53 protein-coding genes and 4 pseudogenes (2 of these 57 only partly in view) are annotated in these 57,447 nt (G+C 71.1%); 43 read left to right on the top strand and 14 right to left on the bottom strand.

What is annotated here, in order from left to right:
* Together GEV07_01165 and aspS are read left to right on the top strand one after the other, a co-directional pair.
* Positions 1–573, top strand: the final stretch of a protein-coding gene (locus GEV07_01165; GenBank protein MQA01375.1) for a histidine--tRNA ligase. It extends 750 nt beyond the left edge of the window; only the last 573 of its 1,323 coding nucleotides appear in the window; the start codon falls outside the window, past its left edge; its stop codon occupies positions 571–573.
* A 37-nt stretch (positions 574–610) separates the two neighbouring features.
* Positions 611–2,386 carry an aspartate--tRNA ligase gene (gene aspS, locus GEV07_01160; GenBank protein ID MQA01374.1) on the top strand — a complete coding sequence of 592 codons (1,776 nt, stop codon included), beginning with the start codon at positions 611–613 and terminating at the stop codon, positions 2,384–2,386.
* 17 nt (positions 2,387–2,403) lie between these two features.
* Here aspS and GEV07_01155 read toward each other — a convergent pair whose 3' ends face one another.
* A complete protein-coding gene (locus GEV07_01155) occupies positions 2,404–3,096 on the bottom strand; it encodes an FCD domain-containing protein (GenBank protein MQA01373.1) in 693 nt (230 codons plus the stop codon).
* Positions 3,097–3,241: 145 nt separating this feature from the next.
* Between GEV07_01155 and GEV07_01150 the strand changes: the two genes are divergently transcribed.
* The 3 genes from GEV07_01150 to GEV07_01140 are packed head-to-tail and all read left to right on the top strand — an operon-like array spanning position 3,242 to position 6,039.
* Complete coding sequence (locus GEV07_01150; protein MQA01372.1) at positions 3,242–4,114, top strand: hydrolase; 873 nt, start codon at positions 3,242–3,244, stop codon at positions 4,112–4,114.
* 26 nt (positions 4,115–4,140) lie between these two features.
* Positions 4,141–5,397: a divalent metal cation transporter gene (locus GEV07_01145; GenBank protein MQA01371.1), complete on the top strand. Its 1,257-nt coding sequence runs from the start codon at positions 4,141–4,143 to the stop codon at positions 5,395–5,397.
* Between the two features lie 36 nt (positions 5,398–5,433).
* Positions 5,434–6,039: a DUF1707 domain-containing protein gene (locus tag GEV07_01140; protein MQA01370.1), complete on the top strand. Its 606-nt coding sequence runs from the start codon at positions 5,434–5,436 to the stop codon at positions 6,037–6,039.
* Here the strand turns inward: GEV07_01140 and GEV07_01135 are convergent.
* From GEV07_01135 to GEV07_01125, 3 genes are all read right to left on the bottom strand, one after another.
* Positions 6,008–6,787: a GNAT family N-acetyltransferase gene (locus GEV07_01135; GenBank protein MQA01369.1), complete on the bottom strand. Its 780-nt coding sequence runs from the start codon at positions 6,785–6,787 to the stop codon at positions 6,008–6,010. The genes GEV07_01140 and GEV07_01135 overlap by 32 nt on opposite strands.
* Positions 6,788–6,918: 131 nt before the next feature.
* Positions 6,919–9,240: an alpha/beta fold hydrolase gene (locus GEV07_01130; GenBank protein ID MQA01368.1), complete on the bottom strand. Its 2,322-nt coding sequence runs from the start codon at positions 9,238–9,240 to the stop codon at positions 6,919–6,921.
* On the bottom strand, positions 8,612–10,039 hold the full coding sequence (locus GEV07_01125) for an MMPL family transporter (protein MQA01367.1): 1,428 nt from the start codon (positions 10,037–10,039) through the stop codon (positions 8,612–8,614). Before GEV07_01125 ends, GEV07_01130 begins: the two co-directional genes overlap by 629 nt.
* Between GEV07_01125 and GEV07_01120 the strand changes: the two genes are divergently transcribed.
* The 8 genes from GEV07_01120 to GEV07_01085 all read left to right on the top strand — a co-directional run bounded on the left by GEV07_01120 (position 9,993) and on the right by GEV07_01085 (position 18,075).
* Entirely contained in the window at positions 9,993–10,388 is a 396-nt protein-coding gene (locus GEV07_01120; protein MQA01366.1) for a hypothetical protein, read from the top strand. The two genes, GEV07_01125 and GEV07_01120, sit on opposite strands and share 47 nt — an antisense overlap.
* Before the next feature lie 97 nt (positions 10,389–10,485).
* A complete protein-coding gene (locus GEV07_01115; protein MQA01365.1) occupies positions 10,486–11,145 on the top strand; it encodes a hypothetical protein in 660 nt (219 codons plus the stop codon).
* A 127-nt stretch (positions 11,146–11,272) separates the two neighbouring features.
* Entirely contained in the window at positions 11,273–12,571 is a 1,299-nt protein-coding gene (locus tag GEV07_01110; GenBank protein MQA01364.1) for an AAA family ATPase, read from the top strand.
* A gap of 102 nt (positions 12,572–12,673) precedes the next feature.
* The gene (locus tag GEV07_01105; protein MQA01363.1) at positions 12,674–12,964 is read left to right on the top strand and encodes a hypothetical protein; all 291 of its coding nucleotides are present in this window, start codon (positions 12,674–12,676) and stop codon (positions 12,962–12,964) included.
* A gap of 6 nt (positions 12,965–12,970) precedes the next feature.
* The gene (gene alaS, locus GEV07_01100; protein ID MQA01362.1) at positions 12,971–15,646 is read left to right on the top strand and encodes an alanine--tRNA ligase; all 2,676 of its coding nucleotides are present in this window, start codon (positions 12,971–12,973) and stop codon (positions 15,644–15,646) included.
* Between the two features lie 14 nt (positions 15,647–15,660).
* Positions 15,661–16,119 (top strand): Holliday junction resolvase RuvX, encoded by a 459-nt coding sequence (gene ruvX, locus GEV07_01095; protein MQA01361.1) that lies wholly within the window; start codon positions 15,661–15,663, stop codon positions 16,117–16,119.
* Positions 16,116–17,240 (top strand): endolytic transglycosylase MltG, encoded by a 1,125-nt coding sequence (gene mltG / locus GEV07_01090; GenBank protein ID MQA01360.1) that lies wholly within the window; start codon positions 16,116–16,118, stop codon positions 17,238–17,240. Before ruvX ends, mltG begins: the two co-directional genes overlap by 4 nt.
* A gap of 13 nt (positions 17,241–17,253) precedes the next feature.
* Positions 17,254–18,075, top strand: a complete 822-nt coding sequence (locus tag GEV07_01085; GenBank protein ID MQA01359.1) for a shikimate dehydrogenase — start codon at positions 17,254–17,256, stop codon at positions 18,073–18,075.
* A gap of 6 nt (positions 18,076–18,081) precedes the next feature.
* Here GEV07_01085 and GEV07_01080 read toward each other — a convergent pair whose 3' ends face one another.
* Positions 18,082–19,035: an aldo/keto reductase gene (locus GEV07_01080; GenBank protein ID MQA01358.1), complete on the bottom strand. Its 954-nt coding sequence runs from the start codon at positions 19,033–19,035 to the stop codon at positions 18,082–18,084.
* A 133-nt stretch (positions 19,036–19,168) separates the two neighbouring features.
* Here GEV07_01080 and GEV07_01075 point away from each other — a divergent pair, with 133 nt between their 5' ends.
* From GEV07_01075 to GEV07_01065, 3 genes and pseudogenes are all read left to right on the top strand, one after another.
* On the top strand, positions 19,169–19,990 hold the full coding sequence (locus tag GEV07_01075; protein ID MQA01357.1) for an undecaprenyl-diphosphate phosphatase: 822 nt from the start codon (positions 19,169–19,171) through the stop codon (positions 19,988–19,990).
* A gap of 33 nt (positions 19,991–20,023) precedes the next feature.
* Positions 20,024–20,851: a helix-turn-helix domain-containing protein gene (locus GEV07_01070; protein ID MQA01356.1), complete on the top strand. Its 828-nt coding sequence runs from the start codon at positions 20,024–20,026 to the stop codon at positions 20,849–20,851.
* A 1-nt stretch (position 20,852) separates the two neighbouring features.
* Positions 20,853–21,135: pseudogene (locus GEV07_01065) on the top strand (glycosyltransferase).
* A gap of 81 nt (positions 21,136–21,216) precedes the next feature.
* Here the strand turns inward: GEV07_01065 and GEV07_01060 are convergent.
* Both GEV07_01060 and corA read right to left on the bottom strand, forming a co-directional pair.
* A complete protein-coding gene (locus GEV07_01060; protein ID MQA01355.1) occupies positions 21,217–21,681 on the bottom strand; it encodes a TIGR03618 family F420-dependent PPOX class oxidoreductase in 465 nt (154 codons plus the stop codon).
* A gap of 20 nt (positions 21,682–21,701) precedes the next feature.
* On the bottom strand, positions 21,702–22,673 hold the full coding sequence (corA, locus tag GEV07_01055; GenBank protein ID MQA01354.1) for a magnesium/cobalt transporter CorA: 972 nt from the start codon (positions 22,671–22,673) through the stop codon (positions 21,702–21,704).
* An 83-nt stretch (positions 22,674–22,756) separates the two neighbouring features.
* Here corA and GEV07_01050 point away from each other — a divergent pair, with 83 nt between their 5' ends.
* The 4 genes from GEV07_01050 to GEV07_01035 all read left to right on the top strand — a co-directional run bounded on the left by GEV07_01050 (position 22,757) and on the right by GEV07_01035 (position 26,224).
* On the top strand, positions 22,757–23,446 hold the full coding sequence (locus GEV07_01050) for an MSMEG_4193 family putative phosphomutase (protein MQA01353.1): 690 nt from the start codon (positions 22,757–22,759) through the stop codon (positions 23,444–23,446).
* 130 nt (positions 23,447–23,576) lie between these two features.
* Positions 23,577–24,170, top strand: coding sequence for a DUF3090 family protein (locus tag GEV07_01045; GenBank protein MQA01352.1), 594 nt, complete (start codon positions 23,577–23,579; stop codon positions 24,168–24,170).
* Positions 24,171–24,217: 47 nt separating this feature from the next.
* A complete protein-coding gene (locus tag GEV07_01040) occupies positions 24,218–24,919 on the top strand; it encodes an SCO1664 family protein (GenBank protein MQA01351.1) in 702 nt (233 codons plus the stop codon).
* Positions 24,920–25,000: 81 nt separating this feature from the next.
* On the top strand, positions 25,001–26,224 hold the full coding sequence (locus GEV07_01035) for a cysteine--1-D-myo-inosityl 2-amino-2-deoxy-alpha-D-glucopyranoside ligase (GenBank protein ID MQA01350.1): 1,224 nt from the start codon (positions 25,001–25,003) through the stop codon (positions 26,222–26,224).
* Between the two features lie 18 nt (positions 26,225–26,242).
* Here the strand turns inward: GEV07_01035 and GEV07_01030 are convergent, their stop codons facing one another.
* The 3 genes from GEV07_01030 to GEV07_01020 form a co-directional block, all read right to left on the bottom strand.
* Positions 26,243–26,758 (bottom strand): DUF664 domain-containing protein, encoded by a 516-nt coding sequence (locus tag GEV07_01030; protein MQA01349.1) that lies wholly within the window; start codon positions 26,756–26,758, stop codon positions 26,243–26,245.
* 58 nt (positions 26,759–26,816) lie between these two features.
* Complete coding sequence (locus GEV07_01025; GenBank protein MQA01348.1) at positions 26,817–27,722, bottom strand: PAC2 family protein; 906 nt, start codon at positions 27,720–27,722, stop codon at positions 26,817–26,819.
* Positions 27,723–27,789: 67 nt separating this feature from the next.
* Positions 27,790–29,058, bottom strand: coding sequence for an amino acid permease (locus GEV07_01020; GenBank protein MQA01347.1), 1,269 nt, complete (start codon positions 29,056–29,058; stop codon positions 27,790–27,792).
* 119 nt (positions 29,059–29,177) lie between these two features.
* Between GEV07_01020 and GEV07_01015 the strand changes: the two genes are divergently transcribed.
* The 7 genes and pseudogenes from GEV07_01015 to GEV07_00985 all read left to right on the top strand — a co-directional run bounded on the left by GEV07_01015 (position 29,178) and on the right by GEV07_00985 (position 37,106).
* Positions 29,178–29,879 (top strand): hypothetical protein, encoded by a 702-nt coding sequence (locus GEV07_01015; GenBank protein MQA01346.1) that lies wholly within the window; start codon positions 29,178–29,180, stop codon positions 29,877–29,879.
* Positions 29,720–31,006: an ABC transporter substrate-binding protein gene (locus GEV07_01010; protein MQA01345.1), complete on the top strand. Its 1,287-nt coding sequence runs from the start codon at positions 29,720–29,722 to the stop codon at positions 31,004–31,006. Before GEV07_01015 ends, GEV07_01010 begins: the two co-directional genes overlap by 160 nt.
* Before the next feature lie 47 nt (positions 31,007–31,053).
* Entirely contained in the window at positions 31,054–32,061 is a 1,008-nt protein-coding gene (locus GEV07_01005) for an ABC transporter permease subunit (protein MQA01344.1), read from the top strand.
* A gap of 106 nt (positions 32,062–32,167) precedes the next feature.
* A pseudogene (locus GEV07_01000) lies at positions 32,168–33,079 on the top strand (ABC transporter permease subunit).
* Between the two features lie 17 nt (positions 33,080–33,096).
* A complete protein-coding gene (locus GEV07_00995; protein ID MQA01343.1) occupies positions 33,097–34,089 on the top strand; it encodes an ATP-binding cassette domain-containing protein in 993 nt (330 codons plus the stop codon).
* On the top strand, positions 34,086–35,135 hold the full coding sequence (locus tag GEV07_00990; GenBank protein ID MQA01342.1) for an ATP-binding cassette domain-containing protein: 1,050 nt from the start codon (positions 34,086–34,088) through the stop codon (positions 35,133–35,135). Before GEV07_00995 ends, GEV07_00990 begins: the two co-directional genes overlap by 4 nt.
* 125 nt (positions 35,136–35,260) lie before the next feature.
* Positions 35,261–37,106, top strand: a pseudogene (locus GEV07_00985) (bifunctional metallophosphatase/5'-nucleotidase).
* Positions 37,107–37,899: 793 nt separating this feature from the next.
* Here the strand turns inward: GEV07_00985 and GEV07_00980 are convergent.
* Together GEV07_00980 and GEV07_00975 are read right to left on the bottom strand one after the other, a co-directional pair.
* Positions 37,900–38,154: a hypothetical protein gene (locus GEV07_00980; protein ID MQA01341.1), complete on the bottom strand. Its 255-nt coding sequence runs from the start codon at positions 38,152–38,154 to the stop codon at positions 37,900–37,902.
* A gap of 140 nt (positions 38,155–38,294) precedes the next feature.
* Positions 38,295–39,116 carry a DUF2800 domain-containing protein gene (locus GEV07_00975; GenBank protein ID MQA01340.1) on the bottom strand — a complete coding sequence of 274 codons (822 nt, stop codon included), beginning with the start codon at positions 39,114–39,116 and terminating at the stop codon, positions 38,295–38,297.
* A gap of 209 nt (positions 39,117–39,325) precedes the next feature.
* Here GEV07_00975 and GEV07_00970 point away from each other — a divergent pair, with 209 nt between their 5' ends.
* Positions 39,326–40,489 (top strand): CBS domain-containing protein, encoded by a 1,164-nt coding sequence (locus GEV07_00970; GenBank protein MQA01339.1) that lies wholly within the window; start codon positions 39,326–39,328, stop codon positions 40,487–40,489.
* Between the two features lie 208 nt (positions 40,490–40,697).
* Here the strand turns inward: GEV07_00970 and GEV07_00965 are convergent, their stop codons facing one another.
* Complete coding sequence (locus GEV07_00965; GenBank protein ID MQA01338.1) at positions 40,698–41,189, bottom strand: phosphotransferase; 492 nt, start codon at positions 41,187–41,189, stop codon at positions 40,698–40,700.
* Positions 41,190–41,241: 52 nt separating this feature from the next.
* Between GEV07_00965 and GEV07_00960 the strand changes: the two are divergent.
* The 15 genes and pseudogenes from GEV07_00960 to GEV07_00890 all read left to right on the top strand — a co-directional run bounded on the left by GEV07_00960 (position 41,242) and on the right by GEV07_00890 (position 57,158).
* Positions 41,242–42,138, top strand: a pseudogene (locus GEV07_00960) (tRNA (adenine-N1)-methyltransferase).
* A gap of 132 nt (positions 42,139–42,270) precedes the next feature.
* The gene (arc, locus tag GEV07_00955) at positions 42,271–44,034 is read left to right on the top strand and encodes a proteasome ATPase (protein ID MQA01337.1); all 1,764 of its coding nucleotides are present in this window, start codon (positions 42,271–42,273) and stop codon (positions 44,032–44,034) included.
* 121 nt (positions 44,035–44,155) lie between these two features.
* Entirely contained in the window at positions 44,156–45,673 is a 1,518-nt protein-coding gene (locus tag GEV07_00950) for a proteasome accessory factor PafA2 (GenBank protein MQA01336.1), read from the top strand.
* Positions 45,674–45,783: 110 nt separating this feature from the next.
* A complete protein-coding gene (locus GEV07_00945; protein MQA01335.1) occupies positions 45,784–45,996 on the top strand; it encodes a ubiquitin-like protein Pup in 213 nt (70 codons plus the stop codon).
* A 27-nt stretch (positions 45,997–46,023) separates the two neighbouring features.
* Positions 46,024–46,923, top strand: a complete 900-nt coding sequence (gene prcB / locus GEV07_00940) for a proteasome subunit beta (protein ID MQA01334.1) — start codon at positions 46,024–46,026, stop codon at positions 46,921–46,923.
* Between the two features lie 36 nt (positions 46,924–46,959).
* A complete protein-coding gene (gene prcA, locus GEV07_00935; protein ID MQA01333.1) occupies positions 46,960–47,748 on the top strand; it encodes a proteasome subunit alpha in 789 nt (262 codons plus the stop codon).
* 71 nt (positions 47,749–47,819) lie between these two features.
* On the top strand, positions 47,820–49,178 hold the full coding sequence (pafA, locus tag GEV07_00930; GenBank protein MQA01332.1) for a Pup--protein ligase: 1,359 nt from the start codon (positions 47,820–47,822) through the stop codon (positions 49,176–49,178).
* Positions 49,179–49,212: 34 nt separating this feature from the next.
* Positions 49,213–49,632, top strand: a complete 420-nt coding sequence (locus GEV07_00925) for a hypothetical protein (protein ID MQA01331.1) — start codon at positions 49,213–49,215, stop codon at positions 49,630–49,632.
* A 69-nt stretch (positions 49,633–49,701) separates the two neighbouring features.
* Entirely contained in the window at positions 49,702–50,655 is a 954-nt protein-coding gene (locus GEV07_00920; GenBank protein ID MQA01330.1) for a WYL domain-containing protein, read from the top strand.
* A 106-nt stretch (positions 50,656–50,761) separates the two neighbouring features.
* A complete protein-coding gene (locus GEV07_00915; protein MQA01329.1) occupies positions 50,762–51,724 on the top strand; it encodes a WYL domain-containing protein in 963 nt (320 codons plus the stop codon).
* Between the two features lie 80 nt (positions 51,725–51,804).
* A complete protein-coding gene (gene tatA, locus GEV07_00910; protein ID MQA01328.1) occupies positions 51,805–52,077 on the top strand; it encodes a twin-arginine translocase TatA/TatE family subunit in 273 nt (90 codons plus the stop codon).
* 116 nt (positions 52,078–52,193) lie between these two features.
* Positions 52,194–52,466, top strand: coding sequence for a twin-arginine translocase TatA/TatE family subunit (gene tatA / locus GEV07_00905; GenBank protein MQA01327.1), 273 nt, complete (start codon positions 52,194–52,196; stop codon positions 52,464–52,466).
* 86 nt (positions 52,467–52,552) lie between these two features.
* Complete coding sequence (gene tatC, locus GEV07_00900; protein MQA01326.1) at positions 52,553–53,386, top strand: twin-arginine translocase subunit TatC; 834 nt, start codon at positions 52,553–52,555, stop codon at positions 53,384–53,386.
* A gap of 23 nt (positions 53,387–53,409) precedes the next feature.
* A complete protein-coding gene (locus tag GEV07_00895; protein ID MQA01325.1) occupies positions 53,410–54,300 on the top strand; it encodes a YegS/Rv2252/BmrU family lipid kinase in 891 nt (296 codons plus the stop codon).
* Between the two features lie 98 nt (positions 54,301–54,398).
* Entirely contained in the window at positions 54,399–57,158 is a 2,760-nt protein-coding gene (locus GEV07_00890; GenBank protein ID MQA01324.1) for a DEAD/DEAH box helicase, read from the top strand.
* Here GEV07_00890 and GEV07_00885 read toward each other — a convergent pair.
* Positions 57,155–57,447, bottom strand: partial view of a hypothetical protein gene (locus GEV07_00885; GenBank protein ID MQA01323.1) — the 3' end only. The gene runs 439 nt beyond the window's last position; the window shows 293 of its 732 coding nt (coding positions 440–732); the start codon falls outside the window, past its right edge; the stop codon is at positions 57,155–57,157. The genes GEV07_00890 and GEV07_00885 overlap by 4 nt on opposite strands.

Here is a 57,447-nt window from a genome sequence, read left to right as displayed (position 1 = left end):
GGGCTGGACGAGCTGGTGCGGGTCGTCGAGGGCGTGCGGGAGCACGCGCCCGGTGCCGTCGTCGCCGACCTGAAGATCGCGCGCGGCCTGGACTACTACACCGGCACCGTCTACGAGAGCACGCTGGTCGGGCACGAGGACCTCGGCTCGGTGTGCTCAGGCGGCCGCTACGACAACCTGGCGAGCACCGAAGGCGCCAGCTACCCCGGCATCGGCCTGTCCATCGGGGTGAGCCGGCTGCTCGGCCGGCTGGTGGGCAAGGAGGTCGTGCGTGCCTCCAGGCAGGTGCCCACCTGCGTGCTCGTCGCCCTACCGGACGAGGACGCTCGCGCCGCCTGCATGCGCACGGCGATGACCCTGCGCCGCCGGGGCATCGCGACGGAGGTCGCGCCGAACGCGGCGAAGTACGGCAAGCAGATCAGGTACGCGGACCGGCGCGGCATCCCGTACGTTTGGTTCCCCGGCGCCGACGGCGACGAGGTGAAGGACATCAGGAGCGGTGACCAGATGCCGGCCGACCCGGCCAGCTGGAGCCCGCCGGACGACGACCTGTGGCCGACCATCACGAGCTAGCGGTGCCGCCGCTTCCGACCGACCCGAGGAGAGAACCGTGATCCGCACCCACGACGCCGGATCGCTGCGTGTGCAGCACGTGGGCGACACCGTCACCCTGGCCGGGTGGGTAGCGCACCGCCGCGACCACGGTGGCGTCATCTTCGTCGACCTCAGGGACGCCAGCGGTGTCGCGCAGGTGGTGTTCCGCGCCGCGGACGTCGCCGCGACCGCAGGCGAGCTGCGCAACGAGTACTGCATCGCGGTGACCGGCACGGTCGCGCGCCGGCCGGAGGGCAACGAGAACCCGGCGCTGCCGACGGGCGCGGTCGAGGTGGAGGCCGGTTCGCTGGACGTGCTGAGCGCGGCCGCCCCATTGCCGTTCCAGGTGGACGAGCACGTCGACGTCGGCGAGGAAGCCCGGCTGAAGTGGCGCTACCTGGACCTGCGGCGACCCGGACCCGCCGCCGCGTTGCGGCTGCGTTCCGAGGCGAACCGGATCGCCAGGGAGGTGCTGCACGGCAGGGACTTCGTGGAGATCGAGACGCCGACCATGACCAGGTCGACGCCTGAGGGCGCACGCGACTTCGTGGTGCCCGCCCGGCTGCGACCAGGCTCCTGGTACGCGCTGCCGCAGTCGCCGCAGCTGTTCAAGCAGCTGCTGATGGTGGCCGGCATGGAGCGCTACTACCAGATCGCCCGCTGCTACCGGGACGAGGACTTCCGCGCCGACCGGCAGCCGGAGTTCACCCAGCTCGACATCGAGATGTCGTTCGTCGAGGAGGACGACGTGCTCGAGCTCGGCGAGGCGGTCATCGGCGCGCTGTGGCAGGAGCTGGCCGGACACGAGATCCCGCGGCCGATCCCGCGGATGACGTACGCGGACGCCATGGCGCGCTACGGCACCGACAAGCCGGACGTGCGCTTCGGTCTCGAGCTGGTGGAGCTGACCGAGTTCTTCGCCGAGACGCCGTTCCGGGTGTTCCGCGCGCCGTACGTCGGCGCCGTGGTGATGCCGGGCGGCGCGGACCAGACCCGCAAGCAGTTCGACGGCTGGCAGGAGTGGGCACGGGCGCGCGGCGCGAAGGGGCTCGCGTACGTCGTGGTGAACGACGACGGCACCCTCGGCGGTCCGGTGGCGAAGAACCTCGCCGAGGACGAGCGCACCGGGCTGGCGAAGGCCGTCGGCGCCTCGCCGGGCGACGCGGTGTTCTTCGCCGCGGACGAGCCGCGCAAGGCGCGTGCGCTGCTCGGCGCGGCGCGGCTGGAGATCGGGCGCACCCGCGGCCTTGCCGACGAGAGCGCGTGGGCGTTCCTCTGGGTGGTGGACGCGCCGCTGCTCGAGCTCGCCGGCGAGACCGACGACGTCGCCGTCGGCGGCGGCACCTGGACGGCGGTGCACCACGCGTTCACCGCGCCGAAGCCGGAGTGGCTGGACCGGCTGGAGGAGTCGCCGGGCGAGGCACTGGCGAACGCGTACGACCTGGTCTGCAACGGCCACGAGATCGGTGGCGGCTCGATCCGTATCCACCGGGCGGACGTACAGCAGCGGGTGTTCGACCTGATGGGCCTGGACGCGGAGCAGGCGAACGAGAAGTTCGGCTTCCTGCTCGAGGCGTTCAAGTACGGCCCACCACCACACGGCGGCATCGCGTTCGGCTGGGACCGCATCTGCATGCTGCTGGCCGGCGCACCTTCGCTGCGCGAGATCATCGCGTTCCCGAAGTCCGGCGGCGGCTACGACCCGCTGACCAGCGCACCGGCGCCGATCACCGCCCAGCAACGCAAGGAAGCCGGCGTCGACGCACCGGCGAAGCCCACCCAGCCCGGCTGACCGCGCCGCCCGGCGGGTCAGGGCTCGAGCAGGTACCCGCGGACGCGGCGGAGGTGGGCGCGCATGGCGTCCGCGGCGGCGGGGGCGTCGCGCTCGGCGAGGGCGGTGGCTATCTGCCGGTGGTCGCGGCGGTACTCGTCGCGGCGGGTCACGGAGAAGCTGCGGCGCTTCAGGCTGCCCCACAGCGGCTGCTCCTGGCGCGCCTCGTTGATCATGTCGTAGATCCGCACCAGCAGCGCGTTGTGCGTCGCGGCGGCGATGGCGCGGTGGAACGCGGCGTCCCACACCTCGAACTCGTCGTGGCCCTCGGCGGTCTCGCAGCCGGTGGCGCACCGCTCCACCTCCGCGACGTCTGGCGGGGTGGCGGCGGTCGCGGCGAGCGAGACGAGCAGTGGCTCCAGGGTGACCCTGGCCTCCATGATCTCCGCCGGGCTGGTGGCCTCGACCGGGGCGGCCCGGGTGCCGTGGCAGTCCGGCGTGACGAACGTGCCGCGGCCCACGTGCCTGGTGATCTCGCCGCGCGCCTCCAGGATCTGCAGCGCGCGCCGCACGGTGGTACGGCTCTGTCCCGAGCGCTCGGCGAGCTCCCGCTCGGTCGGCAGCCGACTGCCGGGCGCGAGCTCTGCCATCGCCTGCTCGACCAGGTCGACGACGGACTTCTCACCGCCGAGCGCGCTGTCGTGTCGCTGCATGGGCACCCCTTGGACCATTGCAACCAATCCTACCGGCCGTCCGCCGTGGCGCTGCGTGACCTCGCCGCGTTGACCTAAGATCCCGGTAAAGCTAAGGTCAACCAATCAGATCGATCGAGACCATTAGTGGCCGACGGTGGGGGAGTCGCGTGAAGGGCCGGCGATGAAGCTCGTCACGTACCGCACCTCGGACAGCGACCGGGTGGGCGCCGTCGACGTCGAGCGGCAGGTGGTGCGGCCGCTGCTCGAACCGGCAGGCGACCTGCTGAGCCTGATCCAGGACTGGCCGGCCGTCGCGCCCGCGCTTGTCTTCGCCGCCGACCCGGTGCCGCTGGACGGCATCGAGCTGAGAGCGCCGCTGCAGCCGCGCAGGGACGTGTTCTGCGTCGGCAAGAACTACCAGGACCACTCCGGCGAGTTCGCCCGTAGCGGCTTCGACGCCACCGGCAAGGGCGCGACCGACGAGATCCCCGAGCACCCGATCGTGTTCACCAAGTCGACCGGCAGCGTCGTCGGGCCCGGCGCACCGATCGACCCGCACCTCGACCTGACCGAGTCACTGGACTACGAGATCGAGCTCGGCGTCATCATCGGCAGGACCGGCCGCGGCATCGCCGCGGCGGACGTGCCCGCGCACGTCTGGGGCTACACGATCGTCAACGACGTCACGGCCAGGGACCTGCAGCGGGCGCACCGGCAGTGGTACATCGGGAAGTCGCTGGACACGTTCTGCCCGATGGGGCCGTGGGCGGTCACCGCGGACGAGGTGGACCTGGCCGACCTCACGATCAGGTGCTGGGTGAATGACGAGCTGCGCCAGGACGGGCACACCCGCGACCTGATCTTCGACGTGCCGACGCTGGTCTCGACGATCTCGGCCGGCATCACCCTCCACCCGGGCGACGTGCTCGCGACCGGCACACCGGCAGGCGTCGGCATCGGGTTCGACCCGCCGCGGTTCCTGCGGCCGGGCGACGTCGTGGCGGGGGAGATCACCGAACTGGGGCGACTGGTCAACCGGGTGGCCGACGCCTGACCCCTCCGCAATGAAGCGAGGAACCCATGTCCGAGCCCACGGAGAAGACATCGCAGGACGTCGCGCCGCCGCCCAGGAGCCGCTGGAAGACGCTCGGCCCAGGCCTGATCGTGATGGCGGCGTTCATGGGGCCGGGGTCGGTGACCACGGCGAGCGTCGCCGGCGCGAACTTCGGTTTCGTCGTGCTGTGGTCGGTGGTGTTCGCCACCGTCGCCACGATCATCCTGCAGGAGATGACCGCGCGGCTGGGCATCGTCAGCCGCCTCGGGCTCGGTGACGCGCTGCGCCAGGCGTTCGCCAACCCGGTCTGGAAGGCGATCGCCGCGGTCCTCGTGCTGCTGGCCATCGCCGTCGGCGGGTTCTCCTTCGAGACCGGCAACGTCACCGGCGCCTCGCAGGGGCTGACCATCCTCACCGGTATCCCGTCGCAGGTGACGGCCGTGGTCGCCGGCATCATCGTGTTTGCGCTGCTGTTCATCGGCCGCTACAAGATCGTGGAGCGCACACTCGTGGTGCTTGTGGCGTTGATGAGCGTGGTGTTCCTGCTCACCGCCGTACTCGTCCGGCCGGACGTGGGGGAGATGCTGCGCGGTCTGGTCGTGCCTTCGGTTCCCGCCGGCTCGCTGATCACGCTGGTCGGGCTGATCGGCAGCACCGTCGTGCCGTACAACCTGTTCCTGCACTCCGCCTCGGTGCAGGAGAAGTGGCCGACGACGGTGCCGACGAAGCAGGCGCTGTCGGAGTCGCGGGTGGACACGTCGGTGTCGATCACACTGGGCGGGCTCATCACCGCGGCGATCCTCGCCACCGGCGCGGCCGCGTTCTTCCAGCACGGTGACACGGTGGAGGACGCCGTCGACATGGCCCGTCAGCTGGAGCCGACCCTCGGCACGGCCGCGGAGTTCCTGTTCGGCCTCGGGTTCATGGCCGCCGGGCTGACCAGCGCCATCACGGCGCCCCTCGGTGCCGCGTACGCGCTGACCGGCGTGCTCGGCTGGGGCCGCGACATGCGCAGCTGGCGGTTCCGTGCGGTCTGGATGACGGTGGTGGCCGTCGGCACGCTGTTCGCCGTGCTCGGGACGGCACCGATCGCCGTCATCCTGATCACCCAGTACGCCGCGGGCCTCACGCTCCCGGTGCTCGCGATCTTCCTGATCATCGTGATGAACCGACGTGCCATGCTGCGCGAGCACACCAACGGCGTGCTCGCGAACGTCCTCGGCGTGATCGTTGTGGCCGGTGTGGTGACGCTGGGCATCCTGCAACTGTTCGGCATCGGCTGACCCGCGGCCCCCTGACGGTGGACGTATGCTCTTTTCGTGCACACCGAGAAAGCCACGGGGGAGCAGTCGATGTCCACGCCTGAGGGGTTGCCCGCCGAGTCGCTCCGGGCGTCCGACGCCGACCGGCATGCGGCGGCGGAGACGCTCCGCGACGCCGCCGGCGACGGCCGGCTCGACCTCGCCGAGCTGGACGAGCGGCTCGACCTGGTCTACGCCGCAAGGACGCGGGCCGAGCTGACGCCGCTGGTGGCCGACCTGGTACCGGCCGCGCCGGCGGTGTCCAGCACCGAACCGCTGGTGCTGGAGACCCGCAGCGGCACCGTAAAGCGAACCGGTCGCTGGGTCGCGCCAGGGCGCATCATGGCGAGGTCGACGAGCGGGACGGTGAAGCTGGACTTCACCGAGGCCGCCCGCCCGGCCGGTGACGTCACCGTCGAGGCCGAGACGAAGTCGGGCGCGATCGTGCTGATCGTGCCGCGTGGCTGGCAGGTGCGGATCGAGTCGGCGGCGACGCACAGTGGCTCGGTGGCGAACAAGGCGATCGACCCGCCGCAGCCGGGCGCGCCGACGCTGTACGTGCACGGCGCCGTGCGCAGCGGCACGGTGAAGGTCAGGTACCCGTACCGCAGCCGGAAGCGCTGACCGCCGGCGCACGGTCGCCGGTCAGCTCGGCCGCGGTGAACGCGTGGTCGCACGCGAAGCCGAGCCGCAGGTAGAGCGCGCGTGCGGCGTCGTTGTCGGCGTACATGCCGAGGGTCACAGCGGACTTGCCCTCGGCGAGCAAGCCCCGGGTGGTCCAGGCGGTGAGCGCCGCGCCGTACCCGTTCCTGCGGTGTGCGTGCGCGGTGGCGACCGACGAGATGTGCCCGACGGCGGCGCTGCGGCTGGTGTCGGCGAGGCAGGCGGCGAGGCTGCCGTCGGCGGCCACCAGGCCGGCCCAGCGCACGGCGGCGTCGTCACCCGGCCAGGTGGACGTGCCCGGACTGCTCTCCTCGAGCAACGTACGGACGGCCGGCAGGTCGGCGACGGTGAGCCGGCGGGCGCGGTCCTCGGCCGCCAGCTGCGGCGGCGGCGTCGTGGTCCACAGCCAGTCCCAGTCGGCCAGCGGTGTCGCGGTGACCGTGGTGGGCAGGTGCGCCAGCCAGCCCCGCGGCAGCGAGGCGCGGGTGGCCGCGGGCACCTGGTCACGCACCTGGGCGAGCAGCCGCGCGGCGGCCGCCGGCGGGCCGACCCCGCTGAACCGGGTGCGGCCGTGCGAGGCGTTCACCCAGACGAGCGCGCCGTCCGCGGCCCAGGCGTCGCCGACGGTCCCGTTGCCGACGGCTGCCTGGACGTACCTGTCGCCGCCGCTGGCAGCGAGGATCTCGGTGGGAGACAGGGGATGGGGCACGGCTCCAGGTTAGCTCGCCGGGTAAGGAGCGGCAGTGCTGGCACCGGTTACCGCGACCGGCTCGTGCAGTCCGACGCCGGCGATCCAGTCGGCGACGTGCGCGGCGACCGCGTCCGGGTTACGGGCCCATTTCAGGTGGCCGGGTGCGACGCCGTCCGGCGCGTAGTGCCAGCGGTCGACCCTGGCGCTGCGCAGCTTGCCGCAGAGGTGGTCCATCGACGCCGCGGGAGCCAGGTGGTCACCGGCGACGGAGACGGCCAGCGCAGGCACCCGGACCCTGGCGATGAGAGCTGGTCGTAGTCGACGCCGCCGAGCCGGTACTGCCCGCTGCGCGCGTTACGTGCCCAGTCGCGCATCAGCCGCGCCGGCTGCCGGCCGCCGAAGTCGAACCGGTCGCCAGGCCAGTGCCCGGCGACCGCGCTGACCGCCGCGACGAACTGCGAGTAGCCGAGCACCGCGAGCCGGCGTTGCACCGCGGTGAAGCCGGCGAAGTACACGGTGCCGGCCGCCACCAGCACCACGCCGTCCACCTCGCCCGGGTGCTTCGCGGCGTAGAGCACGGCGAGCTGGCCGCCGATGCTGTTCCCACCGACCAGGAGCCTGCGGCCGCGGAACCGTTCCCGTAGCGCGGCGACGGCCGCGGCCAGGTCGGTGTCGACGAGCTCGGCGTAACCGTAGTCGGCGTAACGCGCGTCGACGGTGGAGTCGCCCTGGCCGGGCAGGTCGGCGAGCGCGACGGTGACGCCGTGCCTGGCGAGCGCCTCGCCGAAGCGCGCGTAGTAGCCGGCGGGCACGCCGAGCGCCGGCCAGAACAGCAGCACCGGCCCTTCGCCGTTGCCTGTGATGACCTGCGGCGGCACGTCGTGCCCCGCGGCCGTCGGCACCAGCTGCCTGCTCGCGCCGACGGCGACCGGCTCACCATCGCGGGCCGGCGGCCCGGCCACGGTGGGCGTCGCGGGATGCTCGTGCAGGCCGAGCCGCTGGTGCACCCGGAACAGCCAGCGCGGCGCCCACCAGTTGGCCTGGCCGAGCAGCGACATGGTCGCCGGCACCAGCAGGCACCGCACGAAGGTGGCGTCCACGGCCACCGCGACGCACATCGCCAGGCCCATCTGCTTGATCATCACCAGGTCGGCACTGACGAAGCCGGCACAGACCACGATGATCAGCAGCGCCGCCGACGTGATGATCCGGCCGCTGCGCTGCAGCCCGAGCTGCACCGCACGCCGGTTGTCGCCGGTCGCGTCGTACGCCTCCTTGATCCGGGAGAGCAGGAAGACCTCGTAGTCCATGGACAGCCCGAACGCGAACGCGAACACGAGGATCGGCACGAACAGGTCGAGCGAGCCCGGTGGGTCGAAGTTCAGCAGACCGGACAGGTGACCCTCCTGGAACACCAGCACGAGCATGCCGAAGGTGGCGCCGAGCGAGAGCACGTCCATGACGATCGCCTTCAGCGGGATGAACAGCGAACCGGTCATCAGGAACAACAGCACGAACGTGGTCAGCGCGATGATCCCCAGCCCGATGGGCAGCCGGTCGCCGATCTCCTTCTTCATGTCCACCAACAACGCGGCCGAGCCGGTGACGTGGCTGGTGAAGTCCGCCGGGTGGTCGCGGATGTCGCGTACCACCCGCTCGCCGACCTCCTCGTCCGTCTCGTCCCCGGTGGCCGCCTCGGTGTGCACGTCGAGCACCGCGACGCCGTTGCCGACCGCGCGCGCCTCGACCCGGTCGACGCCTGGCAGGTCGGCCACCACGTCGTCGCCGTAGTCGGCCATCGTCGCCCGGGAGACCTCGGCGACGACCTGCACGGGGTCGGCGTCACCGCCGGGGAAGCGGTCCTCCTGCACCTCCACCACCTGCCGGCTCTCCGCGCTCTTCGGCAGCGTGGACGCGTCCACGCCACCGAACTTGACGCCGAGGAACGGCGTGCCCGCGAGCAGCAGCAGCGCGGCCACGCCGACGGCCACGAGCGGCGCGACCCGCTGCGTGCCACGCGCGACCCGGGAGAAGAAGCCGTCGTCTGGCAGCGGCTTGGTGGGGACCCGCACCCAGCGGCCGGCCAGGCCGAGCAGGGCGGGGACGAGGGTGAGCGCCGCGGCGCCGGCGACCACGATCACGCTGATGCCCGCGATGGCGAAGGCGTGGAACATCTCCGTCTTGAACGCCAGCAGGCCGCTCAGCGCGGCCGCGACGGTGAGCGCGGAGAAGCACACGGTGCGGCCCGCGGCGGCGACCGTGCGGCTGGCCGCGTTCTCGCCGGGCAACCCGTTGCCGCGTTCCTCGCGATACCGGCTGACCACGAGCAACGCGTAGTCGATGGACAGGCCGAGGCCCATGATCGTGGTGATGGAGATGGCGTTGGAGTCGATGCCGACGACGTAGCTGAAACCGAGCAGCGCCAGCAGCGATCGCCGCGATCGCGCCGGCCAGCGGCATGAACGCGGCAACCAGACCGGTGAAGATCACGACGAGCAGCACGAAGGTGGCCGGGAACGCGATCAGCTCGCCGCGCCTGATGTCGTGCTCGACCTGCGCGGAGACGTCGTCGAAGACCGCGTTCTGCCCGCCGATCCGGACCTCGGCGCCCGGCACGTCGTCGTGGATCGCCCGCATCCGCCGGTCGAGCTCGTGGTGCGCGGCGTCCTCCTCGTCGGCGGTGAGGTCGTCGTCGATCTCCACCAGGACAAGCGACGCCCGCCCGTCCTCGGCGCGCATGGTCGGGTTCGGGGCGTCGTACCAGCTGACGGCGGACAGCACGTGCCGCTGGTCGCGGACTTCGGCCGCCGCGTCCTGCACGGCCGCACGCAGCTGCGGGTCGTCCACCTCGTGGTCGTCGACGAGCACCACCACCTGCTCGCCGACGTCGGCGACGTCCGCAAGCAGGTCGCTGCCCCTTACCGAGTCGCTGCCAGGCGCGGCGTACTCGGTGTCCGTCAGCCGGTCGAAGACCTGGGAACCCAGCCCGAAGCCGACGACGACGAGTGCCAGCCAAGCGGCGGCGATCCAACGGTGGTGTCGGTAACAGAACCGACCGAGCGCGGCGAGCACCCTCGTACGGTATCCAGCGGCACCGGCGCGAAGGGGGCCGTGGCGGTCCGTAGTGACCCGGTCATCGACGGCAGCAAGGCGCACGTACCCCGTTTGGCAATGCGGCAGCCGCTCCCTAGAGTCCGTCACTTCCGATGAGCGAAGGCACGTGATGCGACCAGCCAGATCGACCCGCGGCGTCGTAGCGGTCGCGAGCATCGCGGTGCTCAGCGTGCTGGCGACGGCGATGCTGATGCTCGGTCACGGCGCCAGCCACCTGCACACCGCTGATGCCGCCGGTCCGGCCACGACGGACCGTTCGCACACCGCCGCGCCAGGCGGCGGCCCGCAGCTGCACCACAGTGATCACCCGTCCCCTGAGCGGTCGGACTGCGGTCACCCGGCGCCGTACCGGTTGGACTGCCCGCAGGTGGCCGCGGTGGTGTCGGCGGCCGGGCCGTGGTGGTGTGGCGGGCCCGCCGCCGGAGACGTCGTGAGCGTGCCGGCGACGGCCGGAGAACCCAGACCGCCCGACGGCGTCCGTGCACTGCAGGTAATCCAGGTCTGATCCGCTCGACTCGCCCCGGGCGAGTGCTGTCACGGATGTCCGAGGACAACTCGCCTTTCGCCGATCGCGGAGGCGACGAGCGTTTAGAGGTTCTGCGATGCGAGGGACCGATACCGGACTGACCGCGTCCGTCGTGGCCTATGCCTCCGCGGGCGCCGACTTGGTGCATGCCGCGGTTGCCCCGGTGCACTGGGCCGAGTGGCCGCTGTCCGGGGTGTTCTTCCTGGCGAGTGCCACACTCCAGATGCTGTGGGCAGTGGCCGTGGTGTTCTTCCCGCGGTCACCTGTGCTCACCGTCGGCTTGCTGCTCAACACGGCGCTCATGGCGCTTTGGGCGGTCAGCCGGGTGTGGGGGATACCGGCCGGGCCGCACGCCGGTGTGCCGGAGGCGGTAGACGTGCCGGGCGTCATGACGATGGCGCTCGAGGCGGTCGCGGTGGTCGCCGCCGCCTGGTTCCTGCTCCCGCGCAAGCAGCTGGCCATCCTGTCGACCGGTGGCTACCGGGTCGCGCTGGCAGGCACGGCCACGGTCGTGTTGGCGTTCGCGGTGCCCGGGGCGGCGGCTGCCCTCACCCACGGGCACGGCCACGAGGACGGCGGGGGCAGCGGCGGCGGGCACGCCCGCCAGGGCGAGCCGCGGTCGACGCCGAGCGGCAACCGACCGACCTGCCACGACGGACACACGGCGTCGCCGTCGTCCACCCGGCCGAGGCCCAGCCAGCACGACGACGGCCACGACCACGAGCACGGCGACTGACGCGGGTGGCGCGGGCGGTGTCCGCGCACCGCGTTACGGTGAGCGCGTGACGGAGTCCGGGCAAGACAGCCTGTTCGAGGAGGCGCGGGAGCAGGCCGAGGGGTCGAACGCGCCGCTCGCGGTGCGGATGCGGCCGCGGTCGCTGGAGGACGTGGTCGGCCAGCAGCACCTGCTCGGTCCCGGCACGCCGCTGCGCCGGCTTGTCGAGGGCGACCAGCCGATGTCGCTGCTGCTGTGGGGGCCGCCGGGCACCGGCAAGACGACGCTGGCGTACGTGGTCTCGCTGGCGACGAAGCGGAAGTTCGTCGAGCTGTCCGCGGTGACGGCCGGGGTGAAGGACGTCCGTGCCGTGGTCGAGGAGGCCAGGCGCGAGATGGGCCTCACCGGCCGCCAGACGGTGCTGTTCGTCGACGAGGTGCACAGGTTCAACAAGACGCAGCAGGATGCCCTCCTGCCGTCGGTGGAGAACCGCTGGGTGACCTTCATCGGCGCGACCACGGAGAACCCGTTCTTCTCCGTGGTCAGCCCGTTGCTGTCCCGGTCGCTGCTGCTGTCGCTCGAGCCGCTCAGCGGCGACGATGTCCGCACTGTCGTCCACCGGGCGCTCACCGAGCCGCGGGGCCTCGGCGGCGACGTCACCCTGCCGCCGGAGACCGAGGACCAGCTGGTGCGGCTGGCCGGCGGCGACGCGCGCCGGGTGCTGACCTACCTGGAGGCGGCGGCCGGAGCGGCGACCAGCCGCGGCATGACGGAGGTGCCGCTCGACGTGCTCGCCCAGGCGGTCGACCGGGCGGCCGTGCGGTACGACCGCGACGGCGACCAGCACTACGACGTCGCGAGCGCGCTGATCAAGAGCCTGCGGGGCAGCGACGTGGACGCCGCGCTGCACTACCTGGCCAGGATGATCGAGGCGGGGGAGGACCCGCGGTTCATCGCCAGGCGGCTGGTGATCCTGGCCAGCGAGGACGTCGGGATGGCCGACCCGACGGCGCTGCCGACGGCGGTCGCGGCGGCGGACGCGGTGGCCATGATCGGCTTCCCCGAGGCGTCGCTGACGCTTGCGCACGCCGTCGTACACCTGGCGCTCGCGCCCAAGTCCAACGCGGTCACCAAGGCGATCGGCGAGGCGATGGCGGACGTCCGGCAGGGCAAGGCCGGCCTCGTACCCACGCACCTGCGCGACGCGCACTACCAGGGCGCGAAGAAGCTCGGGCACGGCACCGGCTACCGCTATCCGCACGACCACCCGGGTGGCGTCGTCGAGCAGCAGTACGCGCCGGATACGGTAGTGGACAGGCAGTACTACCAGCCGACCACGCATGGTGCGGAGCGCCATTACGGGGACGTGCTCGACCGCATCCGCGGCATCCTCCGCGGGCAGCCGGCGTCCCGGGAACCCGCGGCCGACGATGCGGGGGACCGGTAGCACCCGACGCACCGTTCCGTACGGCGTCCCGGCCGGCGGCCGTGACCCGCACCGGCGGCGGTAGGGTCGGGAGCTTCCTGGGCACTCATCACGGAGGGACCGATGAACCGGCCGAGCAGGTATGTCGCCGTCGGTTTCGTGCTCGGCGTCGTCGCCACGCGGCGACTCGGCCGCCGGCGGCGGCGCAGACAGCGCCGCGCGACCTGGCAGCGCGCCGCGTTCGAGGCGGTGACCCTTGCCTTCGCGGTGCGGGAGATCGCGGCCGAGCTGGAGGCGTACGAGGGCCGCAGGGAAATCGGTTCGTCGCAGGCCGGCGCGGTCGTCGATGCTGGTAGGGAACGACGGGCGTTGACCGCGGCGGGAGCGGTCACCGACAACGACAGCGAGAGGTAGACAGCGATGCGGACGGCAGAGATCGCACGAAGGTTCGTGCGCTTCTTCGAGGAGCGCGGTCATACGGTCGTGCCCTCGGCCGCTCTCCCGTTCGACGATCCGACGCTGCTGTTCGTGAACGCCGGCATGGTGCCGTTCAAGCCCTACTTCCTCGGCGACGAGCAACCTCCGTACGCGCGCGCGGTGTCGGTGCAGAAGTGCGTGCGCACGCTGGACATCGACGAGGTCGGCAAGACCACGCGGCACGCGTCGTTCTTCCAGATGAACGGCAACTTCTCGTTCGGCGACTACTTCAAGGAAGAGGCGATCCAGTTCGCCTGGGAGCTGGTCACGAAGCCGCAGTCCGAGGGTGGGTACGGCTTCGAGGAGAGCCGGCTGTGGCCGACCGTCTACCACGACGACGACCAGGCGGCCGAGATCTGGCGGCGGGTCACCGGCCTGCCCGAGGAGCGGATCCAGCGCCGCGGCATGGCGGACAACTACTGGTCGATGGGCGTGCCCGGCCCCTGTGGCCCGTGCAGCGAGATCTTCTACGACCGCGGCCCCGAGTACGGCCCCGACGGCGGCCCCGAGGTCGACGAGGACCGCTACATGGAGCTGTGGAACCTCGTCTTCATGCAGAACATCCGCGGCGAGGGCACCGGCAAGGAGGACTACCCGATCCTCGGCGAGCTGCCGGCGAAGAACATCGACACCGGGATGGGTCTGGAGCGGGTCGCGTACATCCTGCAGGGCGTCGAGAACCTGTACGAGACTGACCAGGTGCGGCCGGTGCTCGACCGGGCGGCGGACCTGGCGAGCAGGCGCTACGGCGCGGACCACGAGGACGACGTGCGGCTGCGGGTGGTCGCCGACCACGTCCGCACCGCGTTGATGATCGTCGGTGACGGCGTGGTGCCGGGCAACGAGGGCCGCGGGTACGTGCTGCGGCGCATCCTGCGCCGCGCCGTACGAGCGATGCGGCTGCTCGGTGTGGACGAGCCGACCATGCCGGAGCTGCTGCCGCTGTCCAAGGCGCAGATGCAGGAGACGTACCCGGAGCTCGACCGCGACTGGCAGCGGGTGTCGCAGGTCGTCTACAACGAGGAAGAGGCGTTCCGCGAGACGCTGCGCACCGGGACCCAGATCTTCGAGCAAGCGGTCGGCCAGACCAAGCGCGCCGGGCGTACCCAGCTGGCCGGTGCGGAGGCGTTCCAGCTGCACGACACCTACGGCTTCCCCATCGACCTCACCCTGGAGATGGCGGCCGAGCAGGGCCTGAGCGTCGACGAGGCGGGCTTCGCGACGCTGATGGACGAGCAGCGGCAGCGGGCGAAGGCGGACTCGCAGGCGAAGAAGACCGGCCACGTCGACATGTCCGTGTACTCGCGGCTGCTCGGCACGGCGGGCAGGAGCGAGTTCCTCGGCTACACCGACTGGTCGGCCGAGGCGAAGGTGCTCGGCCTGCTCGTCGACGGCGAGTCGGTGTACGTCGCCGGCCCCGGCAGCCAGGTCGAGGTGGTGCTCGACCGCACCCCGTTCTACGCGGAGAGCGGCGGTCAGCTCGCCGACCACGGCCGGGTGCGCACGGACACCGCCACGGTGGACGTGGCGGACGTCCAGTCCCCGGTCGCGGGGCTGATCGTGCACCGCGGCAAGGTCCTCGAGGGTGAGCTGCGTGTCGGCGACACCGCGCTCGGCGAGATCGACCTGACCAGGCGGCGGTCGATCGCCCGGTCACACACGGCGACGCACATGGTGCACAAGGCGGTACGCGAGATCCTCGGCGAGACAGCGACCCAGGCCGGCTCGGAGAACGCGCCCGGCCGGCTGCGCTTCGACTTCACGTCGCAGACGTCGCTCGCGGCGAACGCCGTGCAGGACGCCGAGGACAGGATCAACAACCTGGTCGTGGAGAACCTCGAGGTCCAGGCGGCGGTGATGCCGAAGGACGAGGCGCTCGGGATGGGCGCGATGGCGCTGTTCGGGCAGAAGTACAGCGACGAGGTGCGCGTCGTCTCCGTCGGCGGTGACTGGTCGCTCGAGCTCTGCGGCGGCACGCACACCGAGCACACCTCGCTGCTCGGCGTGGTGAAGCTGCTGGGGGAGTCGTCCATCGGGTCCGGGGTGCGCCGCGTCGAGGCGCTCGTCGGCACCGACGCGATGAACTACCTCAGCAGGGAGAGCCTGCTGGTCTCGCAGCTGGCGGACCTGCTGAAGGCGCCGCGCGCGGACCTGCCGGACCGGGTCGCGCAGACCATGACCCGGCTGCGTGACGCGGAGAAGGAGATCGCCCGGCTGCGTGCGGCGCAGCTGCTCGACCAGGCCGGCGAGCTGGCGGACTCCGCGGCGGACGTGGCGGGCGTGGCACTCGTGACGCATCGTGCGCCCGACGGCACCACCGGTGACGACCTGCGCAAGTTGGTGACGGACCTGCGCCGGCGGTTCGGCAGTCGTCCGGCGGTCGCCGCGGTGGCGGCGGTCAACGAGGAACGCCCGGTGCTGGTCGTCGCGGTCACCGATGCCGGCCGGGAGCGTGGGCTGCGCGCCGGCGAGCTGGTCGGTGTCGGCGCGAACGCGCTCGGCGGCGGCGGTGGCGGCAAGGACGACATCGCGCAGGGCGGCGGCAGCCGGCCGGAGGCCGTGACCGACGCGCTGCAGGCAGTGGCAGCGCTGGTGCGAGAGCGAGCCGGCGGCCAGTGAGCGGCGCGACGACGTTGCGGCGCGGCGCCCGGCTCGGCGTCGACGTCGGCTCGGTGCGGGTCGGTGTGGCGAGCTGCGACCCTGCGGGCGTGTTGGCGAGCCCGGTGGCGACGCTGGACCGCGGCCGCGGCGACGAGCAGGCGCTGGCCCGGCTGGTGGACGAGCGCGCGGCGATCGAGGTGGTGGTCGGCCTCCCGCTGTCGCTGTCCGGCAGGGAAGGGCCGGCCGCGGCGGCCGCGAGGGAGTACGCGAACGCGTTGGCACGCCAGATCGCGCCCGTGCCTGTGCGCCTCGTAGACGAACGGTTGAGTACCGTGACCGCCGAGCACGGGTTGCGTGCCGCTGGGGTCGACGGGCGTTCTCGTCGTAAGGTTGTTGACCGGATGGCGGCAGTCGTCATCTTGCAGAGTGCACTCGACGCTGAGCGGCGAGTCGGGGAGCCGCCCGGCCAGATCGTGCCTGGAGATGGATGAACAACCTCGACCTCGGCTTCAGCTCGGAAGAAGAAGTCCGGCCACACAGCCGGCGACTCGCACGTCGCCGGCGTAAGGAGCGCCGCCGGCGCCGCCGGGCGCGGATCGCAGCAACCGTCGCCTTCCTGGTGGTGGTCGTGATCCTCGGCGGCACGGTGTGGGGCGGCTACCAGGTCTACCAGAAGCTGACCGTGGTGCCCGACTACAAGGGCAGGGGCACCGGCAGGGTGATGGTGCAGGTCCAGGAGCAGGAGTCGCTCGGCTCGGTGGGCATGAAGCTGGAGAAGCGCGGGGTGGTGAAGAGCGCCAAGGCGTTCGAGGAAGCGGCGAACGAGAACCCCGACTCGTACAAGGTGCAGCCCGGCCACTACCAGCTGCGCAAACGGATGGCGGCGAAGCTGGCGCTGAACCGGTTGCTCGACCCGTCCGCGAAGGTGCAGTGGCAGATCACCATCCCCGAGGGCATGCGGGCGAGTAAGGTCGGCGAGCTGCTCGCCAAGAAGACCGACATCCCGCTGTCGAAGTTCCACGCGGCGGCGAAACAGCCGGACAAGCTCGGCTTGCCACCGTCGGCGAACGACAAGATCGAGGGATACCTGTTCCCCGCCACCTACCTGTTCCCGCCGAACGCCACGGCGACCTCGATCCTGCGCACCATGGTGCAGCGTTACAAGCAGGAGGAGCTCAACCTGGAGCTCAAGGAGCAGGCGAAGAAGCGCGGGCTGACCATCCACCAGGTGGTGACGCTGGCCAGCCTGTTGGAGGCGGAAGGCAAGGAGAAGGACTTCGGCAAGGTGTCCCGCGTCGTCTACAACCGGGTCGACGAGGGCATGAAGCTGCAGTTCGACAGCACGGTGACCTACGCGCTCGGCCGCAACCACCTGAAGGTCACCTACGAGGACCTGAAGGTGAAGTCCCCGTACAACACGTACAAGTACAAGGGCCTGCCACCAGGGCCGATCGACAGCCCGGGCAAGGCGGCGCTGAAGGCCGCGCTGAACCCGACGCCGGGCAACTGGCTGTACTTCGTTACCACGAACCCGAAGACGGGTGAGACGAAGTTCACCGATGATCCGCAGGAGTTCCAGCGGTTCAAGAACGAGTACAAGCGGAACAGCTGAGCGGGTTCGCTGCATGGTGGACAGACACGCGGCGGTGCTCGGGTCGCCGGTGGCCCACTCGCTGTCGCCCGCCCTGCACACGGCCGCGTACGCGGCCCTCGGCCTGGACTGGTCGTACACGGCGGTCGAGTGCGCGGAGGACGAGCTCGAGGCGTTCGTCGCCGGCCTGGACGAGCGCTGGGTCGGCCTGTCGCTTACCATGCCGCTGAAGCGGGTGGCGCTGACGGTCGCGGACGCGGTGACGCCGCTGGCCACGAAGGTGGGCGCGGCCAACACGCTGCTGTTCACCGGCGACGGCCGCCGGGCGGACAACACCGACGTGCCCGGCCTGGCGACCGCGCTCACCGCCGCCGGCCTCGGGTCCCCACGCGCACCAGTGCTGCTCGGCGGCGGGGCGACGGCGTGCTCGGCCGCCGCGGCCCTGGCACAGCTGGGCTGCACCTCGGTGACGGCCGTCGTCCGCAGCCAGGCACGGGCCGGCGAGCTGCGCGAGGTCAGCGAGCGGTTCGGCCTGGCCTGCACGTTCGTCGCCTGGCCAGGCCTTGACGCCCTTGCCGCGGCGGACCTGGTGGTCTCCACGGTGCCTGGCGGGGCGACCGACGCCCTGGCAGCCGAGGCCGGGCGCATCCGCGCGCTGTTCGACGTCGCGTACGCGCCGTGGCCGACCGCGCTGGCCGCCGCAGTGCAGGCCGGCGGGGGCACGGTGGTGGGCGGCTTCGAGCTGCTGCTGCACCAGGCGGCGTGTCAGGTCGAGCTGATGACCGGCAAGGGCGCCCCGGTCGCGGCCATGCGGCAGGCGGGGGAGGCCGAGCTGGCCCGCCGCTCGGCCGGCTGACCCGCGTCAGGCGGTGAACGCGGAGACGTCGTCCAGCGCGCGGCGGATCTCCTCCGGCAGCGTGATCTCCTCGGCCTGCAGCGACGCGCGCAGCTGGGTGGCGGTGCGGGCACCGACGACGGCCGAGGCCACGCCCGGGCGGTCGCGCACCCAGGCGAGCGCGACCTGCAGCGGCGTGGTGTCCAGGCCCTCCGCCGCGGTGACCACGGAGTTCACGACCCGGCTGTGCTCCTCGCCCAGGTACGGCCGCACGTAAGGCTCCAGCTGCGGGGTGGCGGCCCGCGACTCCGCCGGCATGCCGCCGCCGCGGTACTTCCCGGTGAGCACGCCGCGGCCGAGTGGCCCCCAGGCGAGCACGCCGAGGCCGTGCGTCGCCGCCGCGGGGAAGACCTCGCGTTCCGGGTCCCTGCGCAGCAGCGAGTACTCGACCTGAGTGGCGACGAGCTGCGCCGCCGAGTTGCCGGACGCGCGCTGCCACGCGGCCAGCGTCGCCGTCTGCCAGCCGGAGTAGTTCGACACGGCGACGTAGCGCGCCCGGCCGGAGCCGACGGCGTCGTCGCACGCGGCGAGCGTCTCCTCGAACGGGGTGTGCGGGTCCCAGTGGTGCAGGTGCCACAGGTCCACGTGGTCCGTACCGAGCCTGGCCAGCGTCTGGTCCAGGGCACGCAGCAGGTGCCGCCGGGAGCTGTCTGTGCCGCGGTCGCTGTCCACGACGCCCGCCTTGGACGCGAGCACCAGCTCCTCGCGGTCGACGACCTCGGCCAGCAGGGCGCCGATGATGCGCTCGCTCTCGCCGTGCCCGTAGACGTCGGCGGTGTCGACGAACGTACCGCCGGCGTCCAGGAACGCGCGGAGCTGCTCGCCCGCCTCGTGTTGGTCGACCTGGCGCCCCCAACTGGCGGTGCCGAGACCGATCCGGGAGATGCGCAAGCCGCTACGGCCGAGGTGTCGCTGCTCCATGATCGTTGAGGTTATCTGTGCCCTGCCGGCACACCCGCTGCGGGCATGCCCACCCGGTACCTGGGCGGTGCCGCCCCTTGCCTAAGCTGACCGCGGCCCGACGACTCTTCCTACCTCGAGGGGATCACCCGGCGTGGATCTGGTGCAGGCGATCGTGCTCGGCATCGTGCAAGGGCTCACCGAGTTCCTCCCCATCTCGAGTACCGCGCACCTGCGGATCGTGCCGGCGTTCCTCGGCTGGGAGGACCCCGGTGCCGCGTTCTCCGCCGTCATCCAGCTCGGCACCATGCTCGCGGTGGTCGTGTACTTCTGGCGCGACATCATCAGGATCGTCTCCACCTGGGCGCGCAGCCTGGTCCGCCGGGAGCTGCGCAGCGACCTGGACGCCCGGATGGGCTGGTACATCGGCCTCGGCACCATCCCCATCGGCATCTGCGGGTTCGTGTTCAGGGACCAGATCGAGACGGCCGCCAGGGACCTACGCATCACCGGCACGGTGCTGATCGTGTTCGCCATCGTGCTCTTCATCGCCGACCGGGTGGGCAAGAAGGAGCGGCCGCTCGAGGACCTGAACGCGAAGGACGCGATCGTGCTCGGCTCGTTCCAGGTGCTCGCGCTGATCCCCGGCGTCTCCAGGTCGGGGTCGACGATCACCGGCGGCCTCTTCATGGGGCTCAACCGCGCCGCCGCGGCACGCTACTCATTCCTGCTGAGCATCCCCGCCGTCGTCGCGTCCGGCCTGTTCCAGCTGAAGGACGCGCTCGCCGTCACCGGCGTGGGCTGGGTGCCGACGGTGGTCGCCACGGTGTTCTCGTTCATCTCCGGCTACGCGGCCATCGCCTGGCTGCTGCGGTTCCTCGCGAAGCACTCGACCGTCGTCTTCGTCGTCTACCGGATCGCCCTCGGCGCACTGGTGCTCGGGCTGGTGTTCACCGGGGTGCTCGAAGCGCGCTAGCAGACTGTCGGCGGCGTCCGGCACACTCGAAGAGTGGACGACGCGGAGATCTCGTACGGCATCCACCGCGGGCAGTGGCGCACCTGGACGAAGACGCCCGCCCCGCCGCTGGCCGGCGTCGACTACCACGGGTTCGTGCTGCACACCGGCGCGCCGACCACCGACCAGGTGTTCCCGGGCCCGAAGCTCACGGTGATCCTCAGCTTCGGCGACCCGCTGCGGATGGAGCAGATGCCGGGCCGCTCCGCCGGCGGCACGTACGTGTCGTTCGTGGCCGGCCTGCACGCGGAGCACGGGGTGATCGGCCACGACGGGCACCAGGCCGGCGTGCAGGTCGACCTCGACCCGCTGGTGGCCCGCGCCGTGTTCGGGATGCCGCCTGGCGAGCTGACCGGCGAAGTGGTGCCGGTGGCCGAGGTGCTCGGCCGGTTCGGCGACGAGCTCGCCGAGCGGCTCGCGGGTGCGCGCGGGTGGTCGAGCCGGTTCGCCCTGCTCGACGACGTGCTGGCCCGGCGGCTGCACGGCGCGCCCAGGCCCGCCCCCGAGGTCGCCCACGCGTGGCGCCGGCTGCTTGCCGCCGGCGGCGCCGTACGGGTGGACGAGCTGGCCGGTGAGGTGGGCTGGAGCCGCCGACACCTCGGCCAGCGGTTCCAGCGGGAGTTCGGGCTGACGCCGAAGGCCGCCGCGCGTGTCGTGCGGTTCGACCGGGCCAGGTGGGCACTCGCCCGCGGCGGCCACGGCACGCTCGCCGACGTTGCCGCCACGTACGGCTACTACGACCACGCGCACCTCGACCGGGAGTTCCGCGCGCTGGCCGGCCGGCCGCCGACGGCGCTCGGCGGCCTGGCCGCGACCGGGTAGCACCGTCGGCGAGGTGCCGCACGACCGGCTGTTCCCTCGGGTGGCCGCCGTGGTCCACCACGCGGGCGCGGGCACGACCGCGGCCGCGCTGCGTGCCGGCGTCCCGGCGTGCCGGCGTGCCGCCGGTGACGGTGCCACTGGTCATCGACCAGCCGTTCTGGGCCGACCGGCTGGCCGCGTGCGGGGTGGGACCCGCACCGGTCCCGTACCGCCGGCTGTCCGGCGAGACTCTCGCCGCCGCCATCGAGGACGCCGTCACCCGCGACTCGTACCGGCACCGGGCACTGGCCCTCGCGGAGCAGCTGGCCACCGAGGACGCCGGCCGCCCGGTGCTCGCCGCCCTGGACCGCTTCTGACCCGGGCGGCTACTGGGTCAGGTGTGCGGGGAACCCGCCGGTTGCGATCGGGCCCCAGCGGGTGATCTCCAGCCGCAACAGCACCTTGCCCTGCCGCTGCATGGCCGTGCGGTACTCGTCCCAGTCCGGGTGCTCGCCGGCGATCACCCGGAAGTACTCCACCAAGGCGTCCACGGCGTCCGGGCCGTCGACGACGTCCGCTGTGCCGTCGACCTGCACCCACTCGTCGTCGAAGTCGGCCGACAGCGCGAGGAAGCTCGCCTGCGGCCGCCGCCTGGCGTTCTTGGCCTTCGCCCGCTCGGGGTACGTGGAGACGACGATGCGCCCGGCGCCGTCCACGCCGTACGTCACGGGCGACGCCTGCGGGCGGCCGTCCGACCGGGTGGTCAGCAGGATGCCGTGCTTGCGGGCGCGCAGGAAGTCGAGCAGCTGGTCACGGTCGACGGTGGTGTTGGTCGCAATCCTCGGGCTCACCCGGCCACCCTACGTCGTGCTCACAGCCAGCCGCTGCGGCGGAACGCGACGTAGAGCGACACGCAGATCCCCGCCATCAGCAGCAGCGCGAACGGGTACCCGAGGGTCCAGTGGAGCTCCGGCATGTGGGTGAAGTTCATGCCGTAGATGCCGGCGATCAGCGTGGGCACGGCGACGATCGCGACCCAGGCCGTGATCCTGCGCATGTCGTCGTTCTGCCGCACGCTCACCTGCGCGAGGTTCGCGTTCAGGATGTCGGTGAGCTGGGCGTCGAACTCGTCCACCCGCTCCCGCACGCGGAGCAGGTGGTCGTGCACGTCGCGGAAGAACGGCCGGGCCTCGTCCGGTACGTGCGGGTGTGCGGTGGCGAGGTCGTCGACCGGGTCGACGAGCGGCACGACGGACCGGCGGAACTCCAGGATCTCGCGCTTGAGCTTGTAGACCCGCTCGGCGTCGTTGGTTCGCGCCGCAGAGAACACGCTCTGCTCGACCTCGTCGATGTCCCTCTCCAGCTCGACGACGACCTCCTCGTACGAGTCGACCACCCGGTCCATCACCGCATAGAAGACCGCTGCGGAGCCGTGCGTGAGCACCCGGTCCTCCGACGTCTCCAGCCGCCGCCGCACGTCGCCGAGCGGGTTGCCCTCGCCGTGCCGGACGGTGACGATGAACCCGTCGCCGGCGAACACCATGATCTCGCCGACCTCGATGTCGGACGTCTCGTCGATGTACTGGATGGTCTTGAGCACGCAGAAGAGGGTGTGCTCGTACCGCTCCAGCTTCGGCCGCTGGTGCGCGCTCACCGCGTCCTCCACGGCCAGCGGGTGCAGCTCGAACTCGCGGGCGACGTCGTCGAGCTCGGACTCCGCCGGCTCGAACAGGCCGACCCACAGGAACGCACCGGTGGCGCGTGCGGTGCGCAGCGCCTCGCCGAGGTCGTCGGGGGCGTGTTCTCGCTGCCCGTGGCGGTACAGTGCGCGGTCGACCAGCATGGCGGCATTCTCTCGTTCCCGCGTCCATGATCGCGTAAGGTGGCCGGCGTGGCGGTGAGTGTCCCGATGCCCGTGGCTGGCCAGTGACGACCGTGCTGCTGGTGCGGCACGGCCGCACCGACGCGAACACCGCGGGCGTGCTCGCCGGCTGGACGCCGGGTGTCCGCCTGGACGAGACCGGCAGGGCACAGGCGACGCAGCTGGCCGAACGGCTCGCGCCCGTCCCGCTGTCCGCGATCATCAGCAGCCCGCTGGAACGGTGCAAGCAGACCGCGGGCATGCTGCGCGACGGCCGGCGCGGGCTGCGCGTACGCACCGACCGCAGGCTCGGCGAGGTGCGCTACGGCGAGTGGGAGGGCCGGGAGCTGCGCGAGCTGGGCAAGGAACCGCTGTGGAAGACCGTACAGGCGCACCCGAGCGCCGTCCGGTTCCCAGGCGGAGAGAGCCTGCGCGAGCTGCAGGCGAGGGCCGTGACGGCGATCCGCGACTGGAACGCGGAGCTCGGCACCGACGCCACGTACCTGGTCTGCAGCCACGCCGACGTGCTGAAGGCGATCGTCGCCGACGCGCTCGGCCTGCACCTGGACCTGTTCCAGCGGATCCAGATCGACCCGTGCTCGCTGACGGTGATCCGCTACACCGACATGCGTCCGTTCGTGGTGCGGCAGAACGACCGCGGCGGCTACGTCGACGACCTGCTGCCCGCCCCCAAGCGCAAGCGCAAGCGCCGTAGCGGTGGCAGCGACGCGGTGGTCGGCGGCGGCACGGGCTGACACCCAGGCGGTGGCCGTCCGGCGACGGACGGGTGCGAATAGGCTGCTGTCGAGCGCAGCGCGGCGTCGCCGGCGCCTCCACCTGCCAGCGTGGGCGAACGCGTCACGAAGTGAGGTTAGGGTTCTCGTTATGCCGCGACAGGTCTTCAACTTCGACCACCCGGAACGCTTCGTCGCCGGCACCGTCGGCGAGCCCGGGGACCGGGCGTTCTACCTGCAGGCGCGGACGGGCAGCAGGGTGACGAGCGTGGTCCTGGAGAAGGTCCAGGTGACGCTGCTCGCGGAGAAGCTGGAGGAGCTGCTCGACGAGGTGCTGCGCGCGACCGGTGGCGCCGCCCCGATACCCGCGATGCCGCCGGCCGGCAGCGAGGACCTGGAGCCGCTGGACCAGCCGATCCTCGAGGAGTTCAGGGTCGCCAAGCTCACCCTTGCCTGGGACGCAGACAACGAGAGCGTCGTGATCGAGGCCGAGGCACCGGGCGGGGAGACCGAGGAGGAGGAAGAAGACGAGGAGGAGCCGGCCCCCGCACCGCCGCCCACCGATGAGGACGAGGGTCCCGACCTGTTGCGGGTGTACCTCGACCCCGGTGCCGCCCGTGCGTTCAGCAAGCGCGCGCAGGCGCTCGTCAACGCGGGCCGGCCGGCGTGCCCGTTCTGCGGGCTGCCGCTGGACACCGAGGGCCACGTCTGCCCGCGCACCAACGGCAAGCGTCCGGCGACTTGACCGGCGTGCCAGAGCCAGACGTCGCCCGCTCCTGCGACGGCGAGCCGATGCGGCTGCTCCGACAGGGCGAGCTGGAGCTGGTCGGCCGGCTCGTCGACGCGTCGAACGCGACCTTCTACTGCGAGGCGGCGCTCGGCGACGACCGACTCACCTGTGTCTACAAGCCGATCAAGGGCGAGCGCCGGCTGTGGGACTTCCCGACCGGCACGCTCGCGTACCGCGAGGTCGCCGCGTACGCCGTGTCCGCGGCCAGCGGCTGGCGGCTGGTGCCGCCGACGGTGTACCGCGACGACGGGCCGTTCGGCCCCGGCATGTGCCAGCAGTGGATCGACGTGGACGAGACCGTCGACCTGGTGGCGCTGATCCGTTCGTCGGTGCCGCAGCTGAAGCGGATGGCGGCGTTCGACGCTGTCGTGAACAACGCGGACCGCAAGGGCGGGCACCTGCTGCCGATACCGGACGGGCACGTCTACGGCGTCGACCACGGGGTCTGCTTCGCCGCCGAAGACAAGCTCCGCACGGTGCTGTGGCAGTGGGCAGGCGACGAGCTCGACGACGAGGCCACCGCGGTGCTCGGCAGCCTGCGTGACCAGCTCAGCCCTGGCGCCGGGCTGGCGCAGCGGCTCGGTCGGCTGCTCGCGCCCGAGGAGGTCGCCGCGACCAGGGCGAGGGTGGACCGGCTGCTGCACACCGGCCGGTACCCGGAGCCGTCGGACGAGTGGCCGGCCGTCCCGTGGCCACCGTTCTGACCGGCGGCGGCCGCGCAGTGTGACGGAGCCGGCGCTTCCTGAGGGAGCCATCCACCCGCCCGGATGGTTAGGCTCTGCGACATGGACTCGTGGACCGCGCCCCCCGTGCCCCGACTCCCAGGTCAGGGACCGCAACTCGTCCTCTTCGACACGGCGACCGGCCGGCTGCGGCCGACGCCCACCGGTGACACGGCGCGGATCTACGCGTGCGGGATCACGCCGTACGATGCGACCCACATGGGCCACGCGGCGACGTACATCGCCTGGGACCTGGCCGTGCGGGCCTGGCAGGACGCCGGACGCCGGGTGACGTATGTGCAGAACGTCACCGATGTCGACGACCCGCTGCTCGAGCGGGCGGCCAGGGACGGCGAGGACTGGCAGCAGCTGGCTGCGCGCGAGGTGGACAGGTTCCGCGGTGACATGACGGCGCTGCGCATGCTCACCCCGGACGCGTTCATCGGCGCGGTGGAGGCGGTCGCGGAGATCACCGAGTTCATCGACGAGCTGAAGGGCAAGGGCGCCGTCTACGACGTGCAGGGCGACCTGTACTTCCCGGTGAGCGTGGACGCCGAGTTCGGTTCGCTGTCGCACCTGGACCACGCGGCGATGGTGGACCTGTCGCGCGACAACGGCGCCGACCCCGACCGGGCCGGCAAGCAGGACCCGGTCGATCCGCTGCTGTGGCGTGCCGTACGGCCGGGGGAGCCGTCGTGGGACTCGCCGTTCGGCCCCGGCCGGCCGGGCTGGCACGTGGAGTGTGCGACCATCGGCCTGAACCGGCTCGGCCCCGACTTCGACGTGACCGCCGGCGGCCGCGACCTGGTGTTCCCGCACCACGAGATGAGCGCGTCGCACGCCCGGGTGGCGACCGGACAGCCGGTGTCCGAGGTGTACGCGCACGCCGGCCTGGTCGGGCTGGACGGCGAGAAGATGTCGAAGTCGCGCGGCAACCTGGTCTTCGTGTCGAAGCTGCGCGAGGCCGGCACCGACCCGATGGCGGTGCGGCTGGGCGTGCTCGGCCAGCACTACCGCAGCGACTGGGCGTGGACCGACGAGCTGCTCACCCGGGCGGCCACCACGCTGGACAGCTGGCGGCGCGCCGTCACCGCGACCCGCGGCCCGTCCGGACGCGCAGTGCTCGACACCGTACGCGCCCGCCTGGCGGACGACCTGGACGCACCGGGCACGGTGGCCGCGGTGGACGCCTGGGCCAGCGCCGTCCACCGCGGCGAGGGCGACGACACCGAGGCGCCCGCCCTGGTCCGAGCCACCGCCGACGCGCTGCTCGGCCTCGCGCTCTGACGGACTCCGGCCGCGCGGTCAGTAGTAGCCGGTGCGGCCGTCGAGGAGCTCCCTGATCGTGTCCAGGTGGCCGGCGTGCCTGGCCGTCTCCTCGACCATGTGGATCAGCATCCACCGGAGGCTGGGCGAGTCGTCCGTGTGGTGCCGGCGGCTGCCGACGTCGTCCAGGGAGTGCGCGGCGACGATCTCGTTCGACGTGGCGCACGCCCGTTCGTACGCGGTGACCAGCTCGGCCAGCGGCACCCCGTCGACGCGCATGTCGGCGTCCTCGGGCTCGTCCGCGAACTGCGGGTTGTCGGCGCTCGACCGGCCGAGGAAGAGCACCTCGAACCAGGTGTGCTCCACCCAGCGCAGGTGCGCCACGATGCCCGCCACGGTCATCAGCGGCGACGACGGCAGCACTGGGCGGTGGGCGTCCGCGTCGGAGGAGCCTTCGCACTTCCACAGCACGATCGCGCGCTGCAGGTCCAGCCAGCCGACGAGCTGGGTGCGTTCGTCGGCGGCGTGTGGTGGGCGGGTCCTGGGGAGTGTCATGGGCGGTGACGCTAGCGCAGCCGCCACCGCACGGCACCGGGTTTTCTTCGGCGGGTGCTCAGACCGGCCCGGTCGGGCCACCGCCGGGGCCGAGCGGCCCGTGCCCAGGGCCCTCGTCGCGCTGCCGGCGCTTCAGGTAGCGCTCGAACTCCTTCGCGATGGCCTCCCCGGACGCCTCGGGCAGGTCGGTCGCGTCGCGCTGCTCCTCCAGCGACTCCACGTACTCGCGCACCTCGGCGTCCTCCCTGGCGAGCTCGTCGACGCCGCGCTGCCAGGCCTCCGCCTGCTCGGTCAGCTCACCGAGGGGGAGCGGGGAGTCGAGCAGCTCCTCGAGGTGCCGCAGCAGCGCGAGCGTCGCCTTCGGGCACGGCGGCTGCGCGACGTAGTGCGGCACCGCGGCCCAGAACGACACCGCGCGCAGGTCGGCCTCGGTCGCCGCGTTCTGCAGCACGCCGACGATCCCGGTGGGACCCTCGTACCTGGACGGCTCCAGGGAGAGCTCCTCCTGCAGCTCCGGGTTGCTCGTGGTGCCGGTGACCGGCACCGGGCGGGTGTGCGGCGAGTCCGCCAACAACGCACCGAGAGTGACGATCGTGTGCACGCCGAGTTGTTCGGCGATGTCCAGGATGTCGGCGCAGAACTGCCGCCACCGCATCGAAGGCTCGATGCCGCGTACCAGCACGATGTCGCACGGCGCCAGCGGCGGCCTGGCGATCGACAGCCGGGTGGACGGCCAGGCGATGGTGCTGGTGAGGCCGTCCTCGTCCAGCGAGATCTGTGGCCGGTTGACCTGGAAGTCGTAGTAGTCCTCCGGGTCCAACGCCGCGAACGGCTCGGCCTTCCAGACGTCCTCGAGGTGCTCGACTACGCCGGTCGCCGAGTCCGCCGCGTCGTTCCAGCCTTCGAACGCGGCGATGAGGGTGGGTGAGTTCAGCTCCGGCAGTCCACCCTCGAACTCGATCAACGATTCCTCCCTGCGTAGCGATACCCGGCACAGCCACCCTACGCCGCGCCGGCCGCCGCGGCGACGCTCAGGTCGCGGACCGGCGTAGCCGGCGGACGACCAGCCGGCCGACCAGGCCCACCGCGAAGACGCCGACGCCAGCCAGCACCGCAGTGACCGGCAGGGTGGCGGCGAGCGTCACGCAGCCGACGACGCCGAGCACGTTGAGGGCGCGGGGGTAGCTGCGTTGCTCGCGGGGCTGGGTGAAGGCGGCGAGGTTCGCCACCGCGTAGTAGACAAGTACCCCGAACGAGGAGAAGCCGAGTGCGTTGCGCAGGTCCGTGGTGAGCACGAGCACGCAGACGACGACCGCGAGCGCGATCTCCGCGTGGTGCGGTACCTGGGTGCGTTCGTGCACCGCCGCCAGCCAGTGCGGCAGGTCGCGCTCCCTGGCCATCGCGAGGGCGGTGCGCCCGATGCCGGCGAGCAGCGCCAGCAGGGCGCCGAGGCTCGCGACGGCCGCGCCAGCGCGTACGAACGGCGCGACCGCGTCGCGGCTCGCCTCGACGAGCGGCGACGCGGACTCCGCGAGCTGCGCCGGGCCGACGGCGAACAGCGCGGCGGTGCCCACCGTGGCGTACACGACCACGGTGATGCCCAACGCGAACGGGATGGCGCGCTTCAACGTGATGCCTGGGTCGCGTACCTCTTCACCCATGGTCGCCATCCGGGCATAACCGGCGAAGGCGAAGAACAACAACCCGGCGGCCTGCAGGATGCCGTACAGGTCGCCCGCGCCGGTCGGTGCCCAGCCGGCCAGGTGCGTGGGCGTGGCGCCTTCGCCGGTGACGGCGGTGCCGACGAACACGCCGAGCGCGGTGACCGTCAGCGCCACGAGCACCACCGCGACCTTCGCCGTACGGGTGACGCCGCGGTAGTTCAAGGCGGCGAGCGCGAGCACTGCAACCACGGCGACCACCCGCCGTAACCACTGCGGCTCCGGCACCGCGTACGCCGCGAACGTCAGGGCCATCGCGGCGCAGGAGGCGGTCTTGCCGATCACGAACCCCCAGCCGGCGGTGAACCCCCACCAGTGGCCGAGCTGCTCCCTGCCGTAGACGTACGTGCCGCCGGACACCGGGTACGCCGCTGCGAGTTGCGCGGACGCGACGGCGTTGCAGTACGCGATGACCGCCGCCACCGCGAGCCCGGCGAGCAGGCCTGCCCCCGCCGCCTCGGCCGCCGGACCGAACGCGGCGAAGACACCGGCACCGATCATCGAGGCGAGGCCGATCGCCACCGCGTCGACCGTGCCGAGGCGGCGGGCCAGGCCGGCCGGCGGTTGCGACGCGCTCATCGGATCTCCGGTCGTCTCGGTGCCACAGGTGGTAGTACATCAGCGTCCCCGGCGACCGGCACCTCCGGACCGGCGACGGCGGTCGCCGGGTCGGGTCACTACCGCACCGCCGGCGCAGCATGCAACTCGGCGGCGACAGGAAGGCGGTGAGTAGCGCGCAGCGTGCGGCATTCGGTGCAACGGGCAAAGGCTTGCCGAATCGTTACCGGCGCAGGCCAAACAGGAAGTGCCGGGGGTGTTGGCCGGCGAGAACCCCAACCACTAGTCTCTCGCCAGACCGGCGCCGTGATCCGGCGCGAAGCCTGCATGAGGTGAGCCATGAAGCAACGTATCTCTGGAGCCTGCTCGCCGTCACCGTCGGCTGCGGCGGCGGCGACGGTGGCACTGGTGGCACTGGTGGCACGAGCGGCAGTTCGACGTTCGTCTACGGTGCCTCGTCCGATCCGGTAACCCTGGACGGCGCGTACGTCAGCGACGGGGAATCGCTGCGACCGATCCGACAGATCTTCGAGACCCTCGTGGTCACCAAGCCGGGCCGCACCGACATCGAGCCGCTGCTCGCGAAGAAGTACTCACCCGTCAAGGGTGGCAAGAGCTGGAAGTTCGAGCTGCACGCGGACGTCAAGTTCACCGACGGCACGCCGCTCAACGCGAAGGCGGTCTGCGCGAACTTCGAGCGGTGGTTCAACTTCAAGAACCTGGCGCAGCAGACGGCTGCCTACTACTTCGCACGGTGTTCGGCGCGTTCGCCGACAAGAGGGCCGACAGCCTCTACAAGTCGTGCGAGGCGGAGAGCGAGAACGTCGCGGTCGTCAACCTGAATACGCCGTCGTCGGCGTTCATCTCCGCGATGTCGCTGCCGTCGTTCTCCATCGCGAGCCCGAAGGCGCTGAAGCAGTACGACGCGGACGAGGTCGGCGGCTCACCTGACCAGCCCCGCTTCGAAGGCAGCTTCGGGAACAAGAACCCCGTCGGCACCGGGCCGTTCAAGCTGAAGAGCTGGTCGCGCGGCGACAAGCTCGAGCTGGTCAGGAACGAGGACTACTGGGGCAAGAAGCCGAAGCTGAAGGACATCGTGATCCGGCCGATGCCGGACGGTTCCGCGCGGCGGCAGGCACTGGAGTCCGCCGAGATCGACGCGTACGACAACGTGTCGCCCGGCGACGTGCAGCCGTTGGAGGAACAAGACTTCAAGGTGCTCGAGCGACCCTCGTTCAACGTCGCGTACGTCGGCTTCAATCAGAAGAAGAAGCCGTTCGACAACCCGAAGATCCGGCAGGCGGTGGCGCACGCGCTGAACCGTGAGGCGCTGCTGAAGGCGAAGTACGACGAGGGCGCCGAGGTGGCGCACGAGTTCATGCCGAAGTCGCTCGTCGGGTACGCCGACGACGTGCAGAAGTACGACTACGACCCGGCCAAGGCGAAGCAGCTGATCAAGGAGTCCGGCGTCGAGGACCTCACGATCGACTTCTACTACCCGACGAACGTGTCGCGGCCCTACATGCCGGACCCGGCGGCGAACTTCCAGGCGTTCAAGCGCGACCTGGAGAAGGTGGGCTTCACGGTGAAGCCGAAGTCGGAGCCGTGGGACGGCGGGTACACCACCACGACCCAGGCCGGCAAGGCGCCGATCTACCTGCTCGGCTGGACCGGCGACTTCGGTGACGCGGACAACTTCCTCGGTACCTTCTTCCAGGGCAACCAGCCGCAGTTCGGCCTGGAGGCAGGCACGGAGATCTCCGACAAGCTGAACGCTGCGGAGACCGAGACCGATGCGGACAAGCGCGCCAAGATGTACGAGGAGATCAACCGCCTAGTCATGAAGGACGTGCCCGGCGTGCCGTACGCGCACACCAAGCCCGGTGTCGCGGTCAACCCGAAGGTCAAGGGTTACGTGCCGAGCCCGGTCGGCGGGGAGAGCTTTGCGCCGGTCACCATCGGTGAGTAGCGGGAAGGTACGTACGGCCGCGGTGACGGTTACCGAGGAACGTTGACGTGGCGAAGTTCATCGTTCGGCGGCTGCTGCTGCTGATTCCGATCCTGCTCGGGTTGTCGGTCCTGATCTTCGTGTGGGTGCGCAACCTGCCCGGAGGTACGGCGCAGGCGATCCTGGGGGAGAAGGCCACACCCGAGCAGATCGAGAAGTTCAACGAGGCGTACGGCCTCGACGAACCACTGTGGGTGCAGTACGTCCACTTCCTCGGTCGGGCGATCCGGCTCGACTTCGGGGTGTCCGTACAGACCCAGCAACCGGTGTGGGACGAGATCAACACGCGCTTCCCTGCCACCATCGAGCTGTCCGTAGCGGCGCTGCTGTTCGCGGTGCTCGTCGGCATCCCGTTGGGGTACCTGGCGGCACGCCGCTACGGCTCGTGGCTCGACCGCGTGCTGGTGAGCTCGTCGCTGGTCGGCGTGGTGATCCCGGTCTTCGTGGTCGGGTACCTGCTGAAGTACGTGTTCGCGGTGAAGCTCGGGGTCCTGCCGGACAGTGGCCGGCAGGACATCCGGATAGCCGCGGACCATCCCACCGGCTTCTACGTGTTCGACGGCCTGATCACCGGCAACCTGGGTGCAGCGTTCGACGCGTTCCTGCACCTGATTCTGCCGGGCATCGCGCTCGGCACGATCCCGCTGGCGATCATCGCGCGCATCACCCGCGCGTCGGTGCTCGACGTGGTCAACGAGGACTACGTACGCACGGCGGAGGCCAAGGGGTTGACCAAGCAGACGGTCCGCGGGCGGCACATCCTGCGCAACGCGATGCTGCCGGTCGTGACCATCATCGGTCTGCAGGCGGGCCTGCTGCTCTCCGGCGCGATCCTCACCGAGACCGTGTTCGCGATACCAGGCATGGGGTCGTTCATGAAGGACGCGATCTTCAAACATGACTACTCCACCATCGAGGGCTTCATCCTGTTCAGCTCGGTGATCTACGTGTTGATCAACCTGATGGTCGACATCGCGTACGGCTTGCTCGACCCGAGAGTGCGGGTGCGCACATGACGGTGCTCTCCGTCGACCTCCCGCGCTCCGCTCCTCACTCACGTGCGGTGATCTGGGCCGTGCCGGGTTGCATGCTCGCTACGATGCTCACGCGGGAGGCCTCCTCATGACGGTCGCGCAAGCGGAAGCGTCGGTCGGCGAGACCGGCGGGGACGACGGCGGCGGCGGTCAGTGGCGCGAGGCGTTCAAGCGCCTGCGCAGCAACCCGTCGGCCATCGTCGGCGCGGTGCTCGTGCTGCTGTTCCTGCTCGTCGCGATCTTCGCGCCTGTGATCGCGCCGTACGCGCCGGACGCGGCCGACCTGAGCCAGGTCCGACCGAGCTACGTGCCGGGTCCGTCGGCCGACCACTGGCTCGGCCTGGACACCCAGGGCCGCGACGAGCTCAGCAGGATCATCTACGGGGCCAGGCAGTCGCTGATCGTCGCCGTGGTGTCGCTACTGCTCGGCGCGACGGTCGGCTCGCTGCTCGGCCTGCTCGCCGGCGCGTTCGGCGGCTGGGTCGACACGCTGGTGATGCGAGTGGTCGACATCATGCTCGCGGTGCCCGGGCTGCTGTTCGCGATCGGTGTGGCCGCGGCGATCGGGGCCAGCCTGAAGGCGGTGATGATCGCCATCGCCGTGGTGAACGTACCGATCTTCGCCCGCATGCTCCGCGGCTCGATGCTGGCGCAGCGGGAGTCCGACTACGTGCTGGCAGCCCGGTCCATCGGCATCTAGAGACGCGACATCACGTTGAAGCACGTGCTGCCGAACTCGCTCTCGCCGGTGATCGTGCAGGGAACGCTGACCCTCGCCACGGCCATCGTGGACGCGGCCGGCCTGTCGTTCCTCGGCCTCGGCACCGCCGACCCTTCGGTGCCGGAGTGGGGCAGGATGCTCACGGAGATGCAGGCGGCACTGACATACGCGCCGCAGCTCGCGTTGTTCCCCGGGTTGGCGATCGTGTTGGCAGCGCTGGGATTCACGCTGCTCGGTGAGTCGTTGCGTGAGGCACTCGACCCGAAGTTCCGGAGGTGACGGTGGCCGCTCAACCACTGCTCGAGGTCGACGACCTGCACGTCACCTTCCGGCGCAAGGGCCGGGCGGACGTGCGTGCCGTCGACGGTGTGTCGTTCCAGGTGGCCCCTGGCGAGACCGTCGGCCTGGTCGGCGAGTCCGGCTGCGGCAAGTCGGTCACCTCGCTGGCGATCCTCGGCCTGCTGCCGCGCCGCGGCGCCGAGGTCGGCGGCGCGGTCCGGTTCGACGGCCGCGACCTGCTGCAGCTGCGCGACAAGGAGATGCGCGAGCTGCGCGGGCGCGACCTGGCCATGGTCTTCCAGGACCCGATGACGTCGCTGAACCCGGTGGTGTCGGTCGGCGTGCAGGTGACCGAGGTGCTGCAGCGTCACCGCGGCTACCGGGCGCAGGAGGCGAAGGCGGAAGCGGCGGCGCTGCTGACCAAGGTCGGCATCCCCGACCCGCAGCGGCGGTTGAAGGACTACCCGCACCAGCTGTCCGGTGGCATGCGGCAGCGTGCCCTCATCGCCATGGCGCTGGCCTGCGAGCCGCGGCTGCTGATCGCGGACGAGCCCACGACGGCGCTCGACGTCACCATCCAGGCGCAGATCCTCGAGCTGCTGAAGGAGCTCGTCGTCGACACCGGCACCGCGTTGGTGATGATCACCCACGACCTCGGTGTCGTCGCCGGGCTGTGCGACACGGTGCACGTCATGTACTCCGGACGGGTGGTGGAGTCGGCGGAACGCCGGGAGATCTTCCGCCATCCGCGGCACCCGTACACCGGCGGGCTGCTCGCCTCCGTGCCGCGCCTCGACGGCGAGCGCGGTGCGCCGCTGCGGCCGATCCCCGGGTCGCCGAAGGACACCCTGCCGTGGCCGCAGGGCTGCGCGTTCGCGCCGCGGTGTGCCCGTGCGATCGAGGAGTGCAGCACGACGACGCCTTCGCTGACGTACGACGAGGCGCGCGCCGAGCACGAGCTGCGGTGCCACAACCCGCTGCCCGTGACCAGGGAGGAGGCGCAGGTATGAGTGCCGCCGCAGAAGAGCCGCTGCTCTCCGTCCGCGACCTGAAGGTGCACTTCCCGATCACCAGGGGCCTGCTGTTCGACCGGGTGATCGGGAACGTGCAGGCCGTCGACGGTGTCGACCTGGAGGTACGCCGCGGCCAGACGTACGGACTGGTCGGGGAGTCCGGCTGCGGCAAGAGCACGTTGGGCCGGGCCGTGCTGCGGCTGGTCGAGCCCACCTCGGGCGAGGTGATCTTCGACGGCACGAACATGGCGGAGCTGCGCGGCGAGCAACTGCGCCGGGCGCGGTCGCGGATGCAGATGGTGTTCCAGGACCCGATGGCCAGCCTCGACCCGCGGCAGAGCGTGGCGTCGTTGCTCCAGGAACCCATGACCGCGCACGGCATCGGCAACGGCCGCGGCCTGCAGCAGCGGGTGCGCGAGCTGCTCGACCTGGTCGGGCTGCCGGCGGACGCCGCGAGCCGCTACCCGCACGAGTTCTCCGGCGGGCAGCGGCAGCGGATCGGGATCGCCAGGGCGATCGCGCTGCACCCGCAGATGCTGATCGCGGACGAGCCGGTGTCGGCGCTCGACGTGTCCATCCAGGCGCAGGTGATCAACCTGCTCGAGGAGCTGCAGGACGAGCTGGAGCTGACCTACCTGGTGATCGCCCACGACCTCGCCGTGGTGCGGCACATCAGCGACGTCATCGGTGTGATGTACCTCGGCCGCATCGTCGAGGAGGCGCCTTCCGACACGCTGTACGAGCAGCCGCTGCACCCGTACACGATCGCGTTGATGTCGGCCGTGCCGATCCCCGACCCGGACGTCGAGGACCGCAGGCAGCGGATCATCCTGAGCGGCGACCTGCCGTCGCCGGCGAACCCGCCGGCCGGCTGCCGGTTCCACACCAGGTGCCCGTTCCGGCAGGAGACCCGCTGCGACGACGAGCGGCCGGAGCTGCGCGAGGTCCACACCGGGCACCGGGTCGCGTGTCACTACGCCGAGGAGATCCTCGCCGGCCAGATCACGGCGAAGGAGCCGGACCACCTCGCTCCGACGCCGTAGCCCACCCCGCCGCGCACCATCGGGCCGGTGCGGTCACCGAGGGTCGCACCAGCTGGTGGGATGGTCGGCCGGGGGCTACTGTGCGACCTGCTCGGGGCGCTCGGCGGAGCAGAAGGAGACGGGGCATGCTGCACATCAGGAGGTGGGCGACCGCGGCAGCTGTCGTGGCCCTGGCCCCTCGGCACCAGCCTGGCACCCGGCCTGACATACGCGGCCGACGCCGGCAAGACCAAGTTCACGCTCACTTTGCTGCATAGCAACGACTTCGAGTCACAGCTGCTCGGCGTCGGTGGCGCCGGCGAGGAGACCGAGCCGGGTGAGGTGCAGCCGTACGGCGGTGCCGCCCGCAACGTCACACTGTTCGAGCAGCTGCGACAGCAGGCCGGTGAGCAGCCGGCGAACAGCAGCGGCACGACCCCGGGTGGGGCGAAGAAGCGTGGCGTACTCAGCGTCAGCGCGGGCGACAACTTCCTCGCCGGCCCCGAGTTCGCGGCCAGCCTGGACCACGGCGTGCCGTTCTACGACGCGCTCGCCGTACGCAACATGCGGCTCGATGTCTCCGCGATCGGCAACCACGAGTTCGACTTCGGCCCTGACACCCTCGCCGACTTCATCGCCGGCTTCGACGGCTCGCTGCCGTTCATGTCGGCGAACCTGGACGTCAGCGGGGAGCCGCGGCTGCAGGAGCTCGCCGACTCCGGCGACATCACCGACAGCAGGATCGTCTCCACCGGCCGCGAGCGCGTCGGCCTGATCGGCCTCACCACACCCGAGTTGCCGACCATCAGCAGCCCGCGCAACGTCGAGGTACGCACCGAGCTGGCGGAGATCGTCAACCGCAGGGCGGAGCAGTTCACCGAGGCCGGCATCGACAAGGTCATCCTGGTCAGCCACCTGCAGGACATCGACAACGAGCTCGCCCTGGTGCCCGAGCTGCGCAACGTCGACGCCGTGCTCGGCGGTGGCGGCGGCGAGATCCTCGCCGACGCCGGCGACCCGTTGGTCCCCGGCGACCAGGCGGAGCGCGGGTACCCGCTGTGGGCGGACGACGCCACCGGCACCAGGGTGCCGGTGGCGACCGTGACCGGTGACTACAAGTACGTCGGGAACCTCGTACTCGGCTTCGACAAGCGCGGCAACCTCACCGGTGCGGCCGACCAGGCGAGCAAGCCGGTGCGTGTCTCCGGCGTCGGCGACGACGCCGTCGAGCGGGACCCGGCGACCGTCGACCAGGTGGAGAAGCCGGTGCAGGAGTACCTCGCCGACCTCGCCGAGACCCAGGTCGCCGACAGCGAGGTCGCGCTCGACGGCGTGCGCAACAACGTACGGACCCGGGAGACCAACCTGGGCAACCTGCTCGCCGACGCGCTGCGCTGGATGGGGGAGCAGCAGGCCGAGGAGTACGGCGTGCCGTCGCCTGCGGTGGGCATCCAGAACGGCGGCGGCATCCGCAACGACTCGACGTTCCCGGCCGGTCCGGTCACCGCGTTGAACACGTACGAAGTGGCGCCGTTCCCGAACTTCGTCGCGGTGATCCCCGAGGTGCCGCGCGACACGTTCAGGCAGCTGCTCGAGCGCGGCGTCGCCGCGTCGCCGGACGCGTCGGGCGCGTTCATCCAGATCTCCGGTGCGAAGTTCACCTACGACCCGGCGCAGCAGGCGCAGGTGGTGGACGAGTCGACCGGCGAGATCACCACCCCGGGCGAACGGGTGCAGCGCGTCGAGCTGGCCAACGGCACCGTCGTCGTGGACGGCGGCCAGGTGGTGGACGGCGCGCCGATCCCCGTCGCGACCAACGACTTCTCCGCCCGCGGCGGCGACGCGTACCCGCTCGGCGACCTCGACTTCACGCCGGTCGGCAAGACCTACCAGCAGGCCTTCGAGGAGTACCTCACGACCGGCCTCTCCGGCACCGTGACCGCCGCCGCCTACCCCGAAGGCGGCGAGGGCCGCATCACCGCGGTCGGCTGACCCTGGCGATTCCCCCGCTGGTGGGAGCGGGCTCCCTCGCGCACGAGAGGCCTGCCGCCCGTGCGGCGGCAGATCATGAGCGTGTCACCGAGACTGCCAACAGCACAGCGGGCGACGGCGACCCGGGCCGGTGGTTGCGCTGGCCCTTCTGGTCGGGGTATGCCGCCGCGGCCTGGTCGCTGACCTACGGTCTGCTCGGGCTCTACTGGGCGCTCGGGGGCGCCGGGTTCCCCTTCGGGGAGAGGAATGACCCGGAAGCGGGCCAGTCCTCGATCCTCGCCGCCGCCACGGCCGAGACCACCGCTCCGGTCATCGCCTGCCTCGGCTTGTTCGGTGCGGGCGTCGCGTTCGCCATGGCCAAGGCAGTCGGGCGCGGCGTGACGCGCGTCGTGGTCCTGGCCTTCGGCTGGGCTACGGCTCTCGTGCTCACCGTGGTGATCACGGACTACCGCTTGCTGATGCTGGTCACCCGGGTCTTCGTCACTCCGGTGTTCGCCGTCATCGGGGTACCAGGCGGCGGTAGTGTCGCCGACTTCTTGCCCTGGACCCGGGTGAACCTACTCGTCGTCGTCACGGGTGGCCTGTTGTGGGCGCTGACGGCCCTGGCGTACCAGCGGCGCACGGGGTACCGGTGCGCGAACTGTGGCCGCGACGATAGCTCCGTCCCAGACCGGGACAAGGCACTGCGTTGGGGTCGGTTGGCGGTCGGGGTGGCAGTTGCCGTCCCCGGCAGCTACGCCGTGTCGCGGGTCGCCATGGCGGTTGGCAGCCCGATCGGCGTCCCGCAGGCGTTCTACGACGAGATGGCCGGCTCCGGCGTGATCGTCGGCGGGCTCGTCATGGCGGCGCTCGCCACCGCCGGCACGGTCCTCACCCTGGGGCTGGTGAGCCGATGGGGCGAAGTCTTCCCCCGCTGGGTCTGGTTCGCGGCGGGCAAACCGGTGCCGCCACTGCTGGCGGTCATCCCCGGATCGATCGTGACGGTGTTCATACGGCGGCGGGTGGCACCGAGATCCGAAAACTCCTCGTCGAGGGGTTCGACACGCACCAGTGGGGAATCACCGCTCCCGGACTCCTCTGGCCGCTGTGGGGTCTCGCTCTCGGCATCGCCACCTACGCCTACTACGTCCGACGGTCCTCCCACTGTCGCGTCTGTGGGCGAGGAGTCACACCCCGTTCGCGGGCCGGCTAGAGGTCGGTGGCGGGTTGGCTCGCCGACGGGGCCTCGGCACGGGGGTCGGCGGCGCTGCGCAGGTCCGCGCTGCTCGGCAGCGGCGGCGGCGTGCCACCGAACTCCGGGCACAGTGCCTTGTGGTCGCACCAGTCGCACAGCCGGCTGGGGCGGGGCCGCCAGTCCTGGTTCTGCTTGGCCCGCTCGATCGCCTGCCAGAGGGCCTCGACCTTGCGCTGCGTGGCGCGCAGGTCGTGCTCGTCCGGCTGGTACCGCAGCACCTCGCCGTTGCCCAGGTACATCAGCTGCAGCAGCCGCGGCATCCGGCCGAGCTGGCGCCACAGCACCAGCGCGTAGAAGCGCATCTGGAACATGGCCTTCGCCTCGAACAGCTCCGACGGCGCCGTGCCGGTCTTGTAGTCGACGATGCGGACGTCACCGCTGTCCGAGACGTCCAGCCGGTCGACGTAGCCGCGCAGCCGCAACCCGGAGTCGAGCGTGCTCTCCACGTAGAGCTCGCGTTCTGCGGGTTCGAGCCGTTGCGGATCTTCCAGGTCGAAGTACGTGCTGAGCAGCTGCTGCGCACCGTCCAGCCAGGCCCCGACCTCGGGCGCCTCGTCGCCGGTGAACAGCTCGGCCAGCGTCGGCTCGGCGGCGACCAGCTCCTCCCACACCGGGGTGACGAGCTCCGCCGCGCGGGCGAGGGTGCGCTCGTCCGCAGGCAGGTCGTACAGCCGCTCGAGCACGGCGTGCACGACGGTGCCCCGCGCGGCCGCGGGCGTGGGGCGCTCAGGCAGCTTGTCGATGACCCGGAAGCGGAACAGCAGCGGGCAGGTCATGAAGTCGCCGGCGCGGCTGGGGGAGAGCGCAGGCCCGTCCGGAGCCGGGGCGTCCGCCGGGTCCACGGCAGGATCGGCCGCGGCTGCCTCGGTCCCTGGCTCCACATGCACACTCGTCACCACGTCCCCGAGCCTAGGCCGTCGCACCGACAGCGAACCATCGCCGCGGGCGGCGTGTCGAGGACGGCCCGACTGAGTAGCCTTGGACGATGACACCGCAAGGCCGGGACGACGACGCCGACAACGATCCCGCCGCGCGCCGGCTCGCCGGCGGCTTCCTGATCGGCAGGCCGTTCGGCATCCCGGTCTACATCTCGCCCAGCTGGCTGCTGGTCGCGGCGCTGATCACGTACACCTTCGGCCCGTACGTGGAGTCGCAGCTACCCGGCATCGGCCAGCTGAAGTGGGGCGTGTCGTTCCTCTACGCCGCGTTCCTGCTGCTGTCCGTCTTCGTCCACGAGGTGAGCCACTCGATCGTCGCGCAGCGGCTCGGGCTCGAGGTCAAGCAGATCACACTGTGGCTGCTCGGCGGGGTGTCCACGCTCGACGAGCCGGACACGCCGCGAAAGGAGTTCCTGGTCGCCGCCGCCGGGCCGGCGGCGTCCATCGCGCTCGGCCTGCTCGCGTTCGCCGGCTACGTCGGCCTGCCAGCGGGCGGGGTGGCACACCTGCTGGCCAGCCAGCTGGCGTTCGTGAACCTGGTGCTCGCCGCGTTCAACCTGCTGCCCGGGCTGCCGCTCGACGGCGGGGCGATCCTGCGCTCCGCCGTGTGGAAGGTGGCCGGCAGGCGCAGCGCCGGCACGGTCGCCGCCGGCTGGGCCGGCCGGGTGCTCGCCTGCCTGGTGCTGCTCGCCGCGCTCAGCCGCAGTGCGGTGTTCGGCAACGGCGAGCCCAGCCTGATCGACCTGGTCTGGGGCGGCCTGATCGCCATGTTCCTCTGGACGGGCGCGTCGCAGGTGCTGAAGGTGCAGCAGGTGCGGTCGCGGCTGCCCCGTGCGCAGGCGCGCACCCTGGTACGGCCGGCGCTGAGCGTGCCCGGTGACCTGCCGCTCGGTGAGGCGATCCGGCGGGCGCGGGAGGCCGGGCTGCGTGCGCTCGTCGTCACCGACTCCCGCGGCAAGCCGACCGGCATCGTGAACGAGCAGGCCGTCGTCGCCACGCCGGAGCAGCGGTGGCCGTGGATGAGCGTGTCCGCGGTGACCAAGTCGATCGACGACGCGATGATCCTCACCGCCGACCTGGCCGGCGAGGACCTCGTACGCGCCATGCAGCGCGAGCCGTCCTCCGAGTACCTGGTCGTCGAGCCGGGCTCGCAGGACATCATCGGTGTCATCGCCACCGCCGACGTCGAGCGTGCCGTCGCGACCCGCTAGCGCCGCCGGCAGTGCGCCTGCACGCCGGCTGCGGCGGCGGCGAGCAGCGCCACCTCGGCGCGGGTGAGGGCCGGATCTGCGCGCCGCAGTGCCGCGTCCGGCAGCGAGAGCTCCGGTGACTCGGCCACCGCGGCGGTAAACTCGGTGAGCAACTCCTCGGCCAGGCTGGCGACGGAGTCGCCGGCAGTGCGCGCGACGAGCGCGAGGATCAGACCGGTGACCGCGGTATCGAGCTGGGTACGGCCTCGGTTGCGTTGCGCCAGTCGATGAGCATCGCCTGGTCGTGGTGGAGCAACACGTTGGCGGGATGGATGTCCAGGTGCACGATGCGTGCCGCGGGGGCCGTGGCCGCGCGGGCCGGCTCCGCATGCAGCCGGTCGTGCAGGTCCACGAGCACAGCGGCGCCGCCGGACACGCTGACCGCTCCGTTCCGAAGAGCGTCGAGGAGGGTCGGCCCGGTGAGCCGCTGCAGCATCAGGTCGGGACCGTCGGCGCCGTACACCTCGGGCACGGGGAATCCACGGCCGGCGAGATACGTCATCAAGGCCGCCTCCGCCGTCGCGTCACCCCCGTCGCGATACCGGCGCAGACGCGATGCGCATCGAGTGCGTGAACGTCGGCGTCTCGACCGGAAGCGAGCGGGACCGGCTGCATGATGACCACCGTACGGGCCGCTACGCTCCAGCTCTGGTCCAGCCAACCGCGGAGGGAGCTCGGTGACCGACGGCGAGGGACGAGACGATGGCTACGCGGGTGCCGACCACCGGCGCGGTGTGCTGCGCGTCGGTGACGTCGTGCAGCTGACCGACACCAAGGGCCGGCGCAACATGCTCGTGCTCGAGGCGGGCCGGAGCTTCCACACGCACCGCGGCTCGATCTCGCACGACGAGCTGCTCGGCGGCCCCGAGGGCGTGGTGGTGAAGAGCACCGCCGGCGAGGAGTACCTGGTGTTCCGGCCGCTGCTCGCCGACTACACGGTGCGGATGAGCCGCGGCGCCGCCGTCGTCTACCCGAAGGACGCGGCGCAGCTGCTGGCCGTCGCGGACGTGTTCCCGGGCGCCACCGTGGTCGAGGCCGGTGCGGGCTCGGGCGCGCTGTCGTGCTGGCTGCTGCGCGCGGTCGGCGAGGCCGGACGGCTGTACTCGTACGAGCAGCGCGCGGACTTCGCCGACATCGCACGCAAGAACGTGCACCGCTACCTCGGCGGCGCGCCGCCGGCGTGGGAGCTGACCGTCGGCGAGTTGACCGAACATCTACCCACGCACGCGCCGGGTAGCGTGGACCGCGTCGTGCTCGACATGCTCGCGCCGTGGGACTGCCTGGCCGCGGCGGCGACCGCGCTCGTCCCCGGCGGGGTGCTGTGCGCGTACGTGGCGACCACCACGCAGCTGTCCACGGTGGTCGAGGCGCTGCGGGAGTCCGGTCAGTTCGACGAGCCTGCGGCGAGCGAGACGATGGTGCGAGGCTGGCACGTCGACGGGCTCGCCGTGCGTCCGGACCACAGGATGGTCGGGCACACCGGTTTCCTCGTCGGAGCACGTAGGCTCGCGCCTGGGGTCTCCGCACCGCCGCGGAAACGACGCCCGGCAAAAGGCGCACGTCAGGGGCGAGGAACGCCCCCGACAGACTCGGTGGAAGGGGGCGGCTGAGCGTGTGTGCAGAAATGCGGACGCCCGTGGCATTCGCGCCGCGCGGCATTCGGAGCAGCAATGAGCTCGGCGGGACGGCCTTGACGCCTGTAGGGTCAGATGTGGTGGCTGTGACCGAGGAGGTGAACGCGCGTGTCAACTGAGGACGCAGAAGCGCGCGCGGCGCGCCAAGAGCAGGAGATCAGGGACCTGACGGCTCAGGTCTCCTACCTCGAAGACGAACTCGCCGCGTTGCGGAGTCGTAACCCGGAATCCGCGCGTACAGTACGCGCCCTGGAGCACCGTCTCGCCGCGACCGAGAGCTCCCTGGCGAAAGAGCAGGCGCAGAACGAGCGACTCGCGGCGACGTTGCGCGAGGCGCGCGAGCAGATCGTCTCGCTCAAGGAGGAGATCGACCGGCTGGCCCAGCCGCCAGCGACCTTCGGTGCGTTCCTCGGGCACTACGAGGACGGCACCATCGACGTCTTCACCGGCGGCCGCAAGCTGCGGGTCACGGTGAGCCCGAACGTGGACTCGGACGAGCTGCGTCCCGGCCAGGAGGTCATGCTCAACGAGGCGATGAACGTCGTCGAGAGCATGTCGTACGAGCAGGTCGGCGACGTGGTGATGCTCAAGGAGCTGCTCGCTGACGGCGAACGTGCGCTCGTGATCGGGCACACCGACGAGGAGCGCATCGTGCGGCTCGCCGACACCCTCCGCGACCAGCGGATACGTGCCGGTGACGCGCTGCTGCTCGACTCCAGGTCGGGGTTCGTCTACGAGCGCATCCCGAAGTCGGAGGTCGAGGAGCTCATCCTGGAGGAGGTCCCCGACATCGACTACAAGTCGATCGGTGGCCTGGACAACCAGATCGAGCTGATCCGCGACGCGGTCGAGCTGCCGTACCTGCACCGTGACCTGTTCGTCGAGCACGAGCTGCGCCCGCCCAAGGGCGTGCTGCTCTACGGGCCTCCCGGCTGCGGCAAGACCCTGATCGCGAAGGCCGTGGCGAACAGCCTCGCGAAGCAGATGGTCGGGCGCACCGGGCGCGGCAACGGGAAGTCGTACTTCCTGAACATCAAGGGTCCTGAGCTGCTCAACAAGTACGTCGGCGAGACCGAGCGGCACATCAGGCTGGTCTTCCAGCGGGCTCGCGAGAAGGCCACCGAGGGCATGCCGGTGATCGTGTTCTTCGACGAGATGGACTCGATCTTCCGCACCCGGGGCTCCGGTGTGAGCTCCGACGTGGAGAACACCATCGTGCCGCAGCTGCTCAGCGAGATCGACGGCGTCGAGGGTCTGGAGAACGTCGTGGTCATCGGCGCCTCGAACCGCGAGGACATGATCGACCCGGCGATCCTGCGGCCCGGTCGTCTCGACGTCAAGATAAAGATCGAGCGCCCGGACGCCGAGTCCGCGCGCGACATCTTCTCCAAGTACATCACCTCCAAGCTGCCGCTCCACGGCGATGACCTGCAGGAATTCGGTCAGGACGCGAACGCGTGCGTGCAGGCGATGATCGACCGCGTGGTCGAGCGGATGTACGCGGAGACCGAGGACAACCGCTTCCTCGAGGTCACCTACGCCAACGGCGACAAGGAGACGTTGTTCTTCAAGGACTTCAACTCCGGCGCGATGATCGAGAACATCGTGGGTCGCGGCAAGAAGATGGCCATCAAGGACTACATCTCGAATGAGCAGAAAGGACTACGCGTCCAGCACCTGCTCCAGGCGATCGTGGACGAGTTCAAGGAGAACGAGGACCTGCCCAACACGACCAACCCGGACGACTGGGCGCGGATCTCCGGCAAGAAGGGCGAGCGCATCGTCTACATCCGGACGCTGGTCTCGGGCAAGGAAGGCGTGGCCGAAGGCCGGTCGATCGACACCGTCGCGAACACCGGCCAGTACCTCTGAGTCGTCAGCACGTGACGCGGTCAGTGTGGTCCGCTCCCAGTGTGGGCATACTTGGCGTGGTTGGACATGCTGTTGCCGGACCACGCAGGCCGCAGCCGTGCGGTAACGGGAGGAGGCGACCGTGTCGGTTCGCCGGGTGATGGGCATCGAGACGGAATACGGCATCTCTGTGCCCGGGCAACCCGGCGCCAACGCGATGCTGACCTCCTCGCAGATCGTGAACTCGTATCCGACGGCCGCCGCCGCCCGCGCGAAGCGGGCCAGGTGGGACTTCGAGGAGGAGACCCCGCTGCGGGACGCCCGCGGCTTCGACGTGTCCAGGGACACCGCCGACGCCAGCCAGCTGACCGACGAGGACCTCGGCCTGGCGAACGTGATCCTGCCGAACGGGGCGCGGCTCTACGTCGACCACGCGCACCCGGAGTACTCGGCCCCTGAGTGCACGAACCCGCGAGACGCGGCGCTATGGGACAAAGCCGGCGAACAGGTCATGCTGGAGGCGCTCCGGCGGGCGGCCCAGGTGCCCGGCGCGCCACCGATCGTCCTGTACAAGAACAACACCGACAACAAGGGCGCCTCGTACGGCTGCCACGAGAACTACCTGATGCGGCGCGGCACGCCGTTCGCCGACATCGTCCGGCACCTCACCCCGTTCTTCGTCAGCCGGCAGGTGTTCGCCGGGGCCGGCCGGGTGGGGCTGGGCCAGGAGGGCGGCAAGCCCGGCTTCCAGCTCAGCCAGCGCGCCGACTTCTTCGAGGTCGAGGTCGGTCTGGAGACCACGCTCAAGCGCCCGATCATCAACACCAGGGACGAGCCGCACGCGGACGCCGAGAAGTACCGGCGCCTGCACGTCATCATCGGTGACGCGAACATGAGCGAGCTGGCCACGTACCTGAAGCTGGGCACCACGTCGCTGGTGCTGGCGATGATCGAGGACGAGTGGCTGTCCGCGGACCTGAGCGTGCTGCAGCCGGTGGCCGCCCTGCACACGGTGTCGCACGACCCGTCGCTGCGGCACCAGCTGACCCTGCAGGACGGCCGGCGGATGACGGGGCTGCAGCTGCAGCTGGAGTACCTCGAGCAGGCCCGCAAGTACGTCGAGGACCGCTACGGGTCGGACGTCGACGACGTCACGAGCGACGTCCTCGACCGGTGGGAGGACGTGCTCGACAAGCTCGCCCGCGACCCGATGCTGTTGCGCAACGAGCTCGACTGGGTCACGAAGCTGTCGCTGCTCGAGGGCTACCGCTCGCGCGACGGCCTCGACTGGGACCACCCGCGCCTGCAGCTGGTGGACCTGCAGTACACGGACATCCGCCCGGAGAAGGGCCTGTACGCCCGGCTGGCGGCCCGCGGTGCGGCCAGCCGGCTGTTCACCGACGACGAGATCGCGGACGCGGTGGCGGAGCCACCGCACGACACCCGCGCGTACTTCCGCGGCCGCTGCCTGGCCAAGTACGCGGACCAGGTGGCGGCGGCGTCCTGGGACTCGGTCATCTTCGACGTGCCCGAGCACGAGTCGTTGCAGCGCGTACCCATGATGGAGCCGCTGCGCGGCACCAAGGGCCACGTCGGCGATTTGCTCGACCGGTGCGCCACCGCAGGTGAGCTGGTGGCCGTGCTCACCGAGGGTGCCTGACCGCCGCCGCCAGCGTACTCCGGCGCCGCGACATATCCGTCGAGTCTGAGCGCGGTTTGCCGCCGATATGGATAGTGTCTGTGGTGTGCACGACTCCCGTTGGAGGTGTCATGGCTGGCAAGGAAACCGCAGGCGGTCAGCGCCGGACGAACAAGCAGAAAGAGGAGACCGAGGAGGTCGACTCCGAGACCGAGTCCGACGTCCAAGAGCGCCAGGAGAAGCTCTCCGAGGACGTCGACGCGATCCTCGAGGACATCGACGAGGTGCTCGAGGAGAACGCCGAGGAGTTCGTACGGCAGTACGTCCAGAAGGGCGGCCAGTAGCGGCGTAATAGGGTCCTCCCAAGGACCATGAGCTTCCGTGCCCGCACATCCGGGCACGGCCAGGAAGGAGTGGCGTTGTCGTCCCCTCTCGACGGCTTGGGTAGGTTGCCGAGCGAGTACATGACGCCCGGGATCGCGTCGATCAGCGACTTCCTCGGGCGGTTCCACCCGGAGCTGCTGCCCGGCTCGCAGGAGCTACCGGGTCCCGTAGGCGCGACGGACGTCAAGCACGGCACCACCATCGTGGCGGCCACGCACGCCGGCGGCGTAGTGATGGCCGGCGACCGGCGGGCCACGATGGGCAACGTCATCGCCCAGCGCAACATCGTGAAGGTGTTCCGCGCCGACGACTACTCCTGCGTCGGCATGGCGGGCACCGCAGGCGTGGGCACCGAGCTGATCCGGCTGTTCCAGCTGGAGATGGAGCACTACGAGAAGATCGAGGGCGTCACGCTGTCGCTGGACGGCAAGACGAACCGGCTGTCCACCATGATCCGCAGCAACCTCAGCATGGCCATGCAGGGCCTGGCCGTGGTGCCGCTATTCGCCGGCTACGACCTCGACACCGGCGACGGACGGATCTTCAGCTACGACATCACGGGGAGCAGGTCGGAGGAGCAGGGCTTCCACGCCGTCGGCTCGGGGTCGGTGTTCGCGCGCGGCGCGATGAAGAAGCTGTACCGCCCGGACGCCGCGGAGGAGGACACCGTCCTCGCCCTGCTGCACGCGCTCTACGACGCCGCCGACGACGACTCCGCGTCCGGCCAGCCGGACCTGGCCAGGCGCATCTTCCCGACGGTCGTGTCGGTGACTTCCGACCGGTTCAGGCAGTACGACGACGACGAGGTCGGCGCGCTCGTCGAGGGCATCATCGCCGGCCGTACGCGCAACCCGGATGGTCCGGTGGCGCCAGTGCGTGACGAGTAACGACAACCCCCGAGCCGACCCGAGGAGCAGACAGCCGTGACGATGCCGCTGGGCTACATCTCGCCCGAGCAGCTGATGAAGGACAAGGCGGAGTATGCCCGCAAGGGCATCGCCCGCGGGCGAAGCGCCGTCGTCCTCCAGTACGACAACGGGATCCTGTTCGTCGCCGAGAACCGCTCGCGCACGCTGCACAAGATCAGCGAGATCTACGACCGCATCGCGTTCGCCGCCGTGGGGCTCTACTACGAGTTCGAGAACCTGCGGCAGGCCGGCATCAGGCTCGCGGACATCCGCGGCTACACCAACGCCCGCAGCGACGTCACGGCGCGCGGCCTGGCGAACGCGTACGCGCAGACGCTCGGCTCGATCTTCACCGACGCGCACAAGCCGTACGAGGTCGAGCTGGTCGTGGCCGAGGTGGGGGAGACGTCCGCGGAGGACCAGATCTACCGGCTGACGTTCGACGGCTCCGTGCAGGACGAGCAGGGCTACCTGGTGATGGGCGGTGTCACCGAGCGGGTCGCGAGCACGCTCGCGGACCGCTACCAGCCGGGCCAGCCGCTGGCCACCGTGGTGCGCGACGCGGTGACCGCGCTCGAGAACCAGGAGAACGGGAACCGCGAGCTCGCCGCCGGGCAGCTGGAGGTCGGCGTACTCGACCGCACCCGCAAGGGGCGCACCTTCCGCCGGCTGCAGGGCGCGGCGCTCGAGCGGCTGCTTGCCGAGACCGCCCCGACCCCGGAGCCGGCGACCCCGGAGGAGACCACCGCGGAGGAGACCACCGAGGACACGGACGGCTCGGCGGAGAACCGCGACGACAGCTGATCCCGCGGCATTTCCCGATTCACTTCTTCACGTTGCCGTCAATCGGCCGCCCGAGGTCATAGCCTGTGCGCATGGACCGGCGAATCTTCGGGTTGGAGAACGAGTACGGCGTCACGTGCACGTTCCGTGGGCAACGGCGGCTGTCACCCGACGAGGTGGCGCGCTACCTGTTCCGCCGCGTGGTGTCGTGGGGACGCAGCAGCAACGTCTTCCTGCGCAACGGGGCGCGCCTGTACCTGGACGTCGGCAGCCACCCGGAGTACGCGACGCCGGAGTGCGACGACGTCGTCCAGCTGGTGGTGCACGACAAGGCCGGTGAGCGGGTGCTCGAGGGCCTGCTCGTGGACGCCGAGCGCCGGCTCCGCGAGGAGGGCATCGCCGGCGACATCTACTTGTTCAAGAACAACACGGACTCGGCCGGCAACTCGTACGGCTGCCACGAGAACTACCTGGTGGGCCGGCACGGCGAGTTCGGCCGGCTGGCCGACGTGCTGATCCCGTTCCTGGTCACCAGGCAGATCATGTGCGGGGCCGGCAAGGTGCTGATGACGTCGCGCGGTGCGCTGTACTGCGTCAGCCAGCGCGCGGAGCACATCTGGGAGGGCGTCTCGTCGGCGACCACCAGGTCGCGCCCGATCATCAACACCAGGGACGAGCCGCACGCCGACGCCGAACGGTTCCGCCGGCTGCACGTCATCGTCGGCGACTCGAACATGAGCGAGACCACGGCGCTGCTGAAGATCGGTGCCACCGACCTGGTGCTGCGCATGGTCGAGTCCGGCATGCCGATCCGCGACCTCGCCCTGGAGAACCCGATCCGGGCGATCCGCGAGGTCAGCCACGACATGACCGGGCGCCGGCTGATCCGGCTGGCCAGCGGCCGCGAGGCGAGCGCGCTGGACATCCAGAGCGAGTACTACGAGCGCGCCACCGACTACGTCGACAGGTACGGCGCCAGCCGCACCGACGAGCGCGTGCTCGACCTGTGGGGCCGCACCCTGAAGGCGGTGTCCGGCGGCGACCTCGGCCTGGTGGAGCGGGAGATCGACTGGGTCACCAAGTACAAGCTGATCGAGCGCTACCGGGCGAAGCACGGGCTGGCCCTGATGTCGCCGCGGGTCGCACAGCTCGACCTCGCGTACCACGACGTGAACCGCAACCGCGGCCTCTACTACCTGCTGCAGAGCCGCGGTGCAGTCGACCGCGCGTGCAGCGACCTCGACGTCTTCGAGGCGAAGTCGGTGCCGCCGCAGACCACGAGGGCGCGGCTGCGCGGTGAGTTCATCAAGCGGGCACAGGAACGTCGCCGCGACTTCACCGTCGACTGGGTGCACCTGAAGCTGAACGACCAGGCGCAGCGCACGGTGCTGTGCAAGGACCCGTTCCGCGCCGTCGACGAGCGGGTGGAGAAGCTGATCGCGGGTATGTAGCCAACCTCGCGAGCGGCTCAGGCGTATTCAGGGTATGGGACGCAGATCAGCGGTGCTCGCCGGCGCGGCCGTGGCGGTCACGCTCGCCGTCGCCGGGTGCGGTGGCGGCGGGGAGCCGGACCAGGGCAACACCTCGCCGAGCCGGTCGTCGAGCGCGCACACCCCGGGCCCGACCACGTCCGTCGGACCGACGGGCACCCCCACCGCCACGCACATCGACGAGACGCTCACCGGGATGGCCGTACGCGGCGTCGAGCCCGGCTGCGTGGGCCTGAAGGCCGCCGGCGAGACGTACCAGCTGTCCGGCGACGAGGCGCGCGCGCTGTCCAAGCGCGCCGGCAACGACCAGCAGCTCGGCCGGGTCCGGGTCGCCGGACACTTCGCCCCGAAGGGCGCCGCGAGCACCTGCATGATGGGCCGCATCTTCGTGGTCGTGAAGCTGACCAAGCTCTGACCGCCTGCCTGCCGGCATTGGCCATCGGCTTTTGTTAGTTTCGACCCGAGACGACGGGGAGGACGGGCGATGGTCGCATCACGGAAGAAGACCGAACGGCTCTTCAACCTCGTGCTCTGCCTCCTGGCGACCCGTCAGCCGATCAGCGCGGAGCACATCAGGGAGTCCGTGCAGGGGTACGCGGACAGCGGCCTGGAAGCGTTCAAGCGGATGTTCGAGCGCGACAAGGACGAGCTGCGCGAGCTCGGCATCCCGCTGGAGACGGTGGAGGACTGGGACGGCACGCCCGGCTACCGGATCAGGCGCGACGTGTACGAGCTGCCCGAGCTCACCTTCACCCCGGACGAGGCGGCCGTCCTCGGCCTCGCCGCGCGCACCTGGCAGCACGCCCAGGTGGCCGAGGCGGCGTCCAGCGCGATGCTGAAGCTGCGCGCCGCAGGCATCGACGTGGACTCGTCGCTGCCGGGGATCGAGCCCAGGGTGGGCGCGCGCGAACCGGCGTTCCTGCCGTTCTGGCAGGCCGTGCTCGGCCGGTACCCGGTGCGGTTCGGTTACCGGCGCGGGGGCGAGGAGGCGACGCGGGTGCTCGAGCCGTGGGGCGTCGTGTCGTGGCACGGCCGCTGGTACGTGGCCGGGCACGACCGCGACCGCGACGCCGAGCGGGTCTTCCGGCTCGACCGGGTCGTCGGCGACGTGATGCAGGTGGGCGAGCCTGGCAGCGTCACGGTGCCGCCGGACACCGACGTGCGCCGCACCGTGACGTACTTCGGCGACGTGGCGCCGTGGCGGCGCTGTCGGCTGCGCGTACGTGCGGGTGCCGGTTTCGGGCTGCGCCGGCAGGCGTGCGACGTGAAGCAGGGCGACGGCTGGGACGAGCTCGAGCTGGACTTCACGAGCGCGGAGCAGCTCGCCGACATGGTCGCGGCGCACGGCGCGGACGTCGTCGTCGTGGAGCCAGACGACCTGCGCAAGGCGGTGCTGAGCCGGCTGGAAGCGGTCGCCGCAGGGGAGGCCGGCGGATGACCGTGCTGCCCGGCGGCCTCCGCCGCTGCGCTCCTCGCTCACCCGCGGTGAGCCGGCCTCGCACGGCGGGCATGCGCGCTACGATGCTCGCTTTGGAGGCCGCCTCGTGAGCTCTCGCAGCGCGAACGCCACCAGCAGCAGGCGCCTCGGACGGCTGCTCGCCCTGGTGCCGTACCTGCAGCAGCACCAGGGCGTACCGCTGGCGGAGGCCGCGGCCACGTTCGGGGTCACCGAGGAGCAGCTGATCGACGACCTCGACCTGATCTTCGTCTCCGGGCTGCCCGGCTACACGCCCGCGGACCTGATCGAGGTCGACTACTCCGGCGGCACGGTCACCATCAGCAACGCCGACACCATCACCCGGCCACTGCGCCTGGACCTCAGCGAGGCGGTGGCACTGCTGGTCGCGCTGCGCACGCTCGCCGGGATCCCCGGGCTCGCCGACCGCGACGCGCTCGACCGCACGATCGCGAAGCTCGAGCGGGCCGCGGGTGACGCGGCGTACGCCAGCGACCAGGTGGCCGTGCAGGTCGAGGCGGAGCGCGACGTCGTGCCGGTGGTACGCGGCGCGCTGGAGGGCGGCCGCCGGCTGCACCTGTCGTACTTCGTGCCGGCCCGCGACGAGGTGACCGAGCGCGACGTGGACCCGATCCGGCTGGTCGTCGCCGACGGTCGCTCGTACCTGGAGGCGTGGTGCCGTCGGGTGGAGGACGTCCGGCTGTTCCGGCTCGACCGGGTGGTGGAGATCGCCGAGACCGGCGACCCCGCGGACGTGCCGCCGCAGGCGCACCTGCGGGAGCTGGGGGAGAGCATGTTCCGGCCGTCGACGGCCGACCAGCTCGTCACCCTGGAGCTGACCAGGGCGGGCCGCTGGGTGGCCGACTACTACCCCTGCGAGTCGGTGACCGAGAGAGCGGATGGTGGCATCTCGGTGACTCTCCGTACGCCGGACACCCGCTGGGTCCGCCGGCTGGCGCTGCGGCTCGGCGGCACCGGACGCGTCGTGGACCCGCCGGAACTCGTCGACCAGGTGCGCACGGACGCCCGCGCCGCGCTGGCCGGCTACTGACCGGCACGTTCCCCACCCTTTGCCAGAGGTGCGGTTAGAGTGGACGATGGGCAGATAGCCGCTGGTCGGGAGGACCGCAGATGCCGAATATCGGCGCAACCGAGCTGATCATCATCGCCGTGGTAATCGTCGTGCTGTTCGGCGCCACCAAGCTGCCGACCTTCGCCCGCTCGGTCGGCCGGTCGATGCGGATCTTCAAGTCGGAGGCGAAGGGCCTGCAGGACGACGACGAGGCCGACGACAAGGACCGCACCACCGACGACGCCACCACTGCCGCCAAGGAAGAGCTGACCGAGAAGCCCCGCGCGGCGGCGGCCGAGGACGTCACCGAACGCCGGCAGGCAGGTAGCTGACGGTACGACGAACGTTCACCTGACATCGGCGGGGACGCGCAGGTACCCGCGGAGTAGCATGGTGGAAGCCTGGTACGGCGGACGAGGACCGCGGGGCCGCGACTTCGGAGGGTGCGATGCCGAACATTGGCGCAACCGAGCTGATCATCATCGCCGTGGTAATCGTCGTGCTGTTCGGCGCGACCAAGCTGCCGACCTTCGCCCGCTCCGTGGGCCGGTCGTTGCGGATCTTCAAGTCGGAGGCCAAGGGCCTGCAGGACGACGACGGCGACGGCGACGAGAAGACCGACGCCGACACGCAGCCGGCCGCGCAACAGCCCAGGCAGCTCGCTGAGCCCACCACCAAGCACGACGCGTCGGCGGAGCAGCGCACCGCCGAGCAGCGCTGACGACGCGGCGGTTCGCGTTGGCGTCCCCGATCACCCGCGTCGCCCGGGCGTTGCGTACGCAGCGCCCGAAGGACCCCGAGGGACGCATGACGCTCGGGGAGCACATCAGGGAGCTCCGCAACCGGCTGGTCTGGGCACTGCTGGCGATCGTTGCGGTCACGGTGGTGGCGTGGTTCTTCTACGACCCGCCGCTGCTGCAGATCCTCACCAAGCCGTTCTGCGAGGTGCAGCGGCTCAACGGCGTCGCGCCCGTGGGGCAACCCCGTGAGGTCGGCGGCACTCCCGGCTGTCCGCTGTACTTCAACAGCATCTTCCAGCCGTTCCTGCTGCGGTTGAAGGTCTCGGCGATCATCGCGTTGGTGGTGGCCTCGCCGGTCTGGTTCCACCAGCTCTGGGCGTTCGTCACTCCCGGCCTGCGACGGAGCGAACGCAAGTGGGGCGCGGCGTTCCTCGCCATCGCCGTGCCGTTGTTCGTCGGCGGCGCCGTGCTCGCGTACTTCGTGCTCGACAAGGGCCTCACGCTACTGCTGAAGTTCATCCCCACCGAGTTCGGCGCGCTCATCACCATCGACCACTACTTCAAGTACGCCACCGCGCTGATGTTGGTGTTCGGGGTCGGCTTCGAGCTGCCGCTGCTCATCACCATGCTGAACCTGGCCGGGGTGCTGACCTACGAACGGCTGAAACTGTGGCAGCGCAAGGCGGTCATGCTGATCTTCGTCTTCGCGATGATCGTCACGCCGCAGGACCCGTTCAGCATGATCATGCTGGCCATCCCCATGGTGCTGCTGTTCGAGCTGTCGGTGGTGCTGGCGTACGTCAACGACAAGAGACGCGGCAGGAACCAGGTCGAGGCCGCGTACGACGACCTCGACGACGACGAGACGTCACCGCTGGAGATGGACCGCACGGAGGCCTGACGGCCACCCGGTAGAGTCCGGCCATGCGCGCTGAGCTCACCCTCCTGGTCAACCCGACGTCCGGGCACGGCCGCGGCATGCGGGTCGCACGCGACGCCGCAGACCGGCTACGCGGGGCCGGGGTGTCGGTGCGGGTGGTGCACGGCCACGACGCGGACGAGACCGCTGAGGTGGCCAAGGAGGCCGTCGCGGCGGCACCTGACGCGCTCGTCGCCGTCGGCGGCGACGGGCTGACGCACATCGCCGCGCAGGCGGCCGCGCACACCGACGTACCCGTCGGGCTGGTGCCCGCAGGCACCGGCAACGACCTGGCGCGCGCGCTCGGCATCCCACTGGACACCGCCGCGGCCACCGCCACGCTGCTCGCCGGCACGCCGCGGACCATCGACCTCGGCCGGGTCGGCGACGAGCTGTTCGTCGGCGTGATGTACGCCGGCTTCGACTCGGCGGTCAACGAGCGGGTGAACCGGATGAGCTGGCCGTCCGGCCGGCTGCGCTACGACCTGGCCATCCTGCTCGAGCTGCGGGTGTTCGAGCCGCGGCGGTTCCTCGTCGAGATGGACGGCGAGGAGCGGCAGGTCGACGCGATGTTCGTATCGATCGGCAACACCGCGTCGTACGGCGGCGGCCTGCAGATCTGTCCCGCCGCCGAACCCGACGACGGGCTGTTCGACGTGACGGTCATCGGCCCCGTGCCCCGCCGCAGGGTGCCGTTGCTCATGCCGCGGCTCTACCAGGGCACCCACACCACGCACCCGGCCGTGCGCACCTACCGGGCCAAGTCGGTGGCGCTGGCCGCCACCGGGGTGACCGCCTACGCCGACGGCGAGCGGGTCGGTCCGCTGCCGCAACGCGCGGAGATCGTGCCCGCCGCGCTGCAGGTGATCACCCCGCCCGGGGACCGACCCGCCTAACCGGCGAGCAGTCGTTCTCCTCGTCGGCGGCCGACCAGCTCCGCCACCTTCCCTCGGTGATTGTGTCACCGCGCCGGTACGGAAAGATCGAAGCTAGGGTGGGGCGGGTGAGCTCCCCGGCAGAGCGGTATTCGGCTGCCCGGCACCGGGCGGCCGAGGCGAAGACCGAGCTCGGCGCCTTCCGCCGCCGCTACGACTTCGATCTCGACCCGTTCCAGCTGCAGGCCTGCGCCGCGCTGGAGGCGGGCCGCAGCGTGTTGGTCGCCGCGCCCACCGGTGCCGGCAAGACAGTGGTCGGCGAGTTCGCCGTACACCTCGCGCTCGCGACCGGCGGCAAGTGCTTCTACACGACGCCGATCAAGGCGCTGTCGAACCAGAAGTACACCGACCTCGTGCGCCGGCACGGCGCGGACGCGATCGGTCTGCTCACCGGCGACAACAGCATCAACGGCGAGGCCCCGGTCGTGGTGATGACGACCGAGGTGCTGCGCAACATGCTGTACGCCGGTTCGTCCACCCTGCGCGGTCTCGGGCACGTCGTGATGGACGAGGTGCACTACCTCTCCGACCGCTTCCGCGGCGCCGTCTGGGAAGAGTGCATCATCCACCTGCCCGAGTCGGTGCAACTCACAGCGCTGTCCGCCACCGTGAGCAACGCCGAGGAGTTCGGCGACTGGCTGCAGGAGGTACGCGGCGAAACCGACGTGGTCGTCGAGGAGCAGCGGCCGGTGCCGCTGTGGCAGCACGTGCTCGTCGGCAACCGGCTGCACGACCTGTTCGTCGACGCCGCACAGCGCAAGGTGAACCCCGACCTGGTGAAGCTGGCCAGGGAGGAACGCGGCCGCGGCTGGGAGCGCGGCGGCAACCGCCGCGGGCGCGGTGGCCACGGTCGGGGCGGACCGCCCCGCGGCCCGCGCAGGTTCCGGCCGCCGAGCCGGATGCATGTCGTCGAACGACTCGACCGCGACGGGCTGCTGCCCGCGATCTACTTCATCTTCAGCCGCGCCGGCTGCGACGCCGCAGTCGTGTCGTGTCTCTACGGCGGGCTGCGGCTGAACACCCAGGAGGAGGCGGCCGAGGTACGCGCGCTCGCGGAGGAGCGGTGCGCGGACATCCCCGAGGAAGACCTCACGGTGCTCGGCTTCGGCGAGTGGCTGGAGGGACTGACCAGGGGAGTGGCTGCCCACCACGCGGGCATGCTGCCGACCTTCAAGGAGGTCACGGAGGAGCTGTTCGCCCGCGGCCTGATCAAGGCGGTGTTCGCGACCGAGACGCTCGCGCTCGGCGTGAACATGCCGGCGAGGTCCGTAGTCCTCGAGCAGCTGACCAAGTGGAACGGCGAGACGCACGCGGACATCACGCCCGGCGAGTACACCCAGCTGACCGGCCGCGCCGGCCGCCGCGGCATCGACGTCGAGGGGCACGGCGTCGTGCTCTACGCGCCGCAGGTCGACCCGGAGGCCCTCGGCGGCCTGGCGAGCACCCGTACGTACCCGCTGCGGTCGAGCTTCCGCCCGTCGTACAACATGGCGGTGAACCTGGTCGGGCAGGTCGGTCGCGACCGCACCCGCGGCATGCTCGAGGAGAGCTTCGCGCAGTTCCAGGCCGACCGCGCCGTCGTCGGGCTGGCGAAGAAGGTCGCCAAGAACGAGGAAGCGCTGCGCGGCTACCACGACGCGATGCGGTGCGAGCTCGGCGACTTCACCGAGTACGCGCAGCTGCGGCGGAGCCTCTCGGACGTGGAGGCGCGGCAGGCGAAGCACAACGCGGCGCGCAAGCGCGCCGAGGCGGCGAAGTCGGTGGAGAAGCTCCGGCGTGGCGACGTCATCGTCGTACCGAGCGGCCGGCGGGCCGGGCTAGCGGTCGTCCTCGACGCGGGCACGTCGGCCGGCCCGGACGACCCGAAACCCCTGGTGCTGACCGAGCAGCGGCAGGTGAAGCGGCTCGCGCTCGCCGACTTCCCCGTCCCGGTGGAGCCGCTCGGCCAGGTCCGTATACCGAAGAACTTCAACGGCCGGTCGCCACAGGAGCGCCGCGACCTGGTGGCGACGCTGCGGGCCAAGGGCTTCGACGGCAACCAGGCGCGCAGGGACGCCAGCAGGCAGTCCGGCGCCGACGACGAGGCACCGGAGATCGAGCGGCTGCGCCGCGAGCTGCGGCACCACCCGTGCCACGAGTGCCCGGACCGCGAGCACCACGCCCGCTGGGCCGAGCGCTACTTCCGGCTGCGCAAGGAGACCGAGGGCGTGCGCCGCCGGGTCGAGGGCCGCACCAACCTGATCGCCCGCACGTTCGACCGCATCTGCACGGTGCTCGACCAGCTCGGCTACCTCGACGGCGACCAGGTGACCGACGACGGCCAGCGGCTGGCGAAGCTCTACACGGAGATGGACCTGCTCACCGCCGAGTGCCTGCGGCACGGCCAGTGGGACTCGCTGCGGCCGGCCGAGCTCGCCAGCTGCGTGTCCACGCTGGTGTTCGAGTCCAGGCAGTCCGACGACGCGAGCCGCCCACGGCTGCCCGGCGGACAGGTCAAGGACGTGCTCGCCGCCATGGTGAAGCTGTGGGGTGAGCTGGAGGAGCTGGAGGGCGAGAACGGCGTCTCGTTCCAGCGCGAGCCGAACCTGGGCTTCTGCTGGGCCACCTACCGGTGGGCGAACGGGGCGCGGCTGGACACCGTCCTCGACGAGGGCGACATGGCACCGGGTGACTTCGTGCGCTGGACCAAGCAGGTGATCGACCTGCTCGGCCAGATCGCCGACGTGACCCGCGACGAGCACCCCGACCTGCACCGCACCGCCAAGGCGGCCATCGACGCCGTACGGCGCGGCGTCGTCGCGTACTCGTCCGTGGGCTAGCCGGCCAGCGAGTCGTCGTCGCGGACCTGACGGCGGTTGCCAGGCAGCACCTGCGGCAGTGTGTCGGTGGCGTTGGCGCCGGGCGGATACTCGAACGGCGGCGCCTCGACCGGAGCGTGCGCCGTCGGCGGCATGGCCGGTGCCCGTTGCGGGGCCGCGGCGGCGCGGCGCTCGCGGCCGACCAGGCGCGAGGTGAGCACGAACGCGGCACCGGCGACGAGCACGCCGACCGCCGCGACCCCGAACCCGGCGACGGTGTGCGGCACGGCCGGATCGATGGCGAACAGGC

This window comes from Streptosporangiales bacterium, from assembly GCA_009379825.1.
Classification (GTDB): Bacteria; Actinomycetota; Actinomycetes; order Streptosporangiales; family WHST01; genus WHST01.
Note: the sequence above shows the minus strand (reverse complement) of the source record. Positions and strands in the feature narration are given on the sequence as shown.

Excerpts from the sequence above, each read along its gene's own strand:
- GEV07_01155 (MQA01373.1), bottom strand. The coding sequence starts at position 3,096 with ATGGTCCAAGGGGTGCCCATGCAGCGACACGACAGCGCGCTCGGCGGT.
- GEV07_01150 (MQA01372.1), top strand. The coding sequence starts at position 3,242 with ATGAAGCTCGTCACGTACCGCACCTCGGACAGCGACCGGGTGGGCGCC.
- GEV07_01145 (MQA01371.1), top strand. The coding sequence starts at position 4,141 with ATGTCCGAGCCCACGGAGAAGACATCGCAGGACGTCGCGCCGCCGCCC.
- GEV07_01120 (MQA01366.1), top strand. The coding sequence starts at position 9,993 with ATGCGACCAGCCAGATCGACCCGCGGCGTCGTAGCGGTCGCGAGCATC.
- GEV07_01125 (MQA01367.1), bottom strand. The coding sequence starts at position 10,039 with ATGCTCGCGACCGCTACGACGCCGCGGGTCGATCTGGCTGGTCGCATC.
- GEV07_01115 (MQA01365.1), top strand. The coding sequence starts at position 10,486 with ATGCGAGGGACCGATACCGGACTGACCGCGTCCGTCGTGGCCTATGCC.
- GEV07_01110 (MQA01364.1), top strand. The coding sequence starts at position 11,273 with ATGCGGCCGCGGTCGCTGGAGGACGTGGTCGGCCAGCAGCACCTGCTC.
- GEV07_01105 (MQA01363.1), top strand. The coding sequence starts at position 12,674 with ATGAACCGGCCGAGCAGGTATGTCGCCGTCGGTTTCGTGCTCGGCGTC.
- alaS (MQA01362.1), top strand. The coding sequence starts at position 12,971 with ATGCGGACGGCAGAGATCGCACGAAGGTTCGTGCGCTTCTTCGAGGAG.
- mltG (MQA01360.1), top strand. The coding sequence starts at position 16,116 with ATGAACAACCTCGACCTCGGCTTCAGCTCGGAAGAAGAAGTCCGGCCA.
- GEV07_01085 (MQA01359.1), top strand. The coding sequence starts at position 17,254 with ATGGTGGACAGACACGCGGCGGTGCTCGGGTCGCCGGTGGCCCACTCG.
- GEV07_01080 (MQA01358.1), bottom strand. The coding sequence starts at position 19,035 with ATGGAGCAGCGACACCTCGGCCGTAGCGGCTTGCGCATCTCCCGGATC.
- corA (MQA01354.1), bottom strand. The coding sequence starts at position 22,673 with ATGCTGGTCGACCGCGCACTGTACCGCCACGGGCAGCGAGAACACGCC.
- GEV07_01045 (MQA01352.1), top strand. The coding sequence starts at position 23,577 with ATGCCGCGACAGGTCTTCAACTTCGACCACCCGGAACGCTTCGTCGCC.
- GEV07_01040 (MQA01351.1), top strand. The coding sequence starts at position 24,218 with ATGCGGCTGCTCCGACAGGGCGAGCTGGAGCTGGTCGGCCGGCTCGTC.
- GEV07_01035 (MQA01350.1), top strand. The coding sequence starts at position 25,001 with ATGGACTCGTGGACCGCGCCCCCCGTGCCCCGACTCCCAGGTCAGGGA.
- GEV07_01030 (MQA01349.1), bottom strand. The coding sequence starts at position 26,758 with ATGACACTCCCCAGGACCCGCCCACCACACGCCGCCGACGAACGCACC.
- GEV07_01020 (MQA01347.1), bottom strand. The coding sequence starts at position 29,058 with ATGAGCGCGTCGCAACCGCCGGCCGGCCTGGCCCGCCGCCTCGGCACG.
- GEV07_01015 (MQA01346.1), top strand. The coding sequence starts at position 29,178 with ATGCAACTCGGCGGCGACAGGAAGGCGGTGAGTAGCGCGCAGCGTGCG.
- GEV07_00990 (MQA01342.1), top strand. The coding sequence starts at position 34,086 with ATGAGTGCCGCCGCAGAAGAGCCGCTGCTCTCCGTCCGCGACCTGAAG.
- GEV07_00975 (MQA01340.1), bottom strand. The coding sequence starts at position 39,116 with ATGACCTGCCCGCTGCTGTTCCGCTTCCGGGTCATCGACAAGCTGCCT.
- GEV07_00970 (MQA01339.1), top strand. The coding sequence starts at position 39,326 with ATGACACCGCAAGGCCGGGACGACGACGCCGACAACGATCCCGCCGCG.
- GEV07_00945 (MQA01335.1), top strand. The coding sequence starts at position 45,784 with ATGGCTGGCAAGGAAACCGCAGGCGGTCAGCGCCGGACGAACAAGCAG.
- prcB (MQA01334.1), top strand. The coding sequence starts at position 46,024 with ATGAGCTTCCGTGCCCGCACATCCGGGCACGGCCAGGAAGGAGTGGCG.
- pafA (MQA01332.1), top strand. The coding sequence starts at position 47,820 with ATGGACCGGCGAATCTTCGGGTTGGAGAACGAGTACGGCGTCACGTGC.
- GEV07_00925 (MQA01331.1), top strand. The coding sequence starts at position 49,213 with ATGGGACGCAGATCAGCGGTGCTCGCCGGCGCGGCCGTGGCGGTCACG.
- GEV07_00920 (MQA01330.1), top strand. The coding sequence starts at position 49,702 with ATGGTCGCATCACGGAAGAAGACCGAACGGCTCTTCAACCTCGTGCTC.
- tatA (MQA01328.1), top strand. The coding sequence starts at position 51,805 with ATGCCGAATATCGGCGCAACCGAGCTGATCATCATCGCCGTGGTAATC.
- tatA (MQA01327.1), top strand. The coding sequence starts at position 52,194 with ATGCCGAACATTGGCGCAACCGAGCTGATCATCATCGCCGTGGTAATC.
- tatC (MQA01326.1), top strand. The coding sequence starts at position 52,553 with ATGACGCTCGGGGAGCACATCAGGGAGCTCCGCAACCGGCTGGTCTGG.
- GEV07_00895 (MQA01325.1), top strand. The coding sequence starts at position 53,410 with ATGCGCGCTGAGCTCACCCTCCTGGTCAACCCGACGTCCGGGCACGGC.